The following is a 57,671-nucleotide window of genomic DNA, read 5'->3' on the forward strand; positions in this document are numbered from 1 at the left end:
AGGTCCACATCCTGCTTCGCCACCAGATTGGCGATGTCCTGCAAACTCAGGCCGTATTGACGCAAATTGCTTTCCGGCGCCTGAATCTGAAATTGCCGATCAGAGAACCCCTGTATGTCCACCAATGGGATATCCGGGTTACGCAGGATGCGCTGTTTCACCTCTTCCGCCAGGGTTTTCAGCTCGCTGCGGGGCAGGTCCGCGGTCAAGGCGATGGTCACCACGTTTTGCGTGCGCCCCAGCTCCTTGACGACAGGCTCTTCCGACTGCTCCGGCAGGGAGCTGATCTCATCCACGGCGCTTTTTACGTCATCGATAAAGTCGTCAAAGTCGCCGTCCTCCAGCATTTTCAGGGTCATCAGGCCCATGGAGTTACGGGCTTCACAGCGCACTTCCTCCATGAAACTAACGCCCTCCACCGCTTCCTCCAGCGGCTTGCAGACGGACAGCTCGATATCCGTCGGCGTGGCGCCGGGATAGGCGACTTTCACCTCGACTTCATAGCTTTTTATTTCCGGGAAGGTCTCCCGCTTGATCTGCGGCAGCGTCATCACGCCGATGAACATAAAGAAGCCCATCAGCAGATTCGCCGCCGTAGGATGCGTGGCGAAAAAGCGGATCATAGGGTTTGCCTGCCTTGCGCCCACTGCTCGATCAGCGCTTCGGCTTCATTATCTTCCTGCGGAGTCACCAACATGCCCGCTACAGCGGGAAACAGGTCGGTAGTGACGACGCGTTCGCCCTCGTGAATAGCGTTATCGCCCTCGTTGTCATCCTGCCGGATTAACAACATCGCGCCCTGGGTTTTGTAGTGGGGTTTGATTCGGCGCAGGCGATTATCTTTATCCACCACATACAGCTCATGCTCCCGCAAAGCGTCCCGCGGCAGCACTAAGAACGGCTGCGGCGCGCCTTGCAGCTCCACTTTGGCGTACATTCCTTCTATCAACGGCGGCCGCACGCCGGGGCGAGCGGTGCGATAGGGATTATCAACCCCGACGATCACGCCGAGGGTGCGCGAGGCCGCTTCCAGATTATTGCTGATGCGCTCCACTTTGGCGTCCCAGTGCGTGTCGCCGTCTTCCGCCAGAGCGACGCTGGCGGCAAGGTCCAGCTCAGTGAAAATATTGCTGGCGGCGTCCTGCTCCAGAAACTTCTGAAACAGATCCTCCAGATTGGCGAACCCTTCCGCTAAAAGACGGAACTGGCTAAGGGGAAACTGCGCATTAACCAACACTTTATCAATGGTCTGAGCGCCGTACAGTGACGCGCCTACAGCGACGAACTGGTTCTCCTCCACCGACAGGCGGGTAACGCGGGCATTGAACGGCAGGCTGATGTGAGTGCGCTCCAGATTGCGCTTCTGCGTCTCCACCGCCGCTTCTGCGATATCCTGCTTGGCTTGCAGCACCTGTAATTGATACGGCAGGGTTTGCAGCTGATTATTCAGCTTCTGTGTTTCCTGCCTCAACTGCAGCACGACGGACTGCTGCGCATCGTAGTTGGATTGCGAAGCGGAGCCTTTCTGCAACAGCCGCCCGATACGCTCCTGCTCCTTCCTGGCGATCGCCAGCTTTTCCTGGGCCAGTTTCAGGTCCTGCTCCGTGTCCTCAATGTTCAGCCGCATTTCCTCCAGGTTGGCGCGGCTCACCGCCAGATCCGCTTCCGCCTGTTTCAACGCCAGTTGATAGTCGCGATCATCAATGCTGACCACCAGCGTTCCCGCCGGCAATATGGAGCCCTTCTTCAACAGCGGGTGCACATAAGTCACTTTTCCTGACACCTCCGCCTTACTGTCCAGCACCACATCCGGCGCCACTTCGCCAAATCCGGTGATGCGCGGCCTGACCTCATAACGCTTGGCGGACACCACCTTCACCGCCGCAGGAAGCTGCGCCTTATCCGCATGCTCCATCGCCGGGCGACTCTTGATAATCGCCACCGCTACCGCGACGCCGGTCGCGACCACCAAGGGCAACGCCCATCGGCGCTTCATCCAGGCCAGGCTCATAGTCAGTCCTCTTTCGTATTGTCAGGTTGTGAATGGAGGTGTGAATGGGAGTGTGGGCGAGTTTGTGAATGAGGTGCGGCTCCGCAGCCGGCGATAAACATGCGGTAGACATGCTCAATCCATTCATCACTGCTCACCAGCTCATCGGACATGTCCCAGGCCCGCCTGCGCACGGGCCCGCCGATGAAAGGCGTAATAATCAGGTTCACCAATGAAAACGCCGCCCACTTGGGGTCCACGTCCGCGCGCAAATTTCCTTTTTTCTGTTCTGACTCAATCAGTTTGGGAAGAAACATCGCCATGCGACGGGGCATCAGGTCTATAAAACGGTCCTGCAGCCGGCCCCGCTCCGACAATACTTCATCGATGATGAACGTAATCAAAGGCGGACAATCGACTATTCTGGTAATAGCGGCGCGGATAAACCCGCGAATGGGATCAGGCTGGGCGATCACCTCGATAATACGACCAAACTGTTGTTCGCCCAGGCGTTCAATCAAGGCGATGAAGAGATCTTCTTTGCCGCCGAAGTAGTAGCTGATCATCGCGGACTTCATGCCCGCTTTCTCAGCGATATCGCGAATGGTGATGCTGCGATAGCTCTTCTCCCGCAGCAATTCAAAGGCGGCGTCCAACAGGTCGTCCTTACGCTGCTGCTGCAGCGCAGGGTCCAGAGGGCGGCCGCGCTTGTTTTCCGGCTCTTTGGCCTCGGTTTTCTTACGCATGTAAAGCCAATTAATTTATCAGTCGATTAATTTAATCGGATGATAAATTAATTAAACAAAATCAGAAAGCGAAATTTTTGAGAAAGACATTCCCGCTAACAACAACACTCAACGACAGAAATTCAGACGCCGCCTTACAGCGGAGAGTCGCAACATTGCAGAATAAGAATCAGAGGACTTCTATTGCGGCGCCCAGACAGAATAGCGAAGAGCCCGAAAGGCGCTCACGGAAGAAAGGTTGCTGTAGCTCAGGCTAAAATGAGCCCGCTACATCGCAATAGTGAATGGGCTGGAACGCGTTTGGGCATTGCAGGAAAAGCAAAATTAAGACGTAGAACGCGCTGTTCCTGACAGACACGTCACAGACAACAGCAGAACCGCTAAAAACTGGAATCTCCGCCGCTATCGCCACCGTCAAACCCGCCATCGGAGGCGCTGTGGCTTGAGTCACTGCTCCAAAAAATGGAGCCTAACGCCAGCGTCATTCCGAAGTTTCGCGCCGATTCATAACTCACGGCCTGGTCGACTGAGGTCTGGTGGTTATTAGAATATTTGACGAAGTCCGCTTCTTTACAATAAAGCGCGATAGCGTAGCCGAGGTATTTTTCAGATAAGCCGAGCTCCTTCACCAAAGCCCTGACTTTTTTCACCGAGTACACTCTCCTGCGCCCACCCCTCTTGGCTAACGCCGGCCCCAACACTCTGATATAGCTCTTTACCGCCGCCCGGCGTCGCCACCAATTTCTAGTAAACATCTAAACTCCCCTACCCACTTCTTATAACTCGTCGCCACTGCTTAAAGTCAGGCGCCTTTTGTCCATATTGGAGTCAATGACGTGACTTGCGGCGGCCCAAACAGCAGCACTGATGATGACTGCAAAAGACGTCATACCATTGCCTCTGTGGTGAGGTTATTCGAATCCACTTAATACAAAACAGAAAGGCGTACTATGCAGGTCCCAGACTCTAACGTCCACAAATCAGGGCTCAGATTACTGCTCCAACTCCAAGCGCCTGACTTGTTCATCTTCCATTCTGCGCATGGGCCAACAAAGAACAAGTGCGATCAGAATCGCCAACGAGACTATCAGACTGACTACCAGGTAAGGCCATGTAAACTGTAAGCCCGCAATAACCAGCCAGGTTAAGGATAGAGTTACAAAAAGCTGAGTCACGCCATAGTAACCAGGAAAGAGATAAGAATACTTTCCACATTGAGCGCAACGAACGGGACTCTCTTTAGAAGCCCCCGCTCCTTTAATGGATATCTTGTTTTTACAATGAGGACACACTCTCATTTGTTCACCAATCAAATTCGCTCACTGGTATCGCTGGCGCTTCCAAAGACTTTGATGTTTCTGTGATAAGTCAGTGAGTATATTTTTAATCTTTGGCGGCAGGTATGGGAGGCATCAAAACACAACTAAAGACAAGTTTTCAACATCAAAGCAAAGACAAAATCACAACAATAATTGCCTGAAGGCCCATTAAGGACCCTTCATAGCCCAGTTCTCCAAATAAGCAGAGTGTCGCCCGTTATCATTCCACCTGCTTGACCACTTTTATATAAATATCCGACACCCAAAAGCCTTCCTCGATGCTGGGGACGAATTTTTCGTAGCTGATATCGCCAAGCGCGCACTTGCGGTCTTTTAACTCCTCACCGACTTCTCTGAGGAGGGTGGTGGAAGCCAAAGCCTCTGGTATAAGCGCCGCCAGCGGCGCAATTGCTGAACCTGACTTGTCCCTCGGCGAATTCAGGTACGCATTTAATTGTTCGGGATAGTTCAGTCGGTAAAACTCGCGAAGTTCATTCATTGTGTCCTTCGACATACCTCCAACCAAACGCATATTGAACGGACACTTGGGAGTTTCCAACGCCTTAAACGCCGCCTTCACTAGAACGCCATCTTTCTCCATCATGTAGAACTCCAGATAATGCAAAGCGCCATAGTTTCTTAGCTCATGTATTCTCAACTCCGTCGAGTAGGAGAAAAGCGAGAGTAATAAAAGCCATAGGGCAAGCGTAAATTTCATATTCGTCCCAATAGAGTTAGCAATATATGAGCGGCGTGTTTATCCCTGGCGGGCTTATAATCGCTCCATCACTCAACGTGATAAGTATCCACCCAAAGTCCTGTAGTAACGTACTTAGGCTCATGCCCAAGCTGGGATTTAACATATTCATCAAGCTTTTCTGAATAATATAAATCACCAAACTTCTTCTTAAACTCAGGCTTACTTTTTTCGTATAAAACCGTGTCTGAAATTTCCTGTTCCGTCACTTTTTTGCCTGTGGTCGATATGTTCCACGTCCAGGAGCCACGTCCAACCCCCTTCCATCCAGAGCCGTCAGGACTGTAATAGGATGCGCCAATCAATCTGCCTTCCTGACATAGAGCACGGTCTGGAGCTAAGTGCAGCGCAATTTTGATATCCGGCGAGGCGCTTTGGATATCCATTATCGCCTTCACCATCGTGTGCGCCCGCTCTTCTTTTCCTATCGCTTTAGACGCGACGCAGGAGAATATGTAATCGTTATCGCCTTCACTGATTTTTTCTTGGCTAACAACGTCATAAGCAGCAGCCTTCGAGAAACCAATGGATGGCGGCGCGGCATAGGTAACGGTCGTAACAAAGGCAGTTAACGCAATGGCGATTGCTCTATTCATTGTTGTTCCCCGGGCAAAAGATCAATGACTGGCCGCCAGCTTATATCATGTATCAGAACGAATGCATTCATCTTGCCCACTGAAAGATAAATAGAGCCGCCAAGGTCGCTTATTTTGCCCGCTATAAATCCTAATTAGCGTCAGATCACTCCAGCGTCAAAACATAGATACATCCGGGTTCCTGTAAGCCCCCTAAAAACCGACAAGTCTGACCTTCTAAAAAGCTGGGCTATACTTACTCGATAGACCCGCTGCGGCGGGTTCAGGCCAACGGAGTGTCACAGGCCTCCGCCGGAATCGGCGGCGCCAGACGGATTCAGGTTATCGTCCAGCGTCAGAGAATTTCCGGAGGCTTTGCATGCTCCGTTTGTGTGCTTTATTGATACTGCTCTTCCCTCACGCCGTTTGGGCTGAAACGGTGCTCGCGTTTACGCGTCTGGTCCCCTATCACTACAACGAAAATAACGCTCCCCGAGGCATCAGCGTGGCGCTGGTGGAAGAGGCCTTCAGGCGTATGGATGAACCAGTGAAGTTGATCGAGCTGCCCTGGAGCCGGGCGCTGCGTTATCTGGAGAACGGCGAGGTGGACGGCGTGTTTGAGTTGTTGAAAACGCCGGTGCGGGAGACCTATGCGGATTACTCATCGCTGGTGTTGATGATGGAAAACGTATCCCTGTTCGTGCCGGAGAACAGTCCTATTCAGTTCGATGGCGACCTGCAGCAACTGGCTCAGTTTCGCTTTGGCGGCCTGCAGGATTTCAGCTACGGCGAAAAATTCGACGCCTTTCGCAGCATGGAGCTGAACACAGACTTCGTCACCGCCGTGAGTCTGAACGATCTGTTTTTACGCCTGATCAATGACAACATAGATATCATCGTGGGCGATCAGCGCGGCGTTCTGTTGGAATACCGGCGTCTGCAGGGCCAGAAAGTGCGTTCGTTACCACAGATCAAACGCCTGCAGCCGAATGTGGAGGAAACGCCAAGTTACATCGCTTTCTCCAAGAAGTCCCAACGCGCCAATCTACGCAAACGCTTCGATCAGGCGCTGGCGAATATGATTGCGGAAGGCGTGTATTCGAAAATCGTCGAGAATTGGGCGGACTACTGAGGGTAGTCCGCGCGAAGTCAGGCAAACCTTAAGCTACTTCCAACGACCCAGTCGCGAACTGCGTACTGATGCGGGTGCCCGCCTCTCCTGCAATCATGGCCTCGATATCACGCAACGAACCAATCACTGCGGGCTTACCGGTAGTACGGGCGAACTCACAGGCGGCCTGCACCTTCGGCCCCATGGAGCCGGCGGGAAACGCGTCCGATTGCAACGCGTCCGGGTGCGCTTTCCTAACCGGGCGGGAATCCGGCGTTCCCCAATCTTGATACACCGCGTCCACATCCGTGGCGATAATCAACAGATCCGCATCCAGTTGCTGCGCCAGCAAAGAGGAGCACAGGTCTTTGTCGATCACTGCCTCGACGCCCTGCAACTTGCCGTCGCGGTTATACAGCGTAGGAATGCCGCCGCCACCTGCGCAGATGACTACCGTATTTTTCTCCAGCAACCACTGAATAGGCCGGATCTCAAAGATACGGCGCGGCCGCGGACTGGGGACGACGCGGCGGAATTTGTCGCCGTCGCGGGCGATGCGCCATCCTTTCTCAGCGGCCAACGCCTCGGCTTCCGCCTCTTCATAGACGGGCCCGATAGGTTTGGTGGGATGCTGGAAAGCTGGATCATCCGGGTCCACTTCCACTTGGGTGAGCACGGTAGCCAGCGGCGCATCCGCAGGCAGCAGATTGCCTAGCTCCTGTTCAATCATGTACCCGATCATGCCTTCGGTTTCCGCCCCCAACACATCAAGGGGATACGGCGACACCGACGCATAGGCCGCCGCCTGCAACGCCAGCAATCCGACCTGCGGACCGTTGCCGTGAGCAATCACCATTTCATTACCCGGCGCTACGGCGGCCAGACGCTCTGCGGCCAGGCGCACATTGATGCGCTGATTGTCCGCCGTCAGGGGCTCCCCCCGACGCAACAGGGCGTTGCCGCCCAGAGCCACGACTATCCTCATCGCCACGTCTCCCGATCAGATATCCGCTAAGGTAGAGACCAGCACCGCCTTGATGGTGTGCATCCGGTTTTCCGCCTGATCAAACACGATAGATGCTTCCGACTCGAACACATCGTCTGTCACTTCCACGCCATTGTGCAGGCCATATTGCTCGAATATCTGCGCGCCGATCTTGGTTTCCGAGTTATGGATGGCGGGCAGGCAGTGCATGAACTTCACCCGGGGATTATTGGCCGACGCCAACAGCGCGGCATTCACCTGAAACGGCAGCAGCATATTGATGCGCTCGCCCCACCGTTCCGGCGCTTCGCCCATGGACACCCATACGTCAGTGTGAATGAAATCCACGCCGCGAACGGCTTCCCTTGGCTTATCGGTCAACGTCATACGGGCGCCGGTGCGGGCGGCGATCTCCCGGCATTGTTCGATCAATTCATCCTTGGGCCATAACTCGCGGGGAGCGCCCAGGCGCACGTCCATACCGAGCTGACAGCCGATGATCAACAGGGAGTTGCCCATGTTGTTGCGGGCGTCGCCGACATAGGCGTAGGAAATGTCATGCAGCGGCTTGTCGCTGAACTCACGCATGGTCATGACGTCCGCCAGCATCTGCGTGGGATGGTATTCATCGGTCAAACCGTTATAGACCGGCACGCCGGCGTACTGCGACAGCTCCTCCACAATATGCTGATGGAAGCCGCGGTATTCGATGGCGTCATACATACGCCCCAGCACCCGCGCCGTATCTTTCATGGTTTCCTTGTGTCCGATCTGCGATCCGGTCGGGTCGATATAGGTCACATGCGCGCCCTGATCATAGGCCGCCACTTCAAAAGCGCAGCGGGTGCGCGTGGAGGTCTTCTCAAAAATCAGCGCAATGTTTTTGCCTTTGAGATGCTGACGCTCGGTGCCGGTGTACTTGGCCCGTTTCAGGTCTCTGGCCAGATCCAGCAGAAATCGCAGTTGCTGGGGAGTGAAGTCCAGCATACTGAGAAGACTGCGGTTGTGAAGGTTGCGCGACATAAGAAATCTCCTTGTTACCTAAATAATTAACGCCTAAACCGGATCGCGAATAATGGGGCAAGTCATGCAATGGCCGCCGCCTCTGCCACGTCCCAGTTCGCCGGCGGTAATAGTGATGACCTCCACGCCGGCTTTACGCAGCAGGGTATTGGTGTATGTGTTGCAGTCATAGGCGATGACCACGCCGGGCTCCAGCGCCACTACGTTATTGCCGTCATCCCATTGCTCCCGCTCTTGTTCGTAGCTGTCGCCGCCGGTCTGTACCGTGCGCAGCCTGGGCAAGCCAAGCGCTTCTCCGACCACCTCTACAAAAGGGGCTTTTTCCGGGCGAATATCCAGACGTCCATCCGCGCCATTATCGCCGGGACGAATAGAGAAAGTTTCGATTCGGTTGACCACCTCTGGAAACACCGTCACCAGATCGCGGTCGCAGAAAGTGAAAACTGTGTCCAGGTGCATGGCGGAGCGCAGTTTCGGCAGGCCGGCGACAATGACTCTCTCCGCAGCGCCATGACGAAACAATGACTGCGCCACCAGCGCAATCGCCTGACGGGAGGTGCGCTCGCCCATGCCGATCAACACGACGCCATTGCCTACAGGCATGACGTCGCCCCCTTCCAGCGTAGCTGCGCCATGGTCTTTTTCAGGATCGCCCCACCAGACTTTAAAATCCGCTCCCGCGAAATCCGGGTGGAACTGGTAAATGGACGCCGCCAGCAGCGTTTCCTGTCTACGCGCGGGCCAGTACATGGGGTTCAGCGTCACGCCGCCATAAATCCAGCAACTGGTGTCGCGGGTGAATATCGAGTTGGGCAACGGTGGAATGACAAACCCGGAACGTCCCATAAACTCACGGAACAGGGCCATTTCCCGACTATCGAAGTCCTCCGGCAGATCGCCGCCGACCACGCCGCCCAGCAACAGATCCGCCAGGGTGGACGCAGGCAGTTCGCCCATCCAGGCGCGCACGTCGTCCGCTAATCCAACGCCCACGTGTTCGTCGGTGATTTTGCGATCCAAAAGCCACTGACGGGCATCCGGCAAGGCCATGGTCTGCGCCAGCAAATCATGCATGTCCACGACATCCACGCCACGGTCCTGCATCTTGCTGACGAAGTCATAGTGATCCCGCTTCGCCTGCTGCACCCAGATCACATCATCGAATAGCAGCTCTTCGCAATTCCCCGGCGTAAGACGCAGATGCGCCAGGCCCGGACGACATACCATCACTTTGCGTAGCTTGCCTACTTCCGAAAAAACGCCCAGGCGCGTTGCAGCAGTCATAGCCTATCCTTCCTTTGCTTACCTATTGATTTGAAAAGGCGAACTCTATTGATCACGCCGCTACAGCGACAGATATCCCATATACAGCCCAGCTATTCCCGCCAGAGCCGCCATAATTAAGACAACCAGCACCCCGGTTTCAAGCGGAGTAAATACGCGTTCGCCCTGTTCTTTCCTCGCAATGGCGAAAACCACCGCGCCCGGCGCATAAAGAATCGAGCTAAGCAGCAGGTATTTCACGCCGCCTGCATACACCAGCCACAGGCTGTACAGCACGGCGACCAGCGCGATGGCGAAGTCTTTGCCGCGCACGCGATCATTGTCGCCGTAGGTTTCTCCCCGCAGACACAGCATCAAGGCATAAAACGCCGTCCAGAAATAAGGCAGCAGAATCATGGAGGAACCCAGGTACAGCAGATCCAGATAGGTGCCTGACGAAAACAGGGTAATGATAAGAAATACCTGGATCAGCGTATTGCTGAGCCACAACGCGCCCCGTGGCGAGCCGCGAGAATTGGTGCGCGCCAACGCCTTCGGCATAGCGCCGTCTTTCGCCGCGACGCACAGAATCTCCGCACTCAGCATCGTCCAGCTCAGCAGAGCGCCGCACAGTGAAATGATCAGGCCCACATTGATCAGCTTGGAACCCCAGGCGCCGACCACCACTTCCAGCACACCCGCCATGGAGGGGTTCTTCAGCCCCGCCAATTCAGCGCGGCTGAGCACGCCCATGGACAGCACGTTGACCATCACCAGCAGAGCGAGCACGCCAATAAAGCCAAGCACCGTCGCCTTGCCAACATCGGAGCGATTCTGCGCGCGGGACGAGTAAACGCTGGCCCCTTCAATACCGATGAACACCCACACCGTCACCAGCATCATGTTGCGCACCTGATCCAGTACAGACCCTAATGCCGGCTCCTCGACGCCCCAGATATCAATGCTGAACAAATCCGCCTTGAACCCGACAAACGCCAAAACGACGAACATAATCAAAGGCACAATTTTGGCGACAGTAGTGATAATGTTGATAAAAGCGGCCTGGCGCACGCCGGAGAGCACCATAGCGTGCACCATCCAGAGCAATACGGACGCGCAGATCACTGCCGTGGGCGTATTGCCCTCGCCGAAAACAGGAAAGAAAAAGCCTAAAGAGCTGAACAGCAACACAAAATAACTGACGTTGCCAATCCAGGCGCAAATCCAGTATCCCCAGGCGGAGTTGAATCCCATATAAGCGCCGAAGCCCGCCTTCGCGTAGGCGTATACTCCAGCGTCCAGTTCCGGTTTACGTCGCGACAGCGTCTGAAACACAAACGCCAACGCCAGCATACCGACGCCGGTCACCAACCAACCCAACAGCACAGCTCCGGCTCCAGCGCTGGTTGCGATGTTCTGCGGCAGCGAGAAAATCCCTCCGCCGATCATCGACCCCACCACCAACGCGATCAACGCGCCAAGCCTCAGCCGTTGCGGCTGCTTATCCGACACAGTCATTAACCCCTCCCCCTCACGGGCATTAACTTCGCCAAGTGTGGCGACACCAATAGACACAAACCAGCGTGACCCGCCAGCAAATTGAGGCAGATCATACGGATTTCGGAAACCCGATACAAAAACTCTATAAAATCAGGGGAGTGGGGTGTTTTTTATACAAAAAAGCCCGTCACGGAAGGTGACGGGCAATCATGTCTGAGGGAGCCGCGCAGCTGCGCGGCCACAACCGGGGGGCTGGGGACGCCGGTTATAACTTCTTGGCGAAGTCGTCAACTTCGCGCTCGGCCTGCTCTTTCGCCATGCCGTAACGCTCTTGAATGCGGCCGGAAAGCTCGGTGCGACGGCCACGAATTACGTCGAGATCGTCATCCGTCAACTTGCCCCACTTCTGCTGGGCTTTACCTTTAAACTGTTCCCATTTGCCTTCAATTTGGTCCCAATTCATAGTCTTTCTCCTTAGCTGGTTCTCGAAAAGTCGCTTTGCGAATATCACTGCAAAGCTCTCAGTCCTACTACAGCAGAAAGCGGGCCAACTCATTTCAAGCCATTGATTTATAATGAAACAAACCAAAATAAGAATAAAAAATAAGCGCAAATATTCAGTGCAGAAAAGGTGTTTTCTACAAAGCTGTTGTAAAAAATACGCCGGAAGTTTAGAGAGGGGGATCAGGAAACCTCGTTGCTTTCCTGTTCGATCAATTTGGCGCAATGCTTCATCACTAGCCAGCCGCCCAGTCCACCAAGCGGCGCAATCAATGGAAGCAGTTTTACAACAATGAGCGACCCGCCAACCATTCCTAAGAGAGCGATTCCCAAGCCTGATTCAACACTTTTCAAAGCGATCACTCCCGCCACCTCAGCCAACAGATTGAAACTAACCGCCGTCAAAAAAGAAACGACGCAGGAAGTGAGTAATTTCACGAATGTAGACCGTTTTTTTTCGAGCGGAAGATACCAATGTCCCAACAACTTCCCATAAACATAGGCAAGCGCCATACTCCCCAGAATAATTGGTCCCCAATCAACCAGGAGCATCTTGGACGCCGGTAAAATATCTTCGCTAGATGTAAAAAGGCCATATGCAAAAAACGGTATAAGAAACAAACCGCATAAAAAGGCATGAAACCAAGCGCTAAGCTGACGCGCTCTGGCAATAATTTGGGGAGACACGCATACTCCTTAAGCAGAGATTTAAGCGGGCTTAACCGCCTGATTTAAATCCGCCGCCAATTTGTTAAGGCGCCGGGTCAGCGCCAAGCCTCCCAGTCCACCTAAAATCAATATCAGCGGCAGCGCGCAAAGGTATCCAGCCAATCCAGCGAATAGCCCGACAGAAAGTCCATCCATCCCTTCCCATACGGATGAGATCAGACCAATACATGCTCCTGTGCTGATAGCCGCCAAAAAGGACACCACGCAGGAAGCACAAACAATCTCAAATGTTGGTTTTTCACCATCGACAGGTAAATACCAGTCCCCAAACTTTTTTCCATACAGGTAAGCAAACGCCATCGCTGTCAGACCATAGGGCGCGGCTTCCAGAGTGACAGTCCACAGCCGCTGATCTCCCACGTCCATAGCTATCGCCAGCGCGAACCAGGGAGGAGACAGGCACAAACCGCACAAAAGGACATGAAACCAGGCGCTTAGTTGGCGCGCTCTGGCGACTAGGGTGGAAGACAAACTTAACTCCGGTGACGGCTATAATTCCATGCTTTGCATCGCGTGCGGAGCATACATCGGAGGAGGTGGCGGGGTAAATTCCGACGCCGATCCCATATAGGCGGCGAAGGTTCTGTAAGGCGCTTCGAATACGCCGCTCAGGCAGCATTCGCTGGTTGCCTGCAGGCCAAATTGATCGTGAAAGCGCTTATCCGCGCCGATATATATACGACCCGGTCCATCAATAAACTGGTCCCCGGTGATATCGACGATCAACGCCCCCATTTCCAACCAGGCGTGCGGCTCCTCCCCGCGCAGGCCGCTGACGAAGTGCACATTGTCATAGCCATGCGCTGTCAACCAGGTGCCGAGCATGTCGCTCGCCGCGCGACAGGCGCAGTAGGGAAAGCGCCCCAGATAAATGTCGCTGATTTCCCTACCATGGGCTTCAAATACGATTCTGGCTTTACAAACTTGTTCTTCTAATTTTTGTAAGTTCATAGGAACCTCAACAAGCGTTTGCAATAAAATCATTCTGCTTGCCACGGCTTTTCCCTTTCTTCCTTGAGCTGGCGCCGACACTCTCACACTTCGCCGTCAAACTCCGGAAAAGCCACTTCCTGTGGCCGCCTCCGTCCTGATCTGGACTCAGGGCAGACGCAACACTCTATCAACATAACCCGACTTTCCCTGTCGTTCATCCCGTTTTCATGGGATTTTGCGAAAATGCGCTCTTCGTCATATTTATTCAGGTTGCGTCGAAAAGCCGAGGGAGACAGGGCTCACCACGAGCTGGTTCCGACGTTCACAGGCAAAGAGGAGGGACTCTATTGATCTGTCGAATGAACAGCCTTGATCTCGGACAATAAAGCCTGCGTTAGGCCGGCGCCGAGAACATAACTTTTACTCTCAATTGTTTTCCCAGGCCATATTCGTAAGAATAGCCCCTTTTCCGTTCGCATCGTCCGGACAGGCACGTCTTTTCCATTGCGCAGATGTTTCAGCCATGAGTAAACAGTTCAGTTTCCCCTTCTATAACACCATCCTCACCCACGAAAGCGGCGTCACACTCACCCTTCCAGGCAATATGACCGAAATTGCCTGGCTGAACGCCCCCAGCGCTCATGTGGCCCGCCAGTTTCAAAAGCGCGCGCAGAGCAAACTGCTGAAACAGGGCGAGTATGTCGAGCTGCTGCACTATCTGCCGGAAGGCGAGACCGAAGTGCGTGAGGTGAAAATAAAGGCCCCGGCCTCCAGAGAGGGCGGCTATACAGGACATGAGATTACGTTCGAAGCCGTCATCTGGCGCTTGCGCCAGGGGGAAATCCTCGGTGTGGTCCCGGCTCTGGCCGTCGCCTGCCTCTGCTGGGACGAAGAGCAGATCATGCAGCGGGTCAGCGAATGCATCCAGCTGGAAATGCTGCGTAATAAACGGTTCGACAGTGTGCGTTCGTTGATCGCCTGTCAGTGGTATGCGCCCCCTAAAGTCGTGCGTGAAGAAGTGACGCTGGAGTTCTACACGCCAGCGGAACTGGCGGACCTGCGGCGCCAGCAAGACGAGCCGATGATTGCAAAGACGGCGCGCCGGATGCATCGCAGTCGCGCCAGCGTGTTTGGCCTGGACGCTTATGTAGACACGTTAAATCGCAACCTGCTTGGCGAATTCCGCCAAAGCGTGCTGGTGGTTGGTCCCAGCGGCTGTGGCAAGACCGCGCTCATCAACGAGTTTGTGAAGCGCCACTTCACCGGCGTCAACGCTAACAAGATTCCCTGGCGCACTACCGCTGCGCAAATGCTGCAAGCTCTGACGCAACAGGGCGGATGGCGCCACGCACTGGGTCTGTGGGTGCGCGAAGCCCGCGCCAACGGCGAGCTTATCTACCTGGGCAACCTTAGCGAGCTGTTCGAAGTCGGCCAGTATCAGGGCAACAGCGTCAGCATCGCCGAAGCCCTGCGCGATCCGCTGACCCGCAATGAAATCACGCTCATCGCGGAAGTGACGGAAGAGCAGTTGGCCGCCATTGATTTACGCGCTCCTGGCTATAGTCAGCTCTTCCATATCGTGCGTTTCACCGAACGCGGCGAGGAAGAGGAAAACCAGATCGCGCGGCAGGCGATTCAATCCCAGGCGGAGCTTTTCAATATACGCATCGCCCCCAACGCGATTGAACGCATTATCCTGCTGCAGCGCCGCTATGCGCCCTATTCCGGCTATCCCGGCAAGATCATCCGCTTCTTTGAAAACATGATCCTGGCGGCCCATAAAGACAGCGGCGCCATCACTGAAAATGAAGCCATCGCCGCCTTTTGCGAAGAGAGCGGCATGCCGCGTTTTCTGGTGGATCATCAGGCCCGTCTGGACGCGGACAAAGCCCGCGAACATTTCCGTCGCCGCATCGTCGGTCAGACTCAGGCCGTGGAAGCCCTGGTGCGCGCCATTATCACCGTCAAAGCCGGCCTCGCGCCTCGCGGCAAACCCATCGCCTCGCTGTTGTTTGTAGGCCCTACCGGCGTCGGTAAAACGGAAATGGCGAAAACCCTGGCGCAATTTATGTTTGGGGATGAGAAACGCCTGTTGCGCTTCGACATGAGCGAATACAGCGACCCTTATTCCGTTACCCGACTGACCGCCACCGGCGAAGCCAGTCTGGTGACCAAAGTGCGTCAACAGCCGTTCTCCGTGTTGCTGTTCGATGAAATCGAGAAGGCCGATCCGGCGTTTTACGACCTGTTGCTGCAGGTGCTGGGAGAAGGACGGCTTACCGACGACCACGGCGAGTCCGCCAACTTTTGCAGCGCGCTGATCATCATGACCTCCAACCTGGGGGCTCAGCAGTTCATGCAAAACAGCGTCGGCTTCAGCACGGAAGATAAAACTGACGCCGCCGCCCAACGCCATTTCGAGCAGACGGCGGCGAAATACTTCCGCCCGGAGCTGTTCAACCGCATCGATCAGGTCGCGCCCTTCTTCGCTCTCACACAGGAAGAGCAAATGGTCGTGCTGCAAAAAGAAATGCGCCGCTTACAAGGCGCCGCCGGGCTAAGCAATCGTCAGGTCAGTTTGAACTTCGAGGCCCCCGTCTGGAGCCATCTGAACAACCTGCCCTCGGACCCGCGTTACGGCGCGCGCTCCGTGCAGAGGCTGTTGCGCAAGCACGTCACCGCTCATCTGGCGCCGGCGCTCAGCGCCCGCCCCCACGAAGATCCCCTGGAGATCACCGCCACGGTCAGCGCGGACGCACTGAACTTCGACGCCCGCGTCACTCATCAGGAGAAGCGCGCCAGAGGCTACTTTATGGAGCTGACCGAGAAGGTCGCCGCCCACCGCCGCGATCTGCAGGCGCTGCAGGAGAGCCCCACCTGGATCTCCTGCCTCAGCGAGCTTGACCAGATGGACGCGCGCAAACGCCGCAAGCGTAACTCGTTTTGGGAAGACCCGGAGCAAACCCGGCGCTATGGCGAGCTGTTCAACCTGCGCGAGGCGCTTGCTCAAAGAATAGAAGAAGCCTACGCACTGGAAAATGAGTGCCTCAGCCAATTATTGGATCAACAAAGCGCCATGCGCGCGGAAGACTATGAAGAGACATTGCGAGAACTGAGGACGCGCTTTGACGACTTCCTGATCGAAATCGAGAGCACGCTCAACCCGCACTACAACCGGCACCTGCTGTTCGTATACGGCGGCCAGCCCCAACTCGACCGACTGTCCCTGTGGTACGAGCGCTGGTTCGAAAAATTAGACCATGACTACACCCGGGTGTGGATCTACTTAGACCCCGACTTGGAGGCCAATCCGAGAACGGAGGGCGTCTGTCGGGGCGACGATATTTTCGAGATGGTGACGCTGCCGCCCTATAAAGTCAGCAAAGAAATGCTCACTCAGGAAGAACTGCCTCTGATTGGCATGGGCTGGGCCTTATCTGGCGCCTGCGCGCAACATTTCTGGCGTCATGACCACGGCAAAGTGGACTGGGCCACGGAAGAAGACAAAAACGCGCCGATGTACATCGATTTCAATGACGCCAGGCTGGACGAATACAAGGTTCCCACCGGCATTCACCGCATGAAGTTTTACAAAGACATGAAAGCCCATCGCAAAGTCCGCGAAGAAGAATATCAGGACGAACGCTTCGGTGATCCACAGACCTATCAGGATCTTTCCGGGCACTCAGAGCGGGTCAAACACAAAGCCGCCCGCTCCCTGCAGGAAAAGCTGCTGGCCCGCCTCGTCATCCGCCAGGAAAAGAAACCGGAAGATAAAAAACGCGGCGCTAAATCCGCCTATGACGACGCCGCAGGAGGGCTGCAGGAATGACGTTACTGCGACTCGAATTTCCTACGCTGGTGGAGACCCGCAACGGCGAGTTCACCCTGACGCCGCTGCTGACGGATGGCTTTATCGTCAGTCGACGCCGCTATGGCGACGCCTTGCGCAGCTATCAATCCTCGCTCAAAAAGACCTTCGACGATCGACGCCTGGACCGGGACAGCGTAGAACATTTGCTCTGGTTGTGCTTCCAGCCGGACTATCGGTTCGAGTTGATCCACCTGACTTTCAAGTCCGGCATGCACTTGGTGGACGGCCTGTTTGCGGTGGCGCAATATCAGGTGCGCGAGCATCGCTACCTCTGTCTTCCCAAACTGAATTACCAGACGCTGCTCATCCCTGACGACGTGGAGACGCGCCCGCAACTGATTGAATTTCTGGCGGGAAGAATTGGCGCCTATATCCGCAGTCAGCGCAAAGCGGATGAGTCCTTCGACATCAAACGTCTGTACTCTCAGGCCGGTGATTCCGCCACCACTATCGGCGTTTCCGTGAACGTCGGTCAGAGCGATTTCCCCTTCGAACAAGACGCAGCGTCGCTATTTTCCTTTTTCTCCGCCAGCCGTGAATTCAACGGCGCCTACGAACTGAAAAAGACAGCGGAAGATCTCGCCCAGTTTTATCCAGATGACCTGGAAGGCTCGCTGCATCGCGATAACGAAGCCGTCTGGCTGGAACGCGCTCTGTTCTCCGGCAAACCGCAACCGGTTGTCATCGTCGGCGCGCCCGGCGTCGGCAAAAGCAACCTGATTCAGCACACGCTGGCCCAGTACATGGCGAACAGCGACGTCAAAGCGCCGGAGCGACTGCAAAAGCTCTGGCTGCTTGATCCATTACGGGTGATCGCCGGGATGAGCGTGGTTGGCGAGTGGGAGCGGCGCTTTGAAGCCATTCTCAGCTGGGTGAAGAAACGCCTGCAGGAAACCTACGGCATCCGCACGCCGGACGTGCTCTACATCGACAATCCTGTGGCGCTATTCCGCATTGGCAAGAGCGCGCAAACCAGCCTCACTCTCAGTCATGTGCTGAAGCCCTATCTGGAGCGCAGGGAAATCGGCCTGGTGCTGGAGGCGACGCCCTATGAATGGCAACGCATTCAGCAACTGGACCGCGGCTTCGCCGATCTGTTTCAGGTATTGCGACTGGAGCCGCTGCCGGCGGAGAAACTGTCGCAAGTTTATATACGCCGACGCGCGCAGTGGGAGCGTGAATACAACTGTGAAATCGCCTCCCAGGCGCTACTTACTCTGCTTGGCCTGGAGCCGGGCTTTCGCGGCGAGAGCGCCTTGCCCGGCTCAGTATTGTCCGTCATGCGCGACATCGCCGTGAAGCATCAAGGCCGACGCGCTGATGAGCAAGCGGTGTATCAGGCGTTCCAGACCAACTTCCATTTCCGCAGAGCGTTGATCGATAAGAACGCCACGCTACAGGAAAACGAAGTGCGCCGTTTCTTCGAACAGCGTCTGGTGGGTCAACCGCAGGCGCAAGACGTGCTGACGGACACCGTGATGACCATCAAGGCGCAACTGACGCCCCTGGGCAAACCGCTCAACACCCTTCTGTTCATCGGCCCTACCGGCGTGGGTAAAACCGAAGCGGCGAAGCTGCTCACACAACGATTATTCAGCAACAGCGACTGTCTGGTGCGCATCGATCTGAACGAGTTCGTCGACGCAGGCGCCGTACACCGCCTGATCGGCGACGGCATGGGGCAAGGCGGTTTACTGACGGAGCGGGTGCGCTACCAAAAAGCCTGCGTCCTGTTGCTGGATGAAATCGAAAAAGCGCATCCCAAGGTCCATGATTTGCTTCTTCAATTATTGGACGACGGCCGTCTGACTGACGCTATGGGCAAGACCACCGATTTCACCCAGACCGTTGTGATCATGACCTCCAATATCGGCGCCAAAGAGGCGGCGTCGCGGTTTGGCTTCAGCCACCACAACGACGACAACGCGGCGACCTATCGCAAGAGCGTGGAGCAATTCTTCCGCCCGGAAATGATCAACCGCATCAACGACATCGTCGTCTTCAACCCGCTACAACACAGCGATATGCAACGGCTGGCGCAACTGCACATGCAACGCCTGCTGGAGCGGGATGGCTTTATCCGACGCAGCACAATATTGAACATAGACCCGGCCTGCCTTAACCGGCTGGCGGACGCAAGCTTCGATCCCTTGTTGGGCGCACGTGCGCTGAAACGCAACCTGGAGCGAGTCATCACCCATCTGACGGCGCAACGATTGGCGGAACTGGACAGCCTGGACCCGATCATGCTGACTCTGTTTGACGGCCCTCATGGCGTTGACAGCCGCATCACCCGCTTCCGCCACCAGTCCATCATAGCGGGCGCATTGCCGCGTCCAGAGCAGGATTACGCCTTGCCGGACTATCAAAGAATGGTCGCCGCGCTGCAGGCGCTGGACGAACGTTTGCATCAACCGCAAAGCCTGCTGCATCCCGCTGAGAATTACGAAGATTACTGGCGCTGGCATCTTAGCGACGCCCTGCGCGAATTGCTGGAGCCGCTGCAAACCTATACCTGGGAAAGCGAGGAACGCAGCAGCACCCAGCGTCTGCAGGCCAATATGCCTTTCCGCACCTCGGCGCGACCGCGGGAAGGCTGGCGCTCCATACGTCTGGATTTTTCAGCGCTGGCGGCTCAGAACGACCTGCGCGACTACCTCAACGGCCTCTATCAGAAAGCGGAGGACTTCGTTGATTACAACATGAGCGACAACCTCCAGCTCGGCGTCGATTTCAGCTACGTGCTGTTTATCGCCCATGCTTATCTGAACCAGGGACTGGATCAGGGCTGCCTGGTGATCCGCTCTCTGGTGGCGGAAAAAGGTCAAATGGGCGTGCGCTTCCTGACCAACGCCTATGAGCAGACGCTGGGGCGCCTGGGCGAAGTACAGGACAGCCGCATCAGCGACGATTGCGTCGCGCTGGCGCTGCGCGGCCCCGGGCTGCAGCGTTATTTCAGCTATGAACAGGGAGTGCATCTCTTTATCGAAGAGTCCAACCTGCAAGTGCCCGTGACCGTGGCGTTTTACCCGGACTTAACTGCAGAGGAAGGCAGTCAGCAACGTCTGGAGCAGGACCATCAGGGCGACCTGGATATCCAGCGCCTTTACACGACGCCCACCGCCACGCAGCGGGAATTCGGGGTCACCGATCTGCGCACCGGCCTGATGTTGAACGGCTCCCCCATGCTCGCCGACTGGCGTCTGTTGATAAGCCCCGCCTGCAAAGGAGAATTACGCCATGGCGATTGAAGAATTTCCCGTAGCCTGCTGGACCCTGGAAAGCGGCGATGTGATTGGCGTCATTCTGGGGACGGAACTGGTGGTGATGGAGTCGCATCCCTCCAAGATCCGCAGCGCCGCATCGGAATGTCTGGCCAAGGCGATCAAACAGGGCGAGTGCCTGTACAGTCCGGAGATCAGCAGTCCGCAAATCAGCTTCCACACTATCAACGCGCTGCTGTCCTATCGTTCGGATCAGGGCGTGTATCCGCTGTCTGCGCCCAGCGCTTTCCGCATTGCGGCGGTGCATAGCCGTGACCCCAGCAGGGGCTTCGGCGAATGTTTTCTGCCGTTTCTACAACGCTCGTTTTATTACTATGACGAAGTGCAGTTAAAAACGCTGATCGAGCATTTTTCCCTGCAAGTGTTGAATAACGTCACGCCGGAAGAAGCCTACCGCTACATCATGCCTTCCGAACCCTGGCTGGAAGTGGTCAGTTTCGACCGCGGCAAAGTGCGTCCTTCTCAACAACAGCACAACAGCGATGCAATGGAGTACATGTTGACGGTGTCGGATCAGGCGCCATTGCCGAAGCGCGTCAAACGTCAGGTCAGCCGTCTTCCGGAAGTGGCCTGGGAGCGAGGCGAAATGATCCAGCGCCTGGCGGAGGAACTGCTGGAAGGACGCAGCAGTTGCCTGCTGATCGGCGAGCAGGGCGTCGGCAAGAGCGTGCTCTGGCAGGAAGCAGTACGGGTGGCCGCGCGCCTCAGTAAATCCAGCGATGCGCCCCTCACCTTCTGGCGCTCCACGCCGCAGCGCATTATCGCCAAGGCCAAGTACCTTGGAGAGTGGCAGGAAGTGTGCGATGAAGTGGTGGAGTCTCTGGCGCAAATCAACGGCGTACTCTGGCTCAATGATTTCATCAGCCTGCTGTCTATTGGCGGCGAAGGCCAGGAAGACTCCATGGCGGCCTACCTGCGCTCCTACCTCGCCAAAGGCCAGATCCGCATTATCGGCGAGCTGCGCCCGCAAGAACTGGAAGCGGCGCGTAATAAACTACCGGGGTTCCTGCATCTGTTTGAACAGTTCAACGTCACGGAATTGTCCGGCCGCTCCGCGCAGCGAGTGGTGCAGGCTTACGCCAATTACGCCGCCTCCAACTTCGCCATCGACACTCGCGATGATGCGCTGGAGACGGTATCGCAATTGGTCAGGCGCTACATCAAATACGAACGTGCGCCGGGTAATCTGGTGCGCTTTTATCATCACTGCGTCAAAAACGCCTTTGAGAAGAAACAGACGACCATCTCCCGCGATCAGGTCATCGCCGATTTTGTCGCCTACACCGGGTTGCCGGAACTGTTCCTGCGGGATGAGCAGGCGCTGTCAAAGCAAGCGCTGCTGGATTATTTCAAAACCCGCATCATCGGTCAGGACAGCATTCTCGAACAGTTATGTCGGGTCATCCAGATTTTCAAAGCGGGCCTCAACGACCCGCAAAAACCGATAGCGACGTTGCTGTTCGCAGGTCCTACCGGGGTTGGCAAGACCGCTGCCACCAAAGCGCTGGCGGATTATTTCTTCAGCGCGGGCCAAAGCAAGAATCCTCTGTTCCGGCTCGATATGAGCGAGTTTCAACATCCCAGACACATTGAGCGTCTGATAGGCGGCGAAGGCAAACCCAGTCCACTGGTGCAGCACGTGCGCGCCAATCCGTTTTCTGTGGTGCTGCTCGATGAGATTGAAAAAGCCGACGACAGCGTCTTTGACGCCCTGCTCTCAACGCTGGATGAAGGCCTGTTGACCGATCGCTTCGGCCGCACCACCGACTTCCGCAACACCATCATCATCATGACCACCAACCTGGGCGTAAACGCTGGCGGCGGCATGGGCTTCTCTGCGGCGGAAAAACGCGGACAGGTTTCGATGAGCGGTATTCGCGACTTCTTCCGTCCCGAATTCATCAATCGTATCGACGCCATTCTCTGCTTCAACCCGCTCGATCGCGACAGCATCCTGAGCATCGCCCGGCGCGAGCTGGAGTTGCTGAATCAACGCGAGCGCATCAGAGAGCAAAAGCTTAATCTGAGCTTCAGCGACGACCTGGTAGCGCATGTCGCAGAGGCGGGATTCAGCGAGCTCTACGGCGCGCGACCAATCCAACGCGCCATCGAGCAACGGGTCGTGGCGGAACTGGCGTCCTTTCTGGTGACGCGGGAGCATACGCCGTCGCGCATCCATCTGGACGCCATCGACGGCGCAGTGGTCATTAGCGCCGAGTAGCCGCGTTACGCTCTAATTAATATCCAGCCTGATACGCTGCTCCGATTGGGTATGGGCTGCGATATCCTGCTCGCGGAAACGCAGTGGCCGCAAACGCGGCTGCTGCGAATACAGTTCCGTCTGATCCAGGTAGTACGGCGACTCCGGGTTGGCGGACTGGGAGTAGGTCAAAAACCCTTCGGCGACCGGCCCGTTAACCGTGAAGCTCACCGCCATCATCCAGCTCGATCCATGAGTCAGGTGATAACCTATGGCCTCTGCGCTGATTTTTGATCCGGGCAGGAAAGAATAAATATGCCGGGGCAGCAGGGTTCCATCCGGCTTAATCCAGGGATTAAACACATTGAAGCCGCCCTCGATATGGGCGGCGCCGCTCCACGGGAAACGTACGCCGCTCGGGGAGCCGTCGAGCGCGCTCATTTCGACAAACTGCGCTTCGCCAAGGGTCGTCTCCAGAGACAGCCCCGCCGCTTGCACATACCATATCGCCGTAGCCAATTGCTCCAGCACCTTGTCGTTCGGGTCCAGCTTGTTAGGCGTATTGAGAGGGTCCTGGGGAGAAAATGGCTTACGCCATTGCGGGTCTTGATCAAACTGCCAGGCGAACTCCCTAAACAACACCCCGCCCCGGCTATCCGCATTCATAACGCCGTCCCACAAACTTAATGCGTAGCAGCCCTCGGTGAGATCCACGGGTTCGCCTTTGACGATTACCGGCTCATCGCCGCGCGCCCTGCAAGCGGCCAGCAGATCTTCCAAAATCTCCGCCCCTAAATAGGAGCGGCTATTCAGCAGCGCCTCTTTCAACTCGGGCAAGGTGAAGCGTCCATCCCAACCGGCGGCGTCCGTCAAAAGTCGTTGCCCCATGCGCGAACGCCATGACTGCTCGTTATCCACGGGCCCATACAGGGTGGAAGCGCCCCGAATCGGACTGGCGGGATTAGTCAGCCAATAGCTGTCGTTGGAGTTTTGCACAAAGTCGAAGCGCATGAGTTTCGGCGCTTTAGAGAAAGGAGACGGCCCCTTGAAGTCATATACGGAAGCGTCGCCCGGCAAGATAGTAAACTCAAGCTGCTCCCGCAACTTCCTCCACTTGGTGTCGGTGGTCAGCGCCGTTTCGGCTTCAGGACTCAATTCAGGAACGGTGGAGTCATCGATATAAAATGCGTCCCCTACGTCATCTACCACCATCGTGTTATTGAAGATGACGCCGTCGAACTGTTTAAAGACCTTGCGGATGTCCGCCATATCGCGGGACAGGTTCAAGCCCAGCCAGGTATCAATCAGATCAAAGTTTCCAAGATTCGCGTCCTTGAGGCTGTAGGCCACAAAGCCCCCATCCGACGCCTCTCCCCAAGGCAGTATTTCAGGATGGGTGACCATAGGGCCATAATCGCTGACATAAAGATCCTTGCTCAATGCAAACACAGTATCCGGAGCCACCTTTACATCAATGACATAACTCCGCTTCTGAATACGGCGTCGCTCGCCATCCACAAAATAGGTCATCCCCGTCGGGTCTTCCGGGTCCAGCTTCAACTCGTAAACAACAAAGTGTTCTGCAGTGGAATAAGTGTGCGTCCAGGCGACGTGCTCGTTAAAGCCGATATTCACCACACCCGGCATGCCCGCCACCGATGCGCCCATCACATTCATGGAGCCGGGGATGGTCAGATGCTGTTGCCAGAATCGCAAATTGCCTGTGAATGGAAAGTGCGGATTGGCCAGTAACATGCCCTTGCCATTGGCGGTTTTGCGTTTACCCAAAGCCCACCCGTTAGACCCCAATCCCAATCTGGGCTTGTTGGGCAGAGCAGCCAACTCAACAGGGGCTCCATGGTTGGCAGTCCAAGGCGGCGGCAGGCCGCTGTCCGCCATCTGCGGTAAATAGCTTTCTCCCGGCGGCGCAGCGACATAGATCTGCGTCAGGAAACCGGAAGCGCCAGGTATCAATCCCAGACCAAGAGAGTATGTAAGCAGATCCACGTCCGAGATTGGACGCACCCAGGGCTGACCGGCGCAAGTAGGGTCGATATGGTCAACACCCACGTCCTTTAGGTATTTGTTGTAGCCGCTGGCGTAACCGGATAACAACGCCCGGCTGGCGTCGCTCATAGCGTCCAGCCCCTCCTCCGCCAGCTTGCGCAGCTCCAGAGCCAGGTAGCTGAAATCGTTGATAAGATTTTGTGAGTCGCCGGACCCGGGAGTCTGATCCGGCCCAAAGTAGCGAGAACGCTGACTGTTATATTTGATGATCTGATCCGCCAGGATGCAGATATTATCCTGGGCGAAGGCGTATCCCGAACCGAATGCGAGACTTTGCAGATTATCCGCTTCGATGTGCGGCGCGCCGAACTCCGTACGCCGGATGCGCGCCTCCAGCACGCCATCGTCGTCAAAGGCGACCGGTTGCTCGAAGCAACCCGTCAATCCCAGGGCCAGCATCAGTACGACGCCGCGATAACCCCGTGGCCATTTTCCCAAATGCAACATAGAAAACTCCTTTTCTTGTTATAGCGCCCCCTGGATCGCTCACCGGCTCTCCCCTTGGCGATGTTCCGCTTTCCCCCTCGCAACCTCTTACGCGCTCAGGCCGGAATTAACCAGTTATACTCCCGCCGCCGTTAAATGTACACGACGCTACCTGGCGTTTTTTATCTGGTCGAAATGCAGGCCATATTTGTCCAGTATCGCCGCCACGCGCTGACTGTCATTCAAGCGACGCTTCTTCAAACGCGAGGCGGCAAACAAGCGTCGTCCCGCCTCTGCAGCCGAACTGCTGTCCCGGCAGGCGCGCACCACAGCTTCCAATTGCACCTGATCCAGATGATCCATTTCCTCCATCTGTTCCGGCGACAACAGACTCTCCAACAGGCCAGATTCCGCCTGTTGAGTTGCGGAGCGCAGCTCCATTCCCCAGAGATATCCTAAACGCTCCATCTCCGCCTCCACCAGGGCCACATCAATCTCTCCGGCCTCCGCCAAGGTCGCCATGCGCGTGACGCTGGCGTTGAGATCGCGAAAGTTACCCTTCCACAATGCGCTGGGAGAACAGGCGAACTTAAGATAGCGTTTGCGGCTTCCCTGACTGAAGCGCACGCGAATCCCGTTTTCACGCTCAAAACGTTGCAGCTCGTAGTCCAGATTAGGCTCAATATCTTCATGCCGATCCGCCAGCCCCGGCAAACGATATGTCCACAGGTTGATGCGCGAGAACAAATCCTCCCGGAAACGCCCATCAATAACATCCTGGCGTAGATCTCTGTTAGTACCCGCGATGAGTTGAAAGTCGCTGTTTTCTTCTTTGTCCGCTCCCAGAGGGAAAAAGCGCTTATCTTCTATGGCGCGCAACAGCATCGCCTGCTCATCCAAAGGCAGTTCGCCAATTTCGTCCAGAAACAATACGCCGCCATCAGCCTCCTTCAATAAACCGTCCCGTTTCTCAACCGCGCCAGTAAAGGCGCCTTTGCGATGCCCAAACAACGCAGACATGGCGTTATCCCCACGTAAAGTAGCGCAGTTGACCTCCACAAAAGCGCCTTTCACATCCTGACGCTTGCGCTTCAGTTCGTAGATTCGAGAACCCAGTCTGGACTTACCGGCTCCGGTCGGCCCTGTAATTAATATGGGTGCGCGGGTGCGAATCGCCACGGTCTCAATCTGCTTTATCAACTGATTGAAATCCGCATTACGGGTGTCGATACCGGACTTCAAATAATCGGTGTCGCGCTTACGCGATTGGCTAAATATTTCCGCCACGGAACGCGGCGCATTATCCAGATCGATCACTTCCACCTTGCTGCCGCCTTCATGGTCGCGACTCGGCGCGGTTTGCAGCAACTTGCCGGGAAAATAGCGGGCGCCCACAGATAAAAAGATAGAGATCTGCTGGATGTGGGAACCGGTTGTGATATGAAAGAAGTACTCCTCCTTCTCCGTATCAAAAGGATAGCCGTCAATAAACTGATACAGTTTGGGAAACACCTGATGCAAGTCCCAAGGCGCATCGAAATCCAATTGCTGCAGATCCACCTGAAGTTTGGGCTCCACTTCGCCAATATCGGCGATCACTTCGTCCGCCAGCTCGCGATCCTGGGGGTTATACAGCAACACTAAGCGATCGACAGGAAACGCCTCTGGATGTTGCGCAATGGACACGGTAGGCCGCCAACGCTGCCAGCGCTTTTCATATTTCCCCCTGCGACGGGACACGGCGTCCATGGTGGAGCCTAAAAAGCCAAATACCACTTTATATTTACGTTTCTTGATCGCCACTCCGCTCTACCCACTCCGCCACAGACTTAATTGTGAGAATTTTAGATGAAAAATTCTTTTTTTCGAATATTTGATTCAAAAATAAGAAAACTCTCTTTTCTTAAAGCGACTCATCGCCATTACTACAGATTTCCCACAAACACGTCTCAGCCCCGGAAAATACGGCGATCTCAGATTTTTCTCGCAGCGAATAAAAAGTTGGCACGACTAGTGCTAATATACGGGCAACTTAAACTTAACGACTCCATTGCGGATAACGACATGTTTTTCATGATTAAGCACTTCAATCAACAACCAGGACAGATACTGAGCCAGCCAATAAGTAGCGGCTTAGTGGCCTGCCTGCGCCATAACGATTGGTATTGCGGTTATTCCAGCGACTGGAGCAAATCAAACGATCTCGGCGAATCAAAGGCGAACCACACCCTTCGATGACGTAATCACGTCCGGAGGGAAGCAAACGCCCTCCGGACACTCTCCCCTCACAAGGAACGAGAACCCGGCGGGCGAAAGCTCACCGGGTTTTTTTATGTGTTTTTTTCGAGCAGCGCGGTAAAAACGTCGCGTGACGAAAGAGAGCACATAACAAAGAACGGTTACTTGGAGCGACAGCAGGCTCCAACATTCTTGTACTACGTTTTTTGTATTAAGCGCCTGCAATTGAGGCTAAGTAGCAAGCAGCGATTGCATGAAAGAACAAAGGTAGGCTGGCCGAATGGTAAGGCAGCGAGTTGCTAACTCGTCGAACCCGAAGGGGTTCTGCAGGTTCGAGTCCTGCGCCTACCGCCACCTTTTAGGCAGAGGAAGTCGTAAAACGGAGAGTTGCCAGAACGGTAATGGAGCAGTCTTGAAAACTGTGGCTTGGAGACAGGCATGGGGGTTCGAATCCCTCACTCTCCGCCAGATATTTTGACGATGAAAAACGAACACGGCCTGTTGGTCCAATGGCGAAGACGCCGGGTTGTCTCCCCGGAAACAAGAGTTCAATTCTCTTACAGGCCGCCATTTATAGCGAGGTAACAAGCATGTACAGCAATCAATTGGCGGAAGGTTTCGCCGCTAATCAGGCGGCTTACCTCAAACAGAGACTGGATCGCCGCCTGGGCCATGACAGGACTCAAATCCGGGTCGATCAAAATGATCTGATCGTGATTCTGGAAAGAAGCGACTTGATCCGCATCGCCGCCGGAGATCTCCCCACACGCATCGGGGAGTTACGAGTGAAGGCCAAGCTGACAGGTTAGAGAATTACGCGTTCGTGTTGGAACAGGTAGACAGACCTGACTTAGAACCAGGCGCCGTAATCGGCATGCGAGTTCGAGTCTCGCCGAACGCACCACATTTACTAGCGATTTAAAAAGCACTTATCGCTTAAAACGTATTACAGCCCGGTAGCTTAACTGGCAGAGCAGCGGCTTCCAAACCCGCCAGGTGATGGTTCGAATCCGTCCCGGGTTGCCACTTTGATTAACGAAATAGACCAGAAAAGAGGAAAAGGTCATGGAAAACGAGTTCGACGAACGGGTCGTCGTCCCCAGCAACAACTAGAAACTGTCATTCTTCCTGGCGATGCAGCCCCAAGGATGACCTCAATTTACCCTCACCCCTGCCCCGTAGCTTAATTGGTAAAGCACCGGACTTTGACTCCGGAAACCCTGGTTCGAATCCAGGCGGGGCGGCCAATTTCAACCAGATAAACCTTAAAAAATCAGAACATGTAGACAGATAGAAGAGATGTAGTCATGAGCACCCCTCGCATACTTAGATTGGACAAAACCGGCCAACCCATGCAGTGGATGAGCCAGGAAGAAGCGGCCACGCTAATCTGCAACGACCGTGTACTCTGGAGCGCCGGCGATAACGTCATTGTTTTGCGAGGCGGAACAGGACGTGACGGACAGCGGTCCACCCTTGAAATTCCAACCATCATCGCTTCCGAAGGACGCGATAAACACGTGATGGAAACACCACCGCTGACCAACAAGTACCTGTTCCGGCGGGATGACAGCACCTGCATGTACTGTGGATTGACGTTCCCTTATGAACTGCTCAGTCGGGATCACATTATGCCTGTGTCCCGGGGCGGTAGGGATATCTGGAAAAACGTCGTTTGCGCCTGCATCCGGTGCAACAACTTCAAAAGAGACCGTACCCCAGAGGAAGCAGGCATGCCTCTATTAGCGGTGCCATTCGTACCCAGCCGGTACGAATACCTGTATCTGGCCAACAGAAACATTCTGGGAGACCAGATGGAGTTTCTACGTAAAGGCTTCAGTCGCCACCTGTTGGCGAGAATAGCCTGAGCCACCTCACCCTTAGCGGCCTTCGGGTCGCTTTTTTCGCGCGTAAGCCAAGTGGTAGGCGCAAGCTTAGCGTAAAACGTTGTCATCACTCGCGATCCATGCCCGCATTATATTTCAGCTCTAAAGTATTAGAGTTCACAATCATGGGGAGCCAAACAAGCGTACACTGTAAAGTGTGTGTCATTTGTCCAGCAGGAATCTTATAAACCTGCTTGATCTACTGCGCGCGCTCAAAAGCCCTACGACATGAGCCTTGAAAAATCTTCCTGTAATATCGGCCAGTACATTTAAAAACCTGTTGGACGAGCTGTATTCAAACATTAAAATACAAGAGTGGTGGTTAAGCCATGACTGGCATCGACAGTGAAAGTATAATGGTTTAACCTCAATCTGTTTTTTTGGAAGTAAAACAGATTCTAACCTCCCCTGGATTCAGAAACACTTTGTGATCCGAGGGCACTGCAGAGTTACTCTAACCATATGATAATCGTAAAAATAAGTTAATGAAAGAAAAAATGCCAAACTTATTAATCTTCTCATTGTTGTTATCTACTTCTTTTATAGCAAGCGCAAAAGTGAATGATTTTGATGTTGTTTGCACTTCTTTTAAAGAGCTCATTGTTAGAGAAGGTATTGACACCTTAGCGTATGAAGAAAAAGTCAAGTTTGTTACTCAATATGTAAGAAATAACCTCCGCCCAGATGCGCCTGCTTTAGATGCATGGCTAGCGGTCGCTGCCGCCGAGGAAGGTTTAAGATATGAACTATTTCAGGAGGCGGCAGCTAGTATGGGCTATAAAGACTATCGCTGCGATGAAATGCAAAGGCTCATTGAGTAGAAGCAGACAGCTTGTTATATCAATAACCTAGAGTAAAGCCATTGCCACTTGGGTGATTTTCTCCTATTGGGCGCCTTATTGGTCAGGCAGAAAAACAGCTTCCTTCTAAGTATAAAAATACTGAACAAACAGAACTCATATATAAGAAAACATATACCAAATCTCAATTTCTATAACCATTAAAAATCATAGCTTTCATGAACAGTTATATTCAAAATCTGAGCAACAGAATATCTGGATTCACATCCCCCATCATTACATACAGAGATATAATAAGGTCAGCCACAATTCCCCTATCGAAAACGGACCTCCGCACGATCCGATCCTATACTAATGGCGTTAATTGCCAGAGAGAGAAATATGAAACAGTGGAATGAAATAGACATATTCAAGAATGTCGATCTACAAGATAGTTTTGTCATTGGCTGGAAGTGCTCGGATGAAACATTCTTCATAGACATGGAAGCAAGCCTATGGCCTGGACATCCGGATTATGAAGAGCCGAATAAAGGTGAACACACTTGTTACAAAAAAGCCAGACTAATATTTCGGAGCCCATCCAATATAAAAGGGCTTTTTCCTATCGACCAAGTGGAAGCAAACAAAGCCATGGAAGGCGAAATCCCCGATTACGATACCATTGAGCATTTCGAAATTGGTAATGGTCAATTTCATCTAGTGGGAGCGTTTGGTGATGTAACGTTATCAGCCGAAGATTGGACTTTTAAGGTGACGCGGAGGCTCCGGTCAGAATAAAATTAAAGAAACGCGCCCAACATACACTTATTATTCTTGAACAAATTTACACCCCCCCCTATGACTAACGCAGTCTTACATCACCAACTACAACTCACAAGTATTTTATTATAGAAACATTTATATATTGGCTATAGACACAAAAATTAAGACTAAAATTATCGCACTAATCGTTTTTTTAAAAATAGTTTCAGCAAGCGCATTCATCCTTCTTTCAAAAACAGGTGGAAATGACTTTGATATTGTGTTTTCATCATTTAAAGATTTGTCTAAAGAAGGTAACGTGGGTGCCTTATCACATGATGAAAAAGTGGCTTATATCACCCAGAAATTGGATCACAAGCTTACCAAAGACGACAACGCATACGCAGCATGGATGGCTACTTCTTTTGCTTATGAAGGTCAGAGAGATATGCTTATTAAAATGGCCGCAGATAGCACAGGCTATGAAAGCTGGAGTTGCGATGAGATGCGCGACCTGATTGAGCCTTATTCAGAGTAATACTTTTTATAACCATTCGATGAATTATCTGTGGGAAAGCGAAGATCTGAATGGAAAAGACGGTATACTGCCCCCACTGATCAAGCAGCTAAGTAAATCATCGTAAGGCTTAAGGTAGACAGGCTCCAGGCGTCCCTGATTTTCAATTATGCTTACCACAAGCCCAGTCATTGATATAACCTCTTGTAAAACCCTTCTTTCCACTGTGCGCCAAATGCTTTTTTTAAACTTTTCTCTAAAATCGCTTCTATTCCCTCCAAGCCCAGTAATTGGTTGATGAGCACTAACCATTCTTTGTCAGCAGATTCTATATGTTCCATTACCTCATCTGTACCAGCGCTTCTGGTCTCAAAGATCATAGCCATAACCTGCAATGAAATATTCTCGTAGTCTTGCGATATCCGTCGGCTAAGCGCTTCCTCAGAATAGTCTCCCACGATGGAAACCCCGCCCTCAGCCCATGAACCGAGAAGCTTTCTTGTAAAATTTGAGCAACCGAGAAGGTACTCATTAAATTTAGCGGTTTTAGTTTGAAAAACTAAAAGTGTTATCCCAGCCTGGACAAAATCACTCATTAAAATACTGGGAAACTTACTACTGGCAGACAGCTCAAAGGGGCTAATCCATTGACGTTTGGTGTGATTTGCAATTATGAACTCTTCAGCCACAACTTATTCCTAAATAGCTAGCAGTCTAAAATTCGCAGACTAAAAACAAAGAACCCTAAGAAATTTCTATTTAGCTCTGCGGCGCCAAGGTCGCAGTCAACGCCGCTATTTGCTGTTGCAGCATTTGCAGGCGGTTGTTCAGTCTCGATACTTCGTTTTCGTTTGGCTTGGTTCCAGCGAGTAGTTGCGCCAAGCTTTGATCGATGCGGCGCTGTTCCTTGCGCAGCTCATCGATGCGATCGAGGATTAATCTCTGCGAGCTGTATGATTTCAGCCTCTCGTCCCGCTCTTGCAGGGCCGCTTTATGTTGACGGAGCATGTCTTCCAGAGCCTTATTCTGCGATCGTAATTCCGCCACTTCAGAGTGCAGGTTGGAGTTCTCCGAATTAGCGCTTAACAGCATGTTGCGCTCCACCAATGTCATCGCGTACTTGCGTTCCAGCTCCCGGTAAATCTCCGCGTTGGTCACTTCCGAAATACGGTTTTGTAGCTGAAGCTCCAGCTCCGCATTCTTAAGCTGTAGAGGATGTATCGTCAGATGTAGGTTGGCGGCGTACACCAATGCGCCACATGCGGCGGCCAGAGCGAGAGTCAGGGTGAAGGACTGCTTTCCATGCTCGAGCATAGCGTCTCCTTTGAGAATAAAAATAGAACCCACGACGGCCATACTGCGAGTCGACGTAGATTACTCCAAGTGCATCCCGCAACCAAGCTAATCGCCATCATTACAGGCAAAACGACTAAACACACATCAGGAGAGGTTACATTGCGCATCTGAGTATGCGAGACCATACTTTTTTTATGAATGAAAACACCGCCAGATTAGTACCCGAGCACAACCTGAACGCCTTCCGAGACAGCTTTGCGCGCTGCTTTTGCGATGTGGGTAGCGATGTGCGCTTTGTCGATGATTTCTATGTACGCCTCAAGGCCTCTGACGCCGACGTCAGCGCCATATTCAATCGCCGCCCCATAGAACGACAGGTGCATGCCGTTCGCTCAGCAGTTTACGCCCTGGAGGAATACGCCACCAACGGGCGGCCTGATGATACATTGAGATTGATTGAAGCATCGCATAACCATCAAACGATGGGACTGACGCCCTCTATGTACGAATTATGGTTGAGCTGTTTGCTGGAAACTGTCCTTCGCCATGACCATGCCTACAGCGATGAAGTGAGACAGGCCTGGGAGCTGACTCTGAGGCCGGGCATTGATTATCTCAAGCAGACACTCGTCGCTGAAATCCAGGTCGCAGAAGATATAGAAGAAGGGAAAACCAACGCGCCCAAATAGTGGAGCCTCAACGAGTATCGCTCTTTCTTCTCCGCCCCGGCGGCGCGGGTTTAGCGCCGGAAAGTTCTCCGCCGCATGCTTTGACGATAGTCTCCATCACCATCTCCGCCGCAAAATTCTTGGGCATGGAATCCGGGTTAGTCACCGCCAGTTGATAAGCGCCTTCCATCGTCGCAAGAACCATCGCCGCCAGCTTACGAATCTCCTCCGCCGCCAAACGATCTCCTGCGATATTCCACAATAGTTGCGCCAACTCTTTCATTTGCATAGCGATGGCTTCGCAATACAACTCCCTGACGTCATCCACCCGCACCGCCTCGGCGCCAATCAACACCCAGGCTTTCACCGCCTCTGGATCAGCGCCCTTCCCTAGCGCCAACCTTGCGTCGACAAACGCCCGCAATTGCTGCTCAGGCGTTTGCGCGTCGACACTCAGTCTACGGTAGCGGGTTTCGCCAATGCTGACGACATACTCGACCAGCGCCAATAAAATTTCCCGCTTGGCTTTGAAATGATAGTGAATCAGTCCCGGCGTCAGACCCGCCTCCGCAGCGATCGCCTGGATTGTCGCGCCGTCGTAGCCCTTTTTCGTCATCACACGCAACAGTGCGTTCACTATCTGCATGCGACGCTCTTCGGTATTGGACTTTCTCCCCATCGCCGCCGTTCCCCAAATTTAGCCCCGGAAATATTTTGGTCATTTAACCAAATTTCTATTGCCGTCGCGACAGTTTGCTTTTAATCTATTTTTGGTTGGTTGACCAACTTATACAAAATGCAATTCACTGCGACATTTCGGTATCGATGGAGGAAAACGGGCTTATGAAAAGCGTCAGTCGTTTTAACACCTCTCAACACACGTCAGTCGGCGTCCAACGCATCGATTTAGCGCCGGAATTGAAGAAAGAATGTTTCGTTCTGCGTGGCGTTTTTTCCGAGGTTATTTGTGAGCAACTATTGGCGGACGCCCTTGCCCGTGGATTCAGCGCTGCGGACGCAAAATATCCAACCAGCTACCGCAATAACGACAGGCAGGTGGCGGATGATCCTATGCTGGCGCTGCGTTTGTTTGAGATCTGCCGCAAGCTCCTGCCTCAGAACCTGCCTGACGCAGCGAGCATCCCTGCGTGGGGTCTACGCTCACTGAATCCTCGTCTGCGCCTTTGCCGCTATAGCGCCGGGCAAAGTTTCTTTCCCCATCAGGACGGGGTTTATGCCTGTCCTGACGGCTCGGAATCAAAACTGACCTTTCTGCTCTATCTCAATGATGCTGCAGAGTTCAGCGGCGGCGACACCCTGTTTTTCAAAGATGCTTCCGCGACGGAAATAAGCGCTCGATTTACGCCCCGTCGCGGCGACCTGATCGTGTTTGACCACAGCCTCTGGCACAGCGGCGACACCGTCCTGAGCGGAGAAAAATACATTCTGCGCAGCGACCTGATCTATCAACCGTCACGCTCGATCAGCGCGATCCCTGCACTATTGAATCCACATACTCTGCATGCCCACAACGGTTATATCTGGAAGATAGCGACGCTTTCAGGCGGACGTTTCGCCACGGCGTCACGGGATAAAACCATCCGCATATGGGGTCCACAGAAGCAATTGCTGCAGACACTGTCCCAACACGCAAACTCCGTCCTGGATTTATGTTCAAACGCCAAAGATGATCTTTTCTCCGTCTCTCGAGATGGGACCATCAGTAAATGGGAACAGCGTGAAACGGGCTATTTTCACGTCAGGAAAATTAACACCTTTTGCCCGACGCCATTGCATGTTTCAGTCTTGGACGAGAACCGAATCGTCACCACGGGTTCAGACGGCGCTATTCGTCTCTGGGATCATGATCTGACGCTCCAGGGGACGCTGACGGGACGTCCGGGCTGGGTATGGGATCTCGCCTCATTGGGACAAGAAAAGGCCGTCAGCGGCGGAGAAGACGGCTCGTTGTGCTTCTGGCGAACAGATACGCGCGAACGCTACTTTCACCTATCCCCCAATGCTGGCCCGATTCGTTGCCTGGCCTTGTACGGCGCGGCTCACAGCGTCTTCGCCGGGACTGGTACAGGTCATATATTACACATCGATTTATTACCGGAACCTTATGTGAAGAACGTCTGGAAGGCTCATAACAGCATCGTAAGAAGCCTGTTTGCCGGAGCAGGAAATCAACTTATAAGCGCGGGAGAAGACTGCCGAATCAAACGCTGGAGCTTGGCGGGAACTGTACTCAGTGAGGACGTCAGCCACGAAAATTTCGTCACCTCGCTATGCCCTTATGGTGAGCAAAGATTCTTATCCGCCTCTTATGACGGACGTGTGATATTTCATTCACTTTGATCAACGACAAAAGCGACTCAGCATGGCTCGCCCACCATAAAATGAAAGCGTTATCTCCGCCCAGCCCCCTTGTGCGACGCGCCTCACAGAAATTTTCGCCTAAGCCATCTACACTAATTTCCCCCTTCTCAAAAACCAAGTCTCCAGCAATTTCCCTAGTCCTTTTTTGTCGCCTATCACCACTTTTGTTATAGCCATATCAACCTATTTTTCTGCCCAGGTCTTTTCGGGTTAAATGGCGATGCTCGCAAGCTATTGAATTAATTAGGTTTTATCAATTTTTTGGCGTCAGCTTTTTTTACGACGCCAGCAAACTGCAAATGCAATTGAACCTCGTCAATAACTTGACGCGCGAAACGACACTACCACAACTTCAGCAAGCGCCTCCGACCTCTAACAGAAGGATCGTACAGCAGTTCCTGCGGTTCATTTCTCCCATTGTTTAGAGGGACTTAACGCTTAATGGGCTACAAATCGATGACTCTATTTCCTACGGAGCCGTCTAAACGGCTATCCGCGCGCAAACTTGCGCGCCTGATTGTCAGCGCGGTCGCCATTTCTCAGGCTATTCCCGCTCTGGCTGCAAGCCCCGTCGACGAAAAACGGGAACAGTTCGTCATATCCGCCCGCGCAGGACATTTAAAGGAAGCAATCAAAGGCCTCTCCAAGCTATACAAGCAAACCCATGATAAAGCGGTTCTGAACGACCTGATTGCGCTGTACTCCTGGAACGGCGAACTGGATAGCGCACTTGCGCTATGTAATCCATGCGCCCCCAAAACGCTAAATAACGACAGTGTGGCGATACTGGCCAAAGCGCAGCGCAATCAGAAAAACTTCGCCGCAGCGGCGGAACACTACCGACTCCTGACCAAACGCAGCCCGAAAAGCCGTGACGCATGGCTGGGACTGGCGCTGACCAGCGCTGAAATGGGTGAGGATATTCATGCTCAGAAAGCCATCGCCAACTACCGTGAGTTGACTCGCCCCAGCATCGAGCGCTTTGAGAACGAGCTTTACGTCATGACGGTATTGCAGGACAAGGTCGGCGAAGTCGGCGTTCTGCAGGATTACTACAACTTCTCCCCCGACAACCGGGACATTGGATTGCGTCTTTATAAAGCCGCTATTGACCTGGGCGCCGCCACCGCAGCGGAGAGAATCGTCAAAGCGCACCCTGACTGGTTCAAAGGCATCGACCATTATTGGCTTGAGTACTACAAGTCCACCTTGAACATCCGCAGCGGCGCCAAGTCATCCCGTCCGGATATTCTGGATAAAGGCATTGCCGACCTGCGGGCGTTATACGAAAAAGTGCCAGCGAACCACGCCCTTCGCGGCAATATCGAGCTGGATATTTTCTATGGGCTGGTCGTCGCCAAACGCTTCAATGAAGCCAGCGACTTGCTGCCAGCCATCGAAGCGCGACAGCCGCTGCCCGCCTATATAGAGGAAGCGCGTGCGGATTTATACGCAGCCACTCGTCGCCCCTTTAAAGCCTTGCCGATATTCAAGAAGCTTTATGCACAAACGCCAACTTTAGAGCTGGGCAAGAAACTGTATTACACGCACATGGACGCCGAACAATATGAGGAAGGCGGCGCCTTGCTGCAAAAACTGCTGGAAGCACAGCCTCCAAAGCGCTGGGATTTCACCGGCAGCTTTAAAGTCAACAATGAAAATTACCAGCAGCTGCGCGAGCAAAGCATTATTCATCAGGCTTGGAGCGGCGACCTGGATGCAGCGGAAAAATCGTTGCAAGACGCGCTGGTGGAGGCGCCCGGCAACCCCTGGCTGTGGATGGATCTTGGCAATGTGCAGCGCTGGCAAGGCCGCTTCAGTGATGCGGAATATAGCTATCGTCGCGCCGAATCCATGCTCTCCGGCAACGCCCAAGGCAGCGCCAAGCGTAGCTTGTGGCTGACGCAACTGGAGAAAGGCGACTGGCGGGGACTCAACGCCAAACGCGAAGAGCTGAACACCGCCTATGCCGATTATGAGCAAAGAGAAGTCAACAAGCGGTGGAATGAAGCCTCAGCGCCTTTCGTGAGCGTCGACGCCAGCCGCGTAAAATCCAGCAGCAGCGAGCCAGGACAGGCGAAGAACGCCAGAGAATGGCGTTATGACGCACGGTTATATTCGCCGCGCTGGGAAGGGCAACGCCTCTTTATTCATGACCAGAAAATGTATGGCGAATGGGAGGAGCGTGACCTCTTCGCACGTTACACCGGCGTCGGCGCTGATCTGAGCTTTTATCCGTTCACCCTGGAAGTGGAAACTGGCTCAGGCGGCAAACTTAACGACAAAGCCTACTTTTGGAGCGCGGCCAGCTGGTCCCTGTTTGACGATTTGTCGATACAGGCGAGCTATCGCTACAACCCATCGGAAACCCCGCTAAGAGGCCTTTACGACGGCAGCTATATGAGTCAATGGGGACTTGGCGCGACGTACAAATTAAACCCCCGCGTTTCCTTGGGTGCTTCCGCCTCTCTCAGCGACTTTACTGACGGCAATGATCGTCAAGCCATCGGCGCCTGGCTGGAAACCCAACTATGGCAAACCCCGCGATACAAATTATCGGGCGTCATCAGCGCTGGCGGCAGCGACAACGATGACGTTGCAACCAGCTACTTCAACCCTGAGTCAGACCGCAATTATGGCGCAGAGCTTCGCCACAGCTACCGCATCAAGGTGTCTGACGATTGGGACCTGGATCAGTTTCTGGAGACCAGCGTGAATCAATATCGCCAGGAAGGTTACGACCCTGCCACCGGCTGGGAAATCAGTTACAGCCAGCAATGGCGTTGGCGGGATCAGGTCAGCGTCAAGCTGGGAGTGAGCCGCGATAAAGCCACTTATGACGGAGAGCCTGAAAACGGCACGTTGATTTTCGCCAATTTTGAAATGAGGTTTATGCAGTGAAAACTATCGCCCGGATATTTTTCTTAAGCCTGACGCTGCTCTCGTCACTGGTTTGGGCGCGTCCGGAAAACAGTTATGTGGTGCTGGGCTACCACGACTTTTACGACGTCAAACTCAATCCGACCAAGCGCATTTTCGCCAATACCTTGAGCCGCGACCGCTTTGTCGAGCACCTCAACTGGATCAAGCAGAACAACTATCACCCAGTGAGTTTCCAGCAGATTATCGACGCAAAGGAAGGCAAGTCCAAACTGCCGGAAAACGCCGTTCTGCTCACCTTTGACGATGGGTATGAGTCGTTCTACACGACCGTTTTCCCCCTGTTGAAGCTCTACAACTATCCAGCCGTCATCGCCCTGGTGGGCAAGTGGCTGGAAGTGGAGCCGGGCAAAGAAGTGCTTTACGGGAAAACCAATCTGGACCGTAAACACTTCCTGAACTGGGCGCAGATTCGGGAAATGGAAGCCTCCGGTCTGGTGGAGTTCGCTTCCCACACTTACAACCTGCATTACGGTATCTACGCCAACCCTTTCGGCAACGAGCAGCCCGCCGCCGTCAGCCCTCAATATGACAAAGTTCGCGACGTCTATGAGAGCACAGAGGACTACGATCATCGTCTGCGCAAGGACTTCAAGGCCAGTAAAAAGCAAATGACCTCACGGGGCCTCAAGTCGCCCCGCATCATGGTATGGCCCTACGGCGCCTATAACAGTCACTCCATCGATATCGCTCAGGAGCAGGGCTACTCCTACACCTTTTCTCTGGACGAAGGCGTTAACCTGGTGACTGACTCCGGTCTGAATGTTTATCGCTATTTGATGGATCAGGAGATCAGCCTCGAGCACTTCGGCCGCATCCTGAGAGGCGAGCCCAAGCCGCCGATGGTGAAGCGTATTCTGCATGTCGACCTGGATTATGTTTACGACCCCGATCCCAGCGTCATTCAGAAGAATATCGATAGCCTGATTGAGCGAGTCAGTCGTTACAGGGTGAATACCGTTTATCTGCAGGCCTTCGCCGACCCGGATGGCGATGGCGTGGCGGATGCGGTTTATTTCCCCAACCGCCACCTCCCGGTGCGCGCGGACATATTCAACCGCGTCGCCTGGCAACTGCGCTCTCGCGCCGGCGCCCGCATCTACGCCTGGATGCCGGTTTTGGCGTTTGATTTGGGCAAAAACTACAGCTACGTCACCGATGTGCGCACACAGAAGCCCGCCCCGGAGCATTACCTGAGACTCTCGCCCTTCAACGAAAAAAATATCGAAACTATCGGCGATATTTATGAAGACCTGAGTTTATTCGGCAAGTTCCACGGCATTCTTTTCCACGATGACGCCTTCCTGGGCGACTTTGAAGACGCCACGCCCGACGCCCTGAAGCAATATGCGGAATGGGGGCTGGGCGACTCTATCGAAGCAATACAGGCGGATAAAGAGCTCGCCAAACGCTGGGCGGAATTGAAGACCCAGTACCTGATCGACGTTACCCATCGCCTCGCCAAGCGCAGCGCCCGTTACTTCGCCAGCGACGGCCAACATCTGCTGCTGGCGCGCAATATGTACGCCCAGCCAATATTGAACCCCGATAGCGAAGCGTGGTTCTCGCAAAACCTGGAGGCCTTCGCCAAAGCTTATGACCATGTCGCCGTCATGGCCATGCCTTATATGGAGCAGCAGAAAAATCCCGACCAGTGGCTGCGCAAGCTGGCGCAAACTGCGCTGCAGCGTATTGATCCGGACAAGCTGGTGTTTGAGCTGCAGGCGAAAGACTGGCGCGATGGCTCCGCTATTCCTGCGACAGTTCTCAAGCGGCAGATGCAAATCATCTCTGCGGAAGGAATCAAGAGCTTTGGTTATTACCCTGATGATTTCATCAAGGGCATTCCCGACATCAACGTCATTCGTCCAGAACTCTCGCTGAACTCCACGCTGGAGGCGGCGAAATGACCCTGGATATTCTGCTGCTGTGTATCTATCTCTACCCCAGCGTCATGGCGCTGGTGTGGATCACAGGAGGGGTGTATTACTTTTTTCACTGGGAGCGCCGCTACCTGAAAAATCACCCCGACCACAAACTCAAACTGCGCCATTATCCGCTGGTGTCGGTGATGGTGCCCTGCTACAACGAGGGCGCCAACATCAAGGAAACTATTGATAGCCTGTTGGAGCAGGACTATCCAAATTACGAAATCATCGCCATCAATGACGGTAGTAAAGACGATACCGGCGCGCGCCTGGATGAAATCGCCAAGGAACATCCCAGATTGCGCGTTATCCACCAGGAGAACCAGGGCAAAGCCGCGGCGCTGAACAATGCGCTGGAACAAGCCAAGGGCGACTGTCTTGTCTGCATCGACGGAGACGCCCTGCTCGACCCCAATGCGCTGGTATGGATGGTGCGCCACTTCCTGAGCGAAAACGGCGTCGGCGCCGTCACAGGCAACCCGAGAGTCCGCACTCGCTCCACGATCATCGGCAAAATCCAGACTGGCGAGTTCTCGTCCATCATCGGTCTGATCAAACGGGCGCAACGCATCTACGGCACCTTGTTCACCATCTCCGGCGTCGTATGCGCGTTCAGAAAAAGCGCGGTGCAAGAAATCGGCGGCTGGAACACCAGCATGGTGACCGAGGACATCGACGTCAGCTGGCGATTGCAAATGGCCGGTTGGAATATTCGCTATGAACCCATGGCGCGCTGCTGGGTGCTGATGCCCGAAACCATTCGCGGTCTGTACAAACAGCGGCTGCGCTGGGCCCAGGGCGGTGCGGAGGTCTGTCTGAAATACGGCTGGCGCTGTCTGTTCCAGGGCAAACTACGGTTCTGGCCTCTGCTGCTTGAGTACCTCGCCAGCGTTTACTGGAGCTACAGCGTGATTGGCCTGCTTGCCTGGCGCTTGCTCACATTCTCAGAAGTTCCCACCGCGGAACAGGTGCTGACGTTTGAAGTCTGCGCCGTACTGATGATTTTTTTATGTCTGTTGCAGTTCCTGGTCAGCATTCTGATCGACCGTCACTACGACCAGGGACTGCTCAAAAACTTTCTGTGGTGTATTTGGTATCCGCTGTTCTACTGGATACTCAATATCGCCACGGTAACCATTGCAGTGCCCAAGGCCCTGTTTAGAAAGCGCAACCAACATGCAGTTTGGGAAAGTCCGGATAGAGGAGAAATTTTTCGTGGCTGAATCGACACAAAGGACACTTATTTACACACAGGCGTCACGGCGCACCAAAGGTCTCTGGTTAAGAGACGGAGCGATATCGCTTATGACCTGGATGCTGTGGGGATACCTGCTGCTACATCCTGTGTACTACTTCTTTTTCAATGACGGAGAGCTTATGTCGCCACTGCTGCAACTGTCTCTCGTCGATATTTTGGCTTGGGCTGGCGGCATTCTTGCGGTGACGCTCTCACTGTACCATCTATGGTCGCGGGCGCATCATTGCAAATGGTGGTGGCGACGCCGGAACCTGCTCAAGCAGGCCGAAATGGAGATGCTGGGAGAGGGATAACCTTCTTTCCACACGAAGTAAACTGCGACGACTGAGCCGCAGACACAAAAAAGCCGGACACTAAGTCCGGCTTTTTTATGAGTCGCTTCCGTCAGATCAATGGAAGCTCATCAATGAAACAATCAGGCGACGCCCGGTTTACGCGCTTTAGCTGGCTCAGCTTGGCCTGCTTTTGCGCGCGCTTCGGTTGCGGCTTTCTTGTTCCAGTATTCAGCGTTCTCGATGCCCAGTTTTTCTGGATCGAAAGTGTACTCGGTCACGCCTTTCTTCTGTTGCTCTTCGTAGTCACGCAGCGCTCTCAGGGCCGGTTTGGCCATGAAGAAAATCACGACGATGCCCACGATGTTCAACCACGCCATCAAGCCAACGCCGATGTCGCCCATGCCCCAGGCCAGGTCCGCAGTTTTCACCGCACCGTAGAAAGTGGAGGCCATGATGGCGACTTTCAGAACGAAAACCATGCCAGGAATATTCACCGTGCGCTTGATCCACGCCACATTGGTTTCCGCAATGTAGTAGTACGCCAGAATCGTGGTGAATGAGAAGAAGAACAACGCAAACGCGATGAACGGCTTACCAACGCCAGGCAAGGTGCTTTCAATCGCCATCTGGGTGAACACAGGGCCATTAGCCGCAATATCCGTCGCCACGTTTTGAACAAGGAAGGCTTCGCCTACGCCATGAACGTTGTATGCGCCAGTGATCAGGATCATGAAAGCCGTCGCAGAACATACGAACAGCGTATCGATGTAGATAGAGAAAGACTGCACCAGACCTTGTTGCGCAGGGTGCTGTACTTCCGCCGCCGCCGCTGCATGAGGGCCACTGCCCTGGCCGGCTTCGTTAGAATAAACGCCTCGTTTCACGCCCCAGCCAATCGCCGCGCCGAAGCCCGCCATTGGAGAGAATGCGTCGCCAACGATCATACTAATCACAGCAGGCAGTTGATCAATGTTCAGCGCCACGATAACGCAAGCGATGATGATGTAAGCCAACGCCATGAATGGCACTACGATTTCAGTGAACTTGGCGATACGTCTTACGCCGCCGAAGATAATGAAGCCCAGAATAAGAACGACGACAACGCCGGAAACCAGCTTCGCGAAGCTTACTTCACCGAAGAAAGAAGTGTTGATGATCGAACCGGCGCCGAATGCAGTTTCAACCGCGCTACCGATGTTATTGGACTGAACGCCAGGAAGGAACAGACCGCAAGCGATAATAGTCGAGATCGCGAAAATCCAGGCGTACCATTTCTGGCCCATGGCCTTTTCAAAATAGTAAGCAGGACCGCCGCGATATTGGCCTTCATCTTCTTCTTTGTAAATCTGCGCCAGAGTGGATTCGATATAAGCAGTAGCCGCGCCTAAGAAAGCGACCATCCACATCCAGAAGACTGCGCCTGGACCGCCGAAACCGATAGCGGCGGCGACGCCTGCGATGTTGCCGGTGCCGACCCGGCCAGAGAGAGAGACCGCAAGGGCCTGGAAGGAGGAAATCCCTTTGTCAGAGCTGGTGCCCGAGAGGAGCAATCGCCACATTTCACCGAAATGCCTGACCTGGACAAACCTTGTCAACACAGAATAAAACAGACCCGCTCCCAGACACAGGTAGATCAGAGCTGGGCTCCAGATCAGGCCGTTCAGATAGTTAACAATATCTTGCATCAAAAATCTCCACGTAGAGTCTCTGTCGAACCGGACGCCGCATGCTGGCTACAGATTTGGATGAGACTGTTATTTTTGTAATGAAACGCTCGTGCGTATGGGATTTTCCCGGCGTCGTTTTGGTTGACCAACCTAACGCCCTAGGCTTCCCGGCATAAAAACCGGAGCGGATTATACAGCATCTTAGCCCCGTGTCTTTAACATGCGACGAATATCCTAACGGCGCATCGAGCAAAAGTTAGTCAGCACTTCCCGCAATTTCCGTCTTCACTTAGGATGGGATATTGGCATTCAACAAGTTACGGGAGAAAGCCGAAGTGCCGCAGCAGGAAGAAAACGCGAAATTGAGCGCTCGTCAGCAAATTGAGGCGGTATATCGGGCGGAATCCCGACGTATTTTGGCGACTTTAATCCGCTTATTGGGCGATTTTGATCTGGCGGAAGAAGCCATGCATGAAGCCTTCGCCGCCGCAACCGACCAATGGGAGCAGGAAGGCGTTCCCGCCAATCCGCGCGCCTGGCTGGTATCCACAGGACGTTTCAAAGCCATTGATCATCTGCGTCGTCGCGCCCGCTTTGACGCCTCGCTAACCGATATCGCCGAACGGCTTTATGCGGAAGCGACAGACGCGGAAGACAAACAGAACGAAGATATAGAAGATGATCGCCTGCGCCTGATTTTCACCTGTTGCCACCCCAGCCTATCCACTGAGGCGCAAGTAGCGCTGACGTTACGAGAAATATGCGACCTCACCACCGAGGAAATCGCACGCGCCTTTCTTTCTTCACCCAGCACAGTGGCCCAGCGCATTGTGCGCGCCAAATCTAAAATACGGGACGCCCGCATTCCCTATGAAGTGCCCACCGAATCCGAGTTGCCGGAACGTCTGGAGTCCGTGCTGCATGTCATTTATCTGGTATTCAACGAGGGTTACTCCGCCTCCGCCGGCGATAGCCTGACCCGCAGCGACCTGTCTGCAGAAGCTATTCGGTTGGGACGCCTGCTGGTGGAACTGCTGAAGTCTAAAGCGGAGGCGTCAGAAGCGATGGGGTTGCTGGCGTTAATGTTACTCAGCGATTCCCGACGCGCCGCTCGCGCCAATGCGCAAGGCGACCTGATTCTGCTCGACGCGCAAGACCGGTCACGGTGGAATAAAGCGCAGATAGAAGAAGGCGTACAGTGGGTCACTAAAGCCTTAAGCGCCCAGAGCTTTGGACCCTACAGCCTGCAAGCGGCCATCTCCGCCATTCATGCTGAAGCTCCCAGCACGGCGGAGACTGACTGGTCTGAAATCATTGGCCTGTACACGTTACTGTTGCGCATCAACCCATCGCCGGTGGTGGCGCTAAATCGCGCGGTGGCGGTGGCCATGCGCGACGGCCCGCAACGGGGCCTGGAAATTATTGACACTATATTCGCCCAGGGCGAGCTGCATTCCTATCACCTCGCCCACTCCGCCAAGGCGGATATGCATCGCCGTCTGGGACAGATTGAGCAGGCGCGGGACGCCTATCAACAGGCGCTGGCATTAGCAAAGCAGGAACCCGAACGCCGATTTTTAGAAAGGCGTCTGGAGGAACTGGCTGTGTCATTAAAGGATGTTTAAAAATTTTTTTGAATTTTTTTCTGCAGCATGTCGATTTGCCGTTTTCCTAATCGACAAGGAAGTACATCAAGGGGATAGATTTATTGAAACGCCCCTGACAATCAAAGACTGAAATAGAAATGGAGCGTCAACATGCGATTTTTGATCATACGTAAAGCAGACAAAAATACGGAAGCCGGCGTCATGCCTGGTGACGACCTGATCTCCGCCATGGGGAGCTACAATCAGGAGTTAGCGAACGCTGGGGCCATGCTTGATGGGACGGGTTTGAAGCCCAGCGACAAGGGCGCCCGAATCAAGTTTTCCGGCGGCAAGCCTACTGTATTCGACGGCCCTTTTGCGGAAACCAAAGAGCTTATCGCTGGCTACACCATGATTCAGGCGAAGTCGAAAGAAGAAGCAATCGAATGGGCGTGTCGCTGGCCTGCGCTGGACGGCGACGGAGAAGTCGAGCTGGAAATCCGCCAGCTCTATGAGCTGGAGGATTTCGCGCCCAGTGAAGGACTGGAGCAACATAAGGCCCTGCAAGCGCAATTGTCAGCTAAGCCGCCGCAGGTGAATACCTATCTATTCTTCAATGGCCAATGCAAAGAGGCATTCGAATACTACGCACAAGTCCTGGGGGGCAAAATCGAGTATTCGGTGACTTTCGCAGAATGTCCCGATCCGACTCAGAACCCTCCAGGCTGGGAGGATAAAATCATGCACATCTGCATGACAGTCGGAGATAGAAGATTAATGGCCTCCGATACGCCTCCCGGGCACTTTGAAGAACCCAAAGGCTTCTTTGTGCAACTCGATATGGACACGCCTGAAGAAGCCGACCGCCTGTTCAACGCGCTGCTGGAAGGCGGTCAAGTGCGTATGCCGTTGCAGCAAACCTTTTGGGCCCAGCGCTTCGGCATGCTGGTGGACCGGTTCGGCACTCCCTGGATGATTAACTGCAACCAACCAGTCTGACCAGCATGTCACGCAACGAAAAGGAGACCGTTATGAACGCGACAAATCCCGTTGAGAACCAAGTTCGTCAGGCTCTGGGTAGCTGGGTGGAAGCCGCCTGCGCCAAAGATCTGGATCGTATCATGGGTCACTACGCGCCGGACGTGCGCGCCTTTGACGCTATTCTGCAGTTGCAATTCGAAGGCGTGGACGCCTATCGCAAACACTGGGAAACCTGTTTGTCTTACACATCAGGGCCCATGATTTTTGAGGTGGAAGATTTGCGCATTGAAACCGAAGGGGATTTGGCCGTCGGCCACTTTCTCAATCGCTGCGGCTGTGTGAATGAACAAGGGGAAACGCAGAGTTCCTGGATGCGCGGCACCGTCTGCTATCGCCTTCGCGACGGCGACTGGAAGATTGTGCATGAGCATTATTCAGCGCCGTTCAGCGTACCCGATGGCGCAGCGCTGTTTAACCTCAAGCCCAGATAATGCAGGATCTGGGCGGTCCACTTAGCAAACCTCGCCGCCCAGATTCCGTCTCTCACCATATAGGAAGACATCATGAAATTTCTCTGCATGGCTTATTACAACGTACAAAAGTTCGCGGAGTTGAGCGAGGCTGAGATGCAGGCCATCGTCAGTCAATGCTCTGAATATGACCAAAGCCTGCGTCAAAGCGGCGCAGTGCTCGCGCAAGGCTCTCTTGCCTCTCCACCCTCCTCTTTGTGTATTCGCCCCAGTAAGAATGGCCCCATTGTTTCAGATGGCCCGTTTTTGGAGACTAAAGAGCAGATCGGCGGATTCTTTATGATTGAGGCGAGCAGTTTGGAAGAGGCGAAAATACTTGCGTTAAAGCACCCCGCGGCCAATATCGGTGAAGAGATGGGCTGGGGAGTTGAGATTCGCCCAATTGATAACTTCATTGCCCTGTAAATAGCACGGCTGCTGTTAGCGCGTTTTTCGTGGCCGCACCTTATGAACCAGGAGAACTTATTATGAAATATCTATGTCTCGTTTATTACGATGAAAACATTATCAACGCCATGACCAAAAGCGAGTGGGACTCGCTGAACGGAGAGTGCATCGCTTTCGGCGATGAGGTCAGACAAAGCGGACATTTTGTGGGCGGCAACGCACTGCAACCTGTGGAAACCGCCACCACCGTGCGCGTCCGCAATGGCCGCGTCACCACCACCGACGGCCCATTCGCAGAAACCAAAGAGCAGCTGGCTGGCTTTTACATGATGGAAGCCCGCGACCTGAACGAAGCTATCCAACTCGCTGGACGTATTCCTCCTGCTCGACTGGGAAGCATTGAAATTCGTCCCATTCGTGAACTGCAAGCGCCAGAGTCAGCCGGTTAAACCGGCGGCCTCTGGCTGATCTTTGAGGACTCAACTAAGCAGCACTCAATGCGCAGCAATCCTTTTAGCAAATAAGGCCTGATCTAGTTTATCAAGCAAATCGCTTTCTGCATGCTTCTGAAAAGTCGGATACTGTTTGACCTCATTGTGAGCCAACAGCTTAGTATAAAAATGAGAAAACAGAAGTAACGTCAGCTCAGATGCGGTCAGTAGCCATTCTACATAACAAGCCCAACCCTCTTTTCCCGTCATCTCTGCATAGGTCTCGTCGAATAACAGATGCCTGGTAAGTCGCCTTGCCTGATCATTCGGCAAAGGATTGACTCCCATGACTTTCGCCAACTCACGATGCCACCCAACAACTGATGTTATGTCCGGAACGCTTTCCATTTTCCCCATCAGGACTACTTCCTGTTTTCTTTGCGTATCACCAGCTTCAGGCCAGACCACACCTCGTCCACCGCGCAAACTTTCACATCCACTAAGCCCATAGGCAAAGCAATGCGCCGGACTTCATCTTCCGTCATATCCGTCGTCACCTTGGAGGCCTTTTTAGGCCAGGATATCCAGATCATGCCATTCTGCTTGATATGATCAACCAGGTTCCCAAGCTCTGACTCCAACTCATCATGGCTTTTAGTAAAGAAGTGGATCATGTCCAAATCAGGACGGAGCGCATCAACAAGAAGCACATTGTCAGGCAGAGGGCTAACCAGCTCTGGGTAATCAACCGGCGCATTTGACGCATAAAGCACAAAACCTTCTTTAACGCCCAGCTTTTTAGATAATGGGGTGTTTGAATAGCCCGACAAACGTTGCTCCCGACAGGAATGCCCAATTAACATGGTTATTGCTAGCGTCGTATCAACAACTAAACGCCTGAAGACAGGAATGCGCTGATTTTCCTATTAACGCTAAAAACCTCTTTCTTCACTGCTGGATGAATGAGGAAAAAACAAATTAACCAGCTCAAAAGGCCCTTGGTCTCGTAGTAAACCTGATGCGTAACTTTCGTTCCTGACTCGCACGCAGCGAATTGAAGCCTCTGGTGCATGTGCTTTATCGGCATACTTCGATCAGTTGCAGCTTCATTGCCGTTATCCAATTTAGTCGACTTTTCAATCATCCTGACTTCTTTAAGGTAGTCATATAATTCAAAGTCTATTGTGGTGGTCGCCAAAGCATTGTCGCCAACTAAATACCGCATGAGATATCCATCCGGCCTCTCCTTGCTTCCCTTGAACTCCACCGCAACCAATTTTTTAGCCTTCAGCCATTTATCCGCATTTTCAAGCAAAACCAATTCGCGAAAAACGCGCTCAACTCCAGCGTTAATGGTGTACTCAAAACTTCTCATCATAAAGCGTCATCAATTTTATCTTTTTGAAAAGAAAAACTATTTACTATCCAGCCAACCATTGCTGATCTTCACGACAGCATTAGCATGATTAGAGTAAAAAATTAGACGCATTATGGCGAGACATATCAATAACGGCACTGAAGGATAAAGCCCAATGAAAATGAAACTATACCTATAAGCCAGGGGCCGCCCCCTGGCCTGAACGTCAATGGCCTCAGTCGTATTGCGCTTCCCAAGTCACCGTGTAAACCGCTGTAATGCTTTGGCTTTTGGGCGCGCCAGAAGTACCGTTGCCGGAGTTAAACTGAACAAGGTAGTCCTTTGCTTCCTGCACAGGTATCTCCAGGTAAGAAACCCCGTCTTTAAAGCCGTTTTTGGGCGTGAATTTGATGGTTTCCCGATAGCCGTTTCCTGTCACGGTGACATCTCCGTCAACGCTCATACACACCGCCCGTTCCGGGCAGTCGACAAATAACGTGTCGATATTGAAATTCACTTTCAGCAAACCACTGCTTGTCGCACGGAACTTATGATTGATAGCGCCGCCATGCCCCAAGTCGACGGAAGCTCTGCTTTCTTCGTCACGCTGGATTTCGCCATCAATGGAATACCTTAGTACAGCGCCGTTGTCGTAGGGAGAGTAGTCCAGATCGTAGCGCATGGAGGATGTAGCGCCATTGGCGGAGGCGCTTAAATTATAGGATTGATGCAGCGGCGTCGCTTCCCGGTATGTCGTGGACTCCCACTCTGATTTTCCAACCCCGTCTACCTTGGCTCTGGCGGTTGTCTTGTAATATTCGAAGATGGTGTCCGCTGACATGGCGGGCGTGGAGATGATCGAAGCGGCCAAAGCCAGCATTGCGAATTGCGTTTTCATTAATGAAGTTCCTTTTAAGTATTAGCCTGCTGTCGAGAATCAGGTATTCAGCGAGACAGCCATGACTGGCGCTGCCGGACCTGAAACGGTTCCCGACGCAGGTTAACCAAGCGCTCCATGCCTGACTTGTAAAAAAGTACTGTCTATCCCGGCATTGCCATTCCCAATGCCGGGATAGATCCGCCAACGCGCTTAAAACCGCACGCGGTAGAACGTGGCGTACAACACAGGCACCACACAAAGGGTCAGTATCGTGGAGAACAACAGACCCGCCATGATAGCGATAGCCAGCGGCTCCCACATTTCGCCTCCACCCAGATACAACGGCAGCAGCCCCAGCACCGTCGTTGCGGTGGTCAACAAAATCGGCCTGGTGCGTTGCTGCGCAGCGTTGATAATAGCCTGACCATGCTCGACGCCTTCCGCCAGCTCCAGATTAATACGCTCCAACAATACAATCGCGTTGTTGATAACAATCCCAGCCAGAGACACTACGCCCAGGAAGGTCATAAAGCCCATGGCGCTGTTCAAGGCCAACAGCCCCGCCGATACGCCGATCAAACCCAGCGGAATCGTGCTCAGGATAATGATCGCCTTGCGGATGGAGTTGAACTGACCCACCATCAAAATCAGAATGACAAAGCCAGCGATAGGCAGTTTATCGACGATAGACTGGTTCGCTTTGCCAGAACTTTCCGATTCGCCGCCCAGTTCATAGCGAGTGCTGGTCCCCCACTCTTGCTGCTGCTCCTTGAGCCAGGGCGTCAGCTCAGCGAACTTCTCCGCCGCCGTGATGTCCCCTTCCAATTGAGCGCCAACGGCGACGGTCTTCAGGCCATTGCGACGAAAGATTTTCGCGGTGTCCCAAACCACTTCAATATCCGCCACCTGCGACAGAGGAACCGACTTACCGGTGGATTGCACATAGACCGACAAGGAACGAACGCCGCTTATATTGTTGCGATTGGAGCCTTCCGCCCGCACCATCACGGGAATGATATCCTCCCCTTCCCGGTACTCCGTCAATTCCAGCCCGCTAATGCCCGCTTGCAGAGACACCGCGATATCCTGACTGGTAACGCCCGCCCTAAGCGCCCTGGGTTGATCGATATGGATCACCAGCTTCTTGATGCGCTGTCCCCAATCATCGGTGATATTGGTCAGGCCGCCGATTTCACGCATCTTCGCTTTCAAGGCGTCAACGCGACGAAACAGCACATCCGCATCCGATCCGCTTAACCGCACTTCCACCGGATTCGCCACAGAGGGTCCGTTGGCCATGGGTTTAATCGTGGCTTCAAGATCTGGATGGTTATCCAAAGCATAGCGGCTGATGCGGTCAATCAGGCCACCCACCAGCTTGGCGTCGCTGGCGGTGACGATCATCATCGCATAGCTGCTGTTATTGGGTTTTGGGTTATAGGACAGAATGATTCTGGGGCCGGCGTTGCCGACATAACTGACCCATTTGGTGACGCCTTCCTTGCGCGATTCCGTCACCTGCAGTTCGGACTCGATAAAGCCTTCCATGTCCGTGACCATCCGTCTTGTCTCTTCTATCGCCGTACCTTCCGGCAGTTTCAGCTCCACCTGAAAGTAATTCCGATCAGAAGGCGGGAAGAATATCTTCGGCACATAACCGAATCCTTTCATGGCCACGATAAACACCAGCAATGTAACGACAAGCGTCACCGCCCTATTTCTCAGCAAGGTCGTCAATACGCTGCGGTAGGTGCGATAGAACATCGATCCGTAGCTTTCCTCCTGTTGAGTGACTTTGAGGAAGTACACGCACAACATGGGAACCACGGTGAGAGAAATAACCCAGGAGGCGAGAAGAGTAATCGCCACCACCTTAAACAGGGAGGAGGTGAATTCGCCGACATTGGACTCCGCCAGATAGATCGGCAGAAAAGCGGCGATGGTCGTCAACGAGGCGGTCAGCAAGGGGATACGCAGCTCCATCGCGGAGTCTATGGCGGCGTCTGTGGCGCTCTTGCCCTTCTCCATCAGCACCATGATGTTCTCCGCCATCACAATGCCGTTATCCACCAGCATCCCCAGCGCGATAATCAGCGCCGCCAGAGAAATCTGATCCAGTCCGATATCCAGATAAGACATCACCAGAAACGCTAACAGCATGGACAAAGGAATCAGGGTGGAGACCACCAGGCCCGTTCTCAGGCCCAGTGTGAACAACATGACGATGGAGACAACTGCAATCGCCTGCAGCAGGTTGGAGACAAAGTCGCTGACTTTCTGATCCACTTCTGCGGGAGAAAAGCTGACCAGATCAAACTCAATGCCGTAGGGATATTGCTGCAACAGCTCATTCATCATCGCCGAGACCTGCTCGCCCAGCTCAATATTATTGCCGCCTTCCCGCATGGCCACCGCCACCGCCAGCGCAAACTCACCGGATGAGTGCAGCAAGGATTCCGGCGGGTCCACATAACCGCGCACCACCGTGGCGATGTCTTTCAAATACATCAACCGGTTGCTGCCGGGAATATTAATGATGGTCTGCTCTATGTCTTCTACCGACTCAAAGTTGCCGCTTGGTTCAAGCGATATGCGCTCACGCCCCAGATTAAAAGAGCCGCCGGAAATAATAATATTGCGCGTTTCCAACGCCTGCGACAGCTGACTAGGAGACAGCCCCAGCTCAGACAGACGAGAGTTATTGTATTCAACAAAAATACGCTCTTCCTGTTCGCCCCAGATTTCCACTTTGGCGACATCCGGAAACCTCAGCAGCTCCGTTTTCACATCATCGGAGATCTTTTTCAGTTCCGCGTAGTTAAAGCCTTCCGCCGTAATAGTCATGACAATGCCGAACACATCGCCGAACTCATCGTTCACATAGGGACCAACGACGCCATCGGGAAGATCCGTGGAAGTGGACTCGACTTTGCGCCGCAGGTTGTCCCAAATCGGACGCATGTCCTTGTAGCTTTCCTTGATGTTCACCGTAACGATGGACACGCCGGTACGGGATTCGCTTTTCACGAAATCCAACTCTGGTATTTCCTTCACCGCTTCTTCAATCTGTGAGGAAACCAGCTCCTCCACCCGCTCGGGACTAGCCCCCGGGAAATAGGTCACCACCTGCGCCGCCCGCATGACGAACCCCGGGTCATAAGCACGAGGCATTCCCAGGAAGGTCATGGTTCCGGCTACAGCAATCACCAGCAGGAGAACAATCGTGAGCCGGTTATTCTCTATCGCAAGCCGTGTGATATTCACTTGCTCCCCTCCGCGGTCAGGCGCACTTGCAAGCCGGAGTGCATCTTGCTCATGCCGGCGGTCACCACTTCATCGCCCTCTTCCAGGCCGGACAGAATTTGAATGCCGTTGTTCTGAATCGCTCCGGTAGTCACCGCGTGACGATTGACCACGCCTGTCGAGTCGTTTTCATGTCTGACCGTCCACACGTAGCGGCCATCGCCATCTTCCTGCACCACATGAGGCGGAACAAAAATAGCGCCGTCCTGCTCCGTCGCTTGCGGCGGACGGCCTCTAACCGTGACGGACATGCCCGGCAGAATGTTGTATTTAGGGTTCGCCGGCATGCTAAAAGTCACGTTGAACAAACGCGTCGCTTCATCCGCACGAGAGGACACTTCTTTTAGTTTCAGGGGAAAACTCTCGCCAGGAATGCCGGAGAACAATGCCTGCACTTCCGGCTCTGTCCCCTCCTGCGCGGTAATCATCAAGCTTTCAGGAATATCCACTTTCACCAACAGAGAAGAGATGTCCTGCAGCGCATAAATCGGCTGCATGGCGGAGACTTCTTCATAGTTTTCAACATAACGCTTGGCGATCCTGCCGCCGAACGGCGCCTTCAGTTCGGTGTACTCCAGATTTCTCTGCGCAGACTCCAGCGCCGCCTGGGCCGCAATATCCTGCGCCTGCAATTTGCTGAAATCCGACTGGGAAATAACGCCTTTGCCGATCAGGGATTTACCCCGCAGGAAATCATCATGGGCCTGCTGATAATCCGCCTGACGACTCTTGAGCTGAATGAGGAAGTCAGTATCGTCCAGCTTCGCCAGCACCTCCCCTTCCTTCACAATCTGTCCTTCATTCACGTTCAGACTATGCAGTTTCCCTGTCACCCGAAACCCCAACTCCGCCTTCTGCGCCGCATCCACCGTACCGGGAAATTCACGCCAGTTCGCATTCTCCACCGCTCCCACCACAAGGGTCCTGACGGGACGCAAAGGTTTCTCCTCCGTCGTCTGTTGGTCCGTTTCAGAACAACCTTGCAATACGCCAAGAGAAAGCAAAATCGCCATAAAACTGAACTTGCTTAGACTGGTCATCGTGACTCCCTAGCTATTGATCTACTGTTAAATTTAACCCGGCGGACGCAAAGAACCGATGCGCCATGGAATGGCGGAATTATGGCTGGTTAGGGGGAGAGGGGCTAGTTTTTAGTTAAGGTTGGCGTTTGTACGTTGTAGGAGAGATTAACGTCTCTCTTAAAAAAAAGGCTAGTGGATGTACTAGCCTCTTAACATAGCTCTGAAACGAAAAAACTACTTTATTGATGGTAGGAGCGGAGGTCAAAAATAACCGGAAATCCGCCAGCCGCGCCGCCACAAGCCTTGGTGAAATTTCCATCGTCATAGTATGAAACACTAACTTCATTCCCTGACACGTAGTTACTAAGAGCATGGGAATATACCGCTTTGGCGACATCAACGCTCATACGCTCACCATTAGGATCCAGACACACCCACCCTTGTTTACCGCAAGCTGTATCTGCGACTTGTAACAAAGCGCCATATGCCGGACCAGTTGTAATAGAAATAATCTTACTTTTCGCGCAACTCTGCGCTGCATTAGCTCCCATAGATGAAAGCAACAGGCATAATGCAGCAATGACTTTAGTTTTCATAAGTAACACCTAAAATTAAAATAGTTAATAAAATACAATCCCTTATTTACAGATAGTCCTACTATGCCCGACCGTCAAACCAGTCAGGAATAGTAATTGTCCTGTTAGTGAAACTCTCGTTGTCGAGCCAGCTTTGCTTGATGCCAGTAAATCTGCGCTTCTTGAGCTGTATACTGACAAGCAATTGCAGACTAAATTAAGATTTCAACGGCTTCCTATCAAGCTCCGGTGGCTACACTTAACGCCCACCTACCGCCCCCTTCAAGGGGTCCTCACGACGTAATCTGCAACTTGGGCAATTCAGCAACACACTTATTTTTCCTGCAAAACGCCCAAACTCGCACAGCACTTTATCGCCCAGAAAGACCGGTGACAAAACTCTACTATTATCTCCAGAAACCTTCTGGACCTTTTCCATTGTTAGCTCACCCGCCTGAAACAGCTACGACCAGTCAGTCTCAAAGGATTACTTTTTGCATTTGATTATATGCCTGTAAATTTGTGTAAACCTGAATGAGAAGATCTGCGCTCAGAAATCGCCCAAGAAGTAGGGTCGTAAACTCTCCTGATCATATAAATCAGTCGTCTTTTCATATACTGTGCTTATCGTAGGTTTGAAGCCAAATGATTCACTGACAGGACAGGCAGTCCAATCAGAGGATCGTCGCTTACTCCAATCATTAAAAGTCGTTCTTCAATCGCAGTATTAGGGGACTAAGCTAGCTTGTTTGCGTCATCGTATGCGACAACAGAACCAAGAGGATCCTTTAAGATATAGTTTTGTTTGCCGCTGAAGCCCCACGCTCATTGACGAATACTGCAAAACCTCCAATATAACGGCGCTCTTCTTCCATCCCATTCGTCTTGACCACTTTAGTATATAAAGCAGAAAACACTTTCAATGTTAATAAGGGGGGAGTAATTAGAGCATTTTCTGGATAAAGGAGAGGAATCATCAAGAAATACCTCCATGTGTAATGAGCAACAAATCTCACGATCAGTATACATCTGGCGGAAAATTAGCTCAAAAAAACACCCCATTCTCTAGCCGAGAAGAGACAGATAATAAGTTACAACAAATTAATATTTCAACAGAAAAAAAATATTTCTTATAACACAATGAATTTAAATAGCTTTCACCCTCATAATCTATAATGCAAATGTTCACCCGATCTTCAACTTGCCATGGACAAGCCCCCGACGACTAAGCCGCCGAGGGCTGAGGATAGATTACAGAGGACGGCGTTGTAGTCCCTCTTCTTCCGACTCAAGGACGCTGTCTTTGCTGATCGACAGGCTTCTCAGCATTAGAGGCGGATCTTGCGGGGCTACGCCGGTCCAGTCCTCCAACATGGAGTAGGCTCGGCCCTTATCACGCTCGTTCAAAGTGAGGATGTCGGAGCCGTGATTGCCGCCTTTCACCATAAAGGTGCGAGTGCCGCGACGGTTGGAGTCCGGGATAAAGAAGGCCGCCGCAGACCATGGGTCGATTTCACCGTAGATCATGATCACGTTTTTGCTTCTCATCGTCGCAAATTCGGCGATATCCCACATGGCTCTGTGATCGAAGCGCTGGGTCGGCCATTCGCTGACATAAGCGCTGTAGTCGTTTGGATCGTACATCAGCAAGTTACGCATATGGCTGGTGAGCAAACGGGGATACCCCAGCTGGGTGATCGCCTGATAGAAATAGGCTTCATACTGTTCCAGTCCGGAATCCGTAACGAAGGTCAACGGCCCCCAGGCCAGCATGAAATCGAACAGCTCCTGGTCACTGGCGTCTTTAGCGGGGATATCTTTGCAGTATTCCAGATCTCCGTACTGATAGAACTGGAAGTACAACTCGCCGATGGTGAGGTCCAGTACGCGATCCAAACCGCCTTCGAGATTGAACTCCAGGCCGTTTTCAGTTGCGTAGGTCTGGATGTAAGCCTTCATGGTTTCCCTGCGCTTCAACACTTCGCGCTGGTAGCGCTTGAGCGTTTCACGACAGGCGCGTGGGCCGACTTCTTCCTGGAACGTCACATAGCGGGGGTCCAGACGACCAAAGCTCTGCGGCGCTACATTGGCCACGGTGCCGTCTACGTCATTGGGGAAAAAGCGGCGGTGATACATGGCTGTCATACCGCCTTTACTGGCGCCGCGTGAAATCCACTTGCCGCTGTAGAACGGACGAATCGCCTGCACGATACGATGATGATCTGAAGCCGCCTGCTTGATTGTCAGATACTGCCAATCCAAAGGATCTGGTCTGGATTCCGCAAAGTAGCGGTGCTCGATTTTCAGCTGGCTGGCGTTGAGCACTTTGGTGAGGTTGTAGCGGTAGGTGCTGACGGAAATGTTATAGCCGTTTGTGGCTAACACCATTGGCGCTTCCGCAGATTTATGCAGCAACACCATGCGCTGCTTGAAAGTTCCCATGGCGGGGTTAGCGTGATCGATGGGCTGCTCGTAACGGATCAGAATGTAACGGTAGCCTTCCGGTGGGTTGTCCAGCTCTTCCGCTTCCATTCCAGGCACGCCATTGAGGTATTCCAGAATGTCTTGGTCGGGCGCCTGATTGGCGTAGCCGGCGCTGGATAGAAAAAGGGAGATGAGAAACGCGAAAAATAACGAATAAGGTGATTTTCTAAGCATATCCTTTGTCGCCTTGAAAAATGAGTTCCTTTTCCAGGCAGGGAGGCGGCTGTTTTTAAACCTGCTCCGAGGCGGCCTAACG

Annotated in this window: 49 protein-coding genes and 6 tRNA genes (1 of these 55 cut by a window edge); 26 read left to right on the forward strand and 29 right to left on the reverse strand. The window is 53.4% G+C overall.

Annotated features, from left to right (window positions below; all coding sequences use genetic code 11):
• The 6 genes from ONV78_RS25845 to ONV78_RS25870 form a co-directional block, all read right to left on the reverse strand.
• A protein-coding gene (locus ONV78_RS25845; RefSeq protein WP_279507312.1) for an efflux RND transporter permease subunit crosses the window boundary here: on the reverse strand, positions 1 to 623 show its 5' end (the start). It extends 2,521 nt beyond the left edge of the window; 623 of the gene's 3,144 nt are visible here — the first part of the coding sequence; it begins with the start codon at positions 621 to 623; the stop codon falls past the left edge of the window.
• Complete coding sequence (locus ONV78_RS25850; protein WP_279507315.1) at positions 620 to 2,011, reverse strand: hypothetical protein; 1,392 nt, start codon at positions 2,009 to 2,011, stop codon at positions 620 to 622. The genes ONV78_RS25845 and ONV78_RS25850 overlap by 4 nt, the downstream gene beginning before the upstream one ends.
• A gap of 2 nt (positions 2,012 to 2,013) precedes the next feature.
• A complete protein-coding gene (locus ONV78_RS25855) occupies positions 2,014 to 2,736 on the reverse strand; it encodes a TetR/AcrR family transcriptional regulator (protein WP_279507316.1) in 723 nt (240 codons plus the stop codon).
• Between the two features lie 380 nt (positions 2,737 to 3,116).
• Complete coding sequence (locus ONV78_RS25860) at positions 3,117 to 3,491, reverse strand: DUF6559 family protein (RefSeq protein WP_279507317.1); 375 nt, start codon at positions 3,489 to 3,491, stop codon at positions 3,117 to 3,119.
• Positions 3,492 to 4,275: 784 nt separating this feature from the next.
• Positions 4,276 to 4,773 (reverse strand): hypothetical protein, encoded by a 498-nt coding sequence (locus ONV78_RS25865; RefSeq protein WP_279507319.1) that lies wholly within the window; start codon positions 4,771 to 4,773, stop codon positions 4,276 to 4,278.
• Positions 4,774 to 4,841: 68 nt separating this feature from the next.
• Positions 4,842 to 5,408: a DUF4875 domain-containing protein gene (locus tag ONV78_RS25870; RefSeq protein ID WP_279507320.1), complete on the reverse strand. Its 567-nt coding sequence runs from the start codon at positions 5,406 to 5,408 to the stop codon at positions 4,842 to 4,844.
• A gap of 358 nt (positions 5,409 to 5,766) precedes the next feature.
• Here ONV78_RS25870 and ONV78_RS25875 point away from each other — a divergent pair, with 358 nt between their 5' ends.
• Positions 5,767 to 6,519 carry a transporter substrate-binding domain-containing protein gene (locus ONV78_RS25875; protein WP_279507322.1) on the forward strand — a complete coding sequence of 251 codons (753 nt, stop codon included), beginning with the start codon at positions 5,767 to 5,769 and terminating at the stop codon, positions 6,517 to 6,519.
• Between the two features lie 28 nt (positions 6,520 to 6,547).
• Here the strand turns inward: ONV78_RS25875 and arcC are convergent, their stop codons facing one another.
• From arcC to ONV78_RS25915, 8 genes are all read right to left on the reverse strand, one after another.
• Positions 6,548 to 7,483, reverse strand: a complete 936-nt coding sequence (gene arcC / locus ONV78_RS25880) for a carbamate kinase (RefSeq protein ID WP_279507324.1) — start codon at positions 7,481 to 7,483, stop codon at positions 6,548 to 6,550.
• Between the two features lie 15 nt (positions 7,484 to 7,498).
• A complete protein-coding gene (locus ONV78_RS25885) occupies positions 7,499 to 8,506 on the reverse strand; it encodes an ornithine carbamoyltransferase (RefSeq protein WP_216735188.1) in 1,008 nt (335 codons plus the stop codon).
• Between the two features lie 33 nt (positions 8,507 to 8,539).
• Complete coding sequence (arcA, locus tag ONV78_RS25890) at positions 8,540 to 9,790, reverse strand: arginine deiminase (RefSeq protein ID WP_279507328.1); 1,251 nt, start codon at positions 9,788 to 9,790, stop codon at positions 8,540 to 8,542.
• Between the two features lie 60 nt (positions 9,791 to 9,850).
• Positions 9,851 to 11,287 carry an arginine-ornithine antiporter gene (arcD, locus tag ONV78_RS25895; RefSeq protein WP_279507329.1) on the reverse strand — a complete coding sequence of 479 codons (1,437 nt, stop codon included), beginning with the start codon at positions 11,285 to 11,287 and terminating at the stop codon, positions 9,851 to 9,853.
• A gap of 247 nt (positions 11,288 to 11,534) precedes the next feature.
• On the reverse strand, positions 11,535 to 11,732 hold the full coding sequence (locus ONV78_RS25900; protein WP_279507331.1) for a CsbD family protein: 198 nt from the start codon (positions 11,730 to 11,732) through the stop codon (positions 11,535 to 11,537).
• Positions 11,733 to 11,953: 221 nt separating this feature from the next.
• A complete protein-coding gene (locus tag ONV78_RS25905) occupies positions 11,954 to 12,457 on the reverse strand; it encodes a hypothetical protein (RefSeq protein WP_279507333.1) in 504 nt (167 codons plus the stop codon).
• Positions 12,458 to 12,478: 21 nt separating this feature from the next.
• Positions 12,479 to 12,970, reverse strand: a complete 492-nt coding sequence (locus ONV78_RS25910; RefSeq protein ID WP_279507334.1) for a hypothetical protein — start codon at positions 12,968 to 12,970, stop codon at positions 12,479 to 12,481.
• Positions 12,971 to 12,988: 18 nt separating this feature from the next.
• Positions 12,989 to 13,450 (reverse strand): hypothetical protein, encoded by a 462-nt coding sequence (locus ONV78_RS25915; RefSeq protein ID WP_279507335.1) that lies wholly within the window; start codon positions 13,448 to 13,450, stop codon positions 12,989 to 12,991.
• A gap of 505 nt (positions 13,451 to 13,955) precedes the next feature.
• On the opposite strand from ONV78_RS25915, the gene ONV78_RS25920 reads away from it, so the two are divergent.
• From ONV78_RS25920 to ONV78_RS25930, 3 genes are read left to right on the forward strand one after another with little or no spacing between them, the layout of a single operon-like run.
• Entirely contained in the window at positions 13,956 to 17,264 is a 3,309-nt protein-coding gene (locus ONV78_RS25920) for an AAA family ATPase (RefSeq protein WP_279507338.1), read from the forward strand.
• Positions 17,261 to 20,557 (forward strand): AAA family ATPase, encoded by a 3,297-nt coding sequence (locus ONV78_RS25925; RefSeq protein WP_279507340.1) that lies wholly within the window; start codon positions 17,261 to 17,263, stop codon positions 20,555 to 20,557. Before ONV78_RS25920 ends, ONV78_RS25925 begins: the two co-directional genes overlap by 4 nt.
• Positions 20,547 to 22,811 carry an AAA family ATPase gene (locus ONV78_RS25930; RefSeq protein WP_279507342.1) on the forward strand — a complete coding sequence of 755 codons (2,265 nt, stop codon included), beginning with the start codon at positions 20,547 to 20,549 and terminating at the stop codon, positions 22,809 to 22,811. Before ONV78_RS25925 ends, ONV78_RS25930 begins: the two co-directional genes overlap by 11 nt.
• Positions 22,812 to 22,823: 12 nt before the next feature.
• Here the strand turns inward: ONV78_RS25930 and ONV78_RS25935 are convergent, their stop codons facing one another.
• Both ONV78_RS25935 and rtcR read right to left on the reverse strand, forming a co-directional pair.
• On the reverse strand, positions 22,824 to 25,304 hold the full coding sequence (locus ONV78_RS25935) for an acylase (RefSeq protein WP_279507344.1): 2,481 nt from the start codon (positions 25,302 to 25,304) through the stop codon (positions 22,824 to 22,826).
• Positions 25,305 to 25,451: 147 nt separating this feature from the next.
• Positions 25,452 to 27,086 carry an RNA repair transcriptional activator RtcR gene (gene rtcR / locus ONV78_RS25940; protein WP_279507346.1) on the reverse strand — a complete coding sequence of 545 codons (1,635 nt, stop codon included), beginning with the start codon at positions 27,084 to 27,086 and terminating at the stop codon, positions 25,452 to 25,454.
• A gap of 701 nt (positions 27,087 to 27,787) precedes the next feature.
• Between rtcR and ONV78_RS25945 the strand changes: the two genes are divergently transcribed.
• The 11 genes from ONV78_RS25945 (at position 27,788) to ONV78_RS25995 (ending at position 31,486) form a co-directional block, all read left to right on the forward strand.
• Positions 27,788 to 27,875: transfer RNA gene (locus tag ONV78_RS25945), tRNA-Ser, on the forward strand.
• A gap of 27 nt (positions 27,876 to 27,902) precedes the next feature.
• Positions 27,903 to 27,989, forward strand: a tRNA-Ser gene (locus ONV78_RS25950).
• 27 nt (positions 27,990 to 28,016) lie between these two features.
• Positions 28,017 to 28,091, forward strand: a tRNA-Asp gene (locus tag ONV78_RS25955).
• Between the two features lie 20 nt (positions 28,092 to 28,111).
• Positions 28,112 to 28,330 carry a hypothetical protein gene (locus ONV78_RS25960; protein ID WP_216735199.1) on the forward strand — a complete coding sequence of 73 codons (219 nt, stop codon included), beginning with the start codon at positions 28,112 to 28,114 and terminating at the stop codon, positions 28,328 to 28,330.
• Between the two features lie 8 nt (positions 28,331 to 28,338).
• Positions 28,339 to 28,425 (forward strand) — tRNA-Leu (locus tag ONV78_RS25965).
• A gap of 46 nt (positions 28,426 to 28,471) precedes the next feature.
• Positions 28,472 to 28,547, forward strand: a tRNA-Trp gene (locus ONV78_RS25970).
• 146 nt (positions 28,548 to 28,693) lie between these two features.
• Positions 28,694 to 28,768: transfer RNA gene (locus ONV78_RS25975), tRNA-Gln, on the forward strand.
• A 60-nt stretch (positions 28,769 to 28,828) separates the two neighbouring features.
• Complete coding sequence (locus ONV78_RS25980; protein ID WP_011399230.1) at positions 28,829 to 29,389, forward strand: HNH endonuclease; 561 nt, start codon at positions 28,829 to 28,831, stop codon at positions 29,387 to 29,389.
• A gap of 503 nt (positions 29,390 to 29,892) precedes the next feature.
• Positions 29,893 to 30,228: a hypothetical protein gene (locus ONV78_RS25985; protein WP_279507348.1), complete on the forward strand. Its 336-nt coding sequence runs from the start codon at positions 29,893 to 29,895 to the stop codon at positions 30,226 to 30,228.
• Between the two features lie 360 nt (positions 30,229 to 30,588).
• Positions 30,589 to 30,984 (forward strand): hypothetical protein, encoded by a 396-nt coding sequence (locus ONV78_RS25990; protein ID WP_279507350.1) that lies wholly within the window; start codon positions 30,589 to 30,591, stop codon positions 30,982 to 30,984.
• Positions 30,985 to 31,111: 127 nt separating this feature from the next.
• Entirely contained in the window at positions 31,112 to 31,486 is a 375-nt protein-coding gene (locus tag ONV78_RS25995) for a hypothetical protein (RefSeq protein ID WP_279507352.1), read from the forward strand.
• Between the two features lie 167 nt (positions 31,487 to 31,653).
• Here ONV78_RS25995 and ONV78_RS26000 read toward each other — a convergent pair whose 3' ends face one another.
• Together ONV78_RS26000 and ONV78_RS26005 are read right to left on the reverse strand one after the other, a co-directional pair.
• The gene (locus ONV78_RS26000) at positions 31,654 to 32,154 is read right to left on the reverse strand and encodes a hypothetical protein (RefSeq protein WP_216735204.1); all 501 of its coding nucleotides are present in this window, start codon (positions 32,152 to 32,154) and stop codon (positions 31,654 to 31,656) included.
• 70 nt (positions 32,155 to 32,224) lie between these two features.
• Positions 32,225 to 32,779, reverse strand: coding sequence for a hypothetical protein (locus ONV78_RS26005; protein ID WP_279507353.1), 555 nt, complete (start codon positions 32,777 to 32,779; stop codon positions 32,225 to 32,227).
• 176 nt (positions 32,780 to 32,955) lie between these two features.
• On the opposite strand from ONV78_RS26005, the gene ONV78_RS26010 reads away from it, so the two are divergent.
• Positions 32,956 to 33,450, forward strand: a complete 495-nt coding sequence (locus tag ONV78_RS26010) for a hypothetical protein (RefSeq protein ID WP_279507355.1) — start codon at positions 32,956 to 32,958, stop codon at positions 33,448 to 33,450.
• Positions 33,451 to 33,457: 7 nt separating this feature from the next.
• On the opposite strand, the gene ONV78_RS26015 is transcribed toward ONV78_RS26010, so the two are convergent.
• Complete coding sequence (locus tag ONV78_RS26015; protein WP_279507357.1) at positions 33,458 to 34,108, reverse strand: TetR/AcrR family transcriptional regulator; 651 nt, start codon at positions 34,106 to 34,108, stop codon at positions 33,458 to 33,460.
• 164 nt (positions 34,109 to 34,272) lie between these two features.
• On the opposite strand from ONV78_RS26015, the gene ONV78_RS26020 reads away from it, so the two are divergent.
• The 5 genes from ONV78_RS26020 (at position 34,273) to ONV78_RS26040 (ending at position 42,230) form a co-directional block, all read left to right on the forward strand.
• Positions 34,273 to 35,790 carry a 2OG-Fe(II) oxygenase gene (locus tag ONV78_RS26020; protein WP_279507359.1) on the forward strand — a complete coding sequence of 506 codons (1,518 nt, stop codon included), beginning with the start codon at positions 34,273 to 34,275 and terminating at the stop codon, positions 35,788 to 35,790.
• A 477-nt stretch (positions 35,791 to 36,267) separates the two neighbouring features.
• Positions 36,268 to 38,712, forward strand: a complete 2,445-nt coding sequence (gene pgaA / locus ONV78_RS26025; protein WP_279507361.1) for a poly-beta-1,6 N-acetyl-D-glucosamine export porin PgaA — start codon at positions 36,268 to 36,270, stop codon at positions 38,710 to 38,712.
• A complete protein-coding gene (gene pgaB / locus ONV78_RS26030) occupies positions 38,709 to 40,661 on the forward strand; it encodes a poly-beta-1,6-N-acetyl-D-glucosamine N-deacetylase PgaB (protein WP_279507363.1) in 1,953 nt (650 codons plus the stop codon). The genes pgaA and pgaB overlap by 4 nt, the downstream gene beginning before the upstream one ends.
• The gene (gene pgaC, locus ONV78_RS26035; RefSeq protein ID WP_279507365.1) at positions 40,658 to 41,902 is read left to right on the forward strand and encodes a poly-beta-1,6-N-acetyl-D-glucosamine synthase; all 1,245 of its coding nucleotides are present in this window, start codon (positions 40,658 to 40,660) and stop codon (positions 41,900 to 41,902) included. Before pgaB ends, pgaC begins: the two co-directional genes overlap by 4 nt.
• Positions 41,903 to 41,984: 82 nt before the next feature.
• Entirely contained in the window at positions 41,985 to 42,230 is a 246-nt protein-coding gene (locus tag ONV78_RS26040; RefSeq protein WP_241566993.1) for a hypothetical protein, read from the forward strand.
• Between the two features lie 122 nt (positions 42,231 to 42,352).
• On the opposite strand, the gene ONV78_RS26045 is transcribed toward ONV78_RS26040, so the two are convergent.
• Positions 42,353 to 43,897 carry an alanine/glycine:cation symporter family protein gene (locus tag ONV78_RS26045; RefSeq protein ID WP_279507367.1) on the reverse strand — a complete coding sequence of 515 codons (1,545 nt, stop codon included), beginning with the start codon at positions 43,895 to 43,897 and terminating at the stop codon, positions 42,353 to 42,355.
• Positions 43,898 to 44,181: 284 nt separating this feature from the next.
• On the opposite strand from ONV78_RS26045, the gene ONV78_RS26050 reads away from it, so the two are divergent.
• The 5 genes from ONV78_RS26050 to ONV78_RS26070 all read left to right on the forward strand — a co-directional run bounded on the left by ONV78_RS26050 (position 44,182) and on the right by ONV78_RS26070 (position 47,812).
• Complete coding sequence (locus ONV78_RS26050; protein ID WP_279507369.1) at positions 44,182 to 45,504, forward strand: RNA polymerase sigma factor; 1,323 nt, start codon at positions 44,182 to 44,184, stop codon at positions 45,502 to 45,504.
• Between the two features lie 132 nt (positions 45,505 to 45,636).
• The gene (locus tag ONV78_RS26055; RefSeq protein WP_279507371.1) at positions 45,637 to 46,464 is read left to right on the forward strand and encodes a YciI family protein; all 828 of its coding nucleotides are present in this window, start codon (positions 45,637 to 45,639) and stop codon (positions 46,462 to 46,464) included.
• A 32-nt stretch (positions 46,465 to 46,496) separates the two neighbouring features.
• A complete protein-coding gene (locus tag ONV78_RS26060) occupies positions 46,497 to 46,937 on the forward strand; it encodes a nuclear transport factor 2 family protein (RefSeq protein WP_279507372.1) in 441 nt (146 codons plus the stop codon).
• A gap of 72 nt (positions 46,938 to 47,009) precedes the next feature.
• The gene (locus ONV78_RS26065) at positions 47,010 to 47,381 is read left to right on the forward strand and encodes a YciI family protein (RefSeq protein ID WP_279507373.1); all 372 of its coding nucleotides are present in this window, start codon (positions 47,010 to 47,012) and stop codon (positions 47,379 to 47,381) included.
• A 62-nt stretch (positions 47,382 to 47,443) separates the two neighbouring features.
• Positions 47,444 to 47,812 (forward strand): YciI family protein, encoded by a 369-nt coding sequence (locus tag ONV78_RS26070; protein ID WP_127968812.1) that lies wholly within the window; start codon positions 47,444 to 47,446, stop codon positions 47,810 to 47,812.
• A 45-nt stretch (positions 47,813 to 47,857) separates the two neighbouring features.
• On the opposite strand, the gene ONV78_RS26075 is transcribed toward ONV78_RS26070, so the two are convergent.
• From ONV78_RS26075 to ONV78_RS26115, 9 genes are all read right to left on the reverse strand, one after another.
• On the reverse strand, positions 47,858 to 48,211 hold the full coding sequence (locus ONV78_RS26075; protein WP_279507374.1) for a hypothetical protein: 354 nt from the start codon (positions 48,209 to 48,211) through the stop codon (positions 47,858 to 47,860).
• Between the two features lie 5 nt (positions 48,212 to 48,216).
• Positions 48,217 to 48,624 carry a DUF3052 family protein gene (locus ONV78_RS26080; RefSeq protein WP_279507376.1) on the reverse strand — a complete coding sequence of 136 codons (408 nt, stop codon included), beginning with the start codon at positions 48,622 to 48,624 and terminating at the stop codon, positions 48,217 to 48,219.
• Positions 48,625 to 48,683: 59 nt separating this feature from the next.
• Positions 48,684 to 49,172: an SRPBCC family protein gene (locus ONV78_RS26085; RefSeq protein WP_279507378.1), complete on the reverse strand. Its 489-nt coding sequence runs from the start codon at positions 49,170 to 49,172 to the stop codon at positions 48,684 to 48,686.
• 214 nt (positions 49,173 to 49,386) lie between these two features.
• The gene (locus ONV78_RS26090; protein ID WP_279507380.1) at positions 49,387 to 50,049 is read right to left on the reverse strand and encodes a hypothetical protein; all 663 of its coding nucleotides are present in this window, start codon (positions 50,047 to 50,049) and stop codon (positions 49,387 to 49,389) included.
• A gap of 192 nt (positions 50,050 to 50,241) precedes the next feature.
• Positions 50,242 to 53,295, reverse strand: a complete 3,054-nt coding sequence (locus tag ONV78_RS26095; RefSeq protein ID WP_279507382.1) for an efflux RND transporter permease subunit — start codon at positions 53,293 to 53,295, stop codon at positions 50,242 to 50,244.
• Positions 53,292 to 54,374, reverse strand: coding sequence for an efflux RND transporter periplasmic adaptor subunit (locus ONV78_RS26100; protein ID WP_279507385.1), 1,083 nt, complete (start codon positions 54,372 to 54,374; stop codon positions 53,292 to 53,294). Before ONV78_RS26100 ends, ONV78_RS26095 begins: the two co-directional genes overlap by 4 nt.
• A 221-nt stretch (positions 54,375 to 54,595) precedes the next feature.
• Entirely contained in the window at positions 54,596 to 54,952 is a 357-nt protein-coding gene (locus ONV78_RS26105; protein ID WP_279507387.1) for a hypothetical protein, read from the reverse strand.
• A 767-nt stretch (positions 54,953 to 55,719) separates the two neighbouring features.
• Entirely contained in the window at positions 55,720 to 55,911 is a 192-nt protein-coding gene (locus tag ONV78_RS26110; RefSeq protein ID WP_279507388.1) for a hypothetical protein, read from the reverse strand.
• Positions 55,912 to 56,182: 271 nt separating this feature from the next.
• Positions 56,183 to 57,589, reverse strand: coding sequence for a S28 family serine protease (locus tag ONV78_RS26115; RefSeq protein ID WP_279507390.1), 1,407 nt, complete (start codon positions 57,587 to 57,589; stop codon positions 56,183 to 56,185).
• Positions 57,590 to 57,671 lie beyond the last annotated feature (82 nt).

It is taken from the genome of Hahella sp. CR1 (assembly GCF_029813005.1).
Lineage (GTDB): Bacteria > Pseudomonadota > Gammaproteobacteria > Pseudomonadales > Oleiphilaceae > Hahella.

What these genes read in the sequence shown, in the direction of transcription:
- ONV78_RS25850 (WP_279507315.1), bottom strand. Translation starts at nt 2,011, where the DNA reads ATGAGCCTGGCCTGGATGAAGCGCCGATGGGCGTTGCCCTTGGTGGTC.
- ONV78_RS25855 (WP_279507316.1), bottom strand. Translation starts at nt 2,736, where the DNA reads ATGCGTAAGAAAACCGAGGCCAAAGAGCCGGAAAACAAGCGCGGCCGC.
- ONV78_RS25860 (WP_279507317.1), bottom strand. Translation starts at nt 3,491, where the DNA reads ATGTTTACTAGAAATTGGTGGCGACGCCGGGCGGCGGTAAAGAGCTAT.
- ONV78_RS25865 (WP_279507319.1), bottom strand. Translation starts at nt 4,773, where the DNA reads ATGAAATTTACGCTTGCCCTATGGCTTTTATTACTCTCGCTTTTCTCC.
- ONV78_RS25870 (WP_279507320.1), bottom strand. Translation starts at nt 5,408, where the DNA reads ATGAATAGAGCAATCGCCATTGCGTTAACTGCCTTTGTTACGACCGTT.
- ONV78_RS25875 (WP_279507322.1), top strand. Translation starts at nt 5,767, where the DNA reads ATGCTCCGTTTGTGTGCTTTATTGATACTGCTCTTCCCTCACGCCGTT.
- arcC (WP_279507324.1), bottom strand. Translation starts at nt 7,483, where the DNA reads ATGAGGATAGTCGTGGCTCTGGGCGGCAACGCCCTGTTGCGTCGGGGG.
- ONV78_RS25885 (WP_216735188.1), bottom strand. Translation starts at nt 8,506, where the DNA reads ATGTCGCGCAACCTTCACAACCGCAGTCTTCTCAGTATGCTGGACTTC.
- arcA (WP_279507328.1), bottom strand. Translation starts at nt 9,790, where the DNA reads ATGACTGCTGCAACGCGCCTGGGCGTTTTTTCGGAAGTAGGCAAGCTA.
- arcD (WP_279507329.1), bottom strand. Translation starts at nt 11,287, where the DNA reads ATGACTGTGTCGGATAAGCAGCCGCAACGGCTGAGGCTTGGCGCGTTG.
- ONV78_RS25900 (WP_279507331.1), bottom strand. Translation starts at nt 11,732, where the DNA reads ATGAATTGGGACCAAATTGAAGGCAAATGGGAACAGTTTAAAGGTAAA.
- ONV78_RS25915 (WP_279507335.1), bottom strand. Translation starts at nt 13,450, where the DNA reads ATGAACTTACAAAAATTAGAAGAACAAGTTTGTAAAGCCAGAATCGTA.
- ONV78_RS25920 (WP_279507338.1), top strand. Translation starts at nt 13,956, where the DNA reads ATGAGTAAACAGTTCAGTTTCCCCTTCTATAACACCATCCTCACCCAC.
- ONV78_RS25925 (WP_279507340.1), top strand. Translation starts at nt 17,261, where the DNA reads ATGACGTTACTGCGACTCGAATTTCCTACGCTGGTGGAGACCCGCAAC.
- ONV78_RS25930 (WP_279507342.1), top strand. Translation starts at nt 20,547, where the DNA reads ATGGCGATTGAAGAATTTCCCGTAGCCTGCTGGACCCTGGAAAGCGGC.
- ONV78_RS25935 (WP_279507344.1), bottom strand. Translation starts at nt 25,304, where the DNA reads ATGTTGCATTTGGGAAAATGGCCACGGGGTTATCGCGGCGTCGTACTG.
- ONV78_RS25960 (WP_216735199.1), top strand. Translation starts at nt 28,112, where the DNA reads ATGTACAGCAATCAATTGGCGGAAGGTTTCGCCGCTAATCAGGCGGCT.
- ONV78_RS25980 (WP_011399230.1), top strand. Translation starts at nt 28,829, where the DNA reads ATGAGCACCCCTCGCATACTTAGATTGGACAAAACCGGCCAACCCATG.
- ONV78_RS25985 (WP_279507348.1), top strand. Translation starts at nt 29,893, where the DNA reads ATGAAAGAAAAAATGCCAAACTTATTAATCTTCTCATTGTTGTTATCT.
- ONV78_RS25990 (WP_279507350.1), top strand. Translation starts at nt 30,589, where the DNA reads ATGAAACAGTGGAATGAAATAGACATATTCAAGAATGTCGATCTACAA.
- ONV78_RS26005 (WP_279507353.1), bottom strand. Translation starts at nt 32,779, where the DNA reads ATGCTCGAGCATGGAAAGCAGTCCTTCACCCTGACTCTCGCTCTGGCC.
- ONV78_RS26010 (WP_279507355.1), top strand. Translation starts at nt 32,956, where the DNA reads ATGAATGAAAACACCGCCAGATTAGTACCCGAGCACAACCTGAACGCC.
- ONV78_RS26015 (WP_279507357.1), bottom strand. Translation starts at nt 34,108, where the DNA reads ATGGGGAGAAAGTCCAATACCGAAGAGCGTCGCATGCAGATAGTGAAC.
- ONV78_RS26020 (WP_279507359.1), top strand. Translation starts at nt 34,273, where the DNA reads ATGAAAAGCGTCAGTCGTTTTAACACCTCTCAACACACGTCAGTCGGC.
- pgaA (WP_279507361.1), top strand. Translation starts at nt 36,268, where the DNA reads ATGACTCTATTTCCTACGGAGCCGTCTAAACGGCTATCCGCGCGCAAA.
- pgaC (WP_279507365.1), top strand. Translation starts at nt 40,658, where the DNA reads ATGACCCTGGATATTCTGCTGCTGTGTATCTATCTCTACCCCAGCGTC.
- ONV78_RS26040 (WP_241566993.1), top strand. Translation starts at nt 41,985, where the DNA reads ATGACCTGGATGCTGTGGGGATACCTGCTGCTACATCCTGTGTACTAC.
- ONV78_RS26045 (WP_279507367.1), bottom strand. Translation starts at nt 43,897, where the DNA reads ATGCAAGATATTGTTAACTATCTGAACGGCCTGATCTGGAGCCCAGCT.
- ONV78_RS26055 (WP_279507371.1), top strand. Translation starts at nt 45,637, where the DNA reads ATGCGATTTTTGATCATACGTAAAGCAGACAAAAATACGGAAGCCGGC.
- ONV78_RS26060 (WP_279507372.1), top strand. Translation starts at nt 46,497, where the DNA reads ATGAACGCGACAAATCCCGTTGAGAACCAAGTTCGTCAGGCTCTGGGT.
- ONV78_RS26065 (WP_279507373.1), top strand. Translation starts at nt 47,010, where the DNA reads ATGAAATTTCTCTGCATGGCTTATTACAACGTACAAAAGTTCGCGGAG.
- ONV78_RS26070 (WP_127968812.1), top strand. Translation starts at nt 47,444, where the DNA reads ATGAAATATCTATGTCTCGTTTATTACGATGAAAACATTATCAACGCC.
- ONV78_RS26075 (WP_279507374.1), bottom strand. Translation starts at nt 48,211, where the DNA reads ATGGGGAAAATGGAAAGCGTTCCGGACATAACATCAGTTGTTGGGTGG.
- ONV78_RS26085 (WP_279507378.1), bottom strand. Translation starts at nt 49,172, where the DNA reads ATGATGAGAAGTTTTGAGTACACCATTAACGCTGGAGTTGAGCGCGTT.
- ONV78_RS26090 (WP_279507380.1), bottom strand. Translation starts at nt 50,049, where the DNA reads ATGAAAACGCAATTCGCAATGCTGGCTTTGGCCGCTTCGATCATCTCC.
- ONV78_RS26100 (WP_279507385.1), bottom strand. Translation starts at nt 54,374, where the DNA reads ATGACCAGTCTAAGCAAGTTCAGTTTTATGGCGATTTTGCTTTCTCTT.
- ONV78_RS26105 (WP_279507387.1), bottom strand. Translation starts at nt 54,952, where the DNA reads ATGAAAACTAAAGTCATTGCTGCATTATGCCTGTTGCTTTCATCTATG.
- ONV78_RS26115 (WP_279507390.1), bottom strand. Translation starts at nt 57,589, where the DNA reads ATGCTTAGAAAATCACCTTATTCGTTATTTTTCGCGTTTCTCATCTCC.